Source organism: Micromonospora sp. NPDC023956 (assembly GCF_040639195.1).
GTDB lineage: Bacteria > Actinomycetota > Actinomycetes > Mycobacteriales > Micromonosporaceae > Micromonospora.
This window is the reverse complement of record NZ_JBEZZN010000003.1, coordinates 114,719-171,992: the sequence shown is the minus strand read 5'-3', so window position 1 is coordinate 171,992 and position 57,274 is coordinate 114,719. Positions and strand designations below refer to the sequence as shown.

General features: G+C 73.9%; 50 protein-coding genes (2 of these 50 cut by a window edge). 22 read left to right on the top strand and 28 right to left on the bottom strand.

The genetic code is table 11. The features are described 5' to 3' along the window. Positions 1-806 carry the 5' portion of a DUF2520 domain-containing protein gene (locus AB0F58_RS06960; RefSeq protein WP_357139120.1) on the bottom strand. The gene continues 157 nt to the left of window position 1, outside the view, so the window shows 806 of its 963 coding nt (coding positions 1-806); it begins with the start codon at positions 804-806; its stop codon lies off the left edge, out of view. A 180-nt stretch (positions 807-986) separates the two neighbouring features. Between AB0F58_RS06960 and AB0F58_RS06955 the strand changes: the two genes are divergently transcribed. Together AB0F58_RS06955 and AB0F58_RS06950 are read left to right on the top strand one after the other, a co-directional pair. Beyond that, a complete protein-coding gene (locus tag AB0F58_RS06955; RefSeq protein ID WP_357139118.1) occupies positions 987-2,141 on the top strand; it encodes an SAM-dependent methyltransferase in 1,155 nt (384 codons plus the stop codon). A gap of 17 nt (positions 2,142-2,158) precedes the next feature. Next, positions 2,159-3,322, top strand: a complete 1,164-nt coding sequence (locus AB0F58_RS06950; RefSeq protein ID WP_357139115.1) for an NADH-quinone oxidoreductase subunit D — start codon at positions 2,159-2,161, stop codon at positions 3,320-3,322. Positions 3,323-3,441: 119 nt separating this feature from the next. On the opposite strand, the gene AB0F58_RS06945 is transcribed toward AB0F58_RS06950, so the two are convergent. The 4 genes from AB0F58_RS06945 to AB0F58_RS06930 all read right to left on the bottom strand — a co-directional run bounded on the left by AB0F58_RS06945 (position 3,442) and on the right by AB0F58_RS06930 (position 8,200). Continuing rightward, entirely contained in the window at positions 3,442-5,385 is a 1,944-nt protein-coding gene (locus AB0F58_RS06945) for a hypothetical protein (RefSeq protein WP_357139114.1), read from the bottom strand. A 142-nt stretch (positions 5,386-5,527) separates the two neighbouring features. Further along, complete coding sequence (locus AB0F58_RS06940) at positions 5,528-6,535, bottom strand: glycine betaine ABC transporter substrate-binding protein (RefSeq protein WP_357139111.1); 1,008 nt, start codon at positions 6,533-6,535, stop codon at positions 5,528-5,530. Positions 6,536-6,794: 259 nt separating this feature from the next. Beyond that, complete coding sequence (locus AB0F58_RS06935; protein WP_357139109.1) at positions 6,795-7,517, bottom strand: ABC transporter permease subunit; 723 nt, start codon at positions 7,515-7,517, stop codon at positions 6,795-6,797. Further along, positions 7,514-8,200: an ABC transporter permease gene (locus AB0F58_RS06930; protein ID WP_357139106.1), complete on the bottom strand. Its 687-nt coding sequence runs from the start codon at positions 8,198-8,200 to the stop codon at positions 7,514-7,516. The genes AB0F58_RS06935 and AB0F58_RS06930 overlap by 4 nt, the downstream gene beginning before the upstream one ends. 2 nt (positions 8,201-8,202) lie before the next feature. Here AB0F58_RS06930 and AB0F58_RS06925 point away from each other — a divergent pair, with 2 nt between their 5' ends. After that, positions 8,203-9,222: an ATP-binding cassette domain-containing protein gene (locus tag AB0F58_RS06925; RefSeq protein ID WP_357139103.1), complete on the top strand. Its 1,020-nt coding sequence runs from the start codon at positions 8,203-8,205 to the stop codon at positions 9,220-9,222. Positions 9,223-9,379: 157 nt separating this feature from the next. On the opposite strand, the gene AB0F58_RS06920 is transcribed toward AB0F58_RS06925, so the two are convergent. The 7 genes from AB0F58_RS06920 to folP all read right to left on the bottom strand — a co-directional run bounded on the left by AB0F58_RS06920 (position 9,380) and on the right by folP (position 13,982). Beyond that, positions 9,380-9,880, bottom strand: coding sequence for a hypothetical protein (locus AB0F58_RS06920; RefSeq protein WP_357139100.1), 501 nt, complete (start codon positions 9,878-9,880; stop codon positions 9,380-9,382). A gap of 71 nt (positions 9,881-9,951) precedes the next feature. Continuing rightward, a complete protein-coding gene (locus AB0F58_RS06915; RefSeq protein WP_357139098.1) occupies positions 9,952-10,260 on the bottom strand; it encodes a hypothetical protein in 309 nt (102 codons plus the stop codon). Between the two features lie 45 nt (positions 10,261-10,305). Then, positions 10,306-11,511: an ABC transporter permease gene (locus AB0F58_RS06910; protein ID WP_357139096.1), complete on the bottom strand. Its 1,206-nt coding sequence runs from the start codon at positions 11,509-11,511 to the stop codon at positions 10,306-10,308. Positions 11,512-11,640: 129 nt separating this feature from the next. After that, a complete protein-coding gene (locus AB0F58_RS06905) occupies positions 11,641-12,174 on the bottom strand; it encodes a DUF3180 domain-containing protein (protein ID WP_357139094.1) in 534 nt (177 codons plus the stop codon). 19 nt (positions 12,175-12,193) lie between these two features. Then, positions 12,194-12,721 carry a 2-amino-4-hydroxy-6-hydroxymethyldihydropteridine diphosphokinase gene (gene folK, locus AB0F58_RS06900; protein ID WP_357139092.1) on the bottom strand — a complete coding sequence of 176 codons (528 nt, stop codon included), beginning with the start codon at positions 12,719-12,721 and terminating at the stop codon, positions 12,194-12,196. Further along, positions 12,718-13,083, bottom strand: coding sequence for a dihydroneopterin aldolase (gene folB / locus AB0F58_RS06895; RefSeq protein WP_357139089.1), 366 nt, complete (start codon positions 13,081-13,083; stop codon positions 12,718-12,720). The genes folK and folB overlap by 4 nt, the downstream gene beginning before the upstream one ends. Then, a complete protein-coding gene (gene folP / locus AB0F58_RS06890; protein ID WP_357139086.1) occupies positions 13,080-13,982 on the bottom strand; it encodes a dihydropteroate synthase in 903 nt (300 codons plus the stop codon). Before folP ends, folB begins: the two co-directional genes overlap by 4 nt. 352 nt (positions 13,983-14,334) lie before the next feature. On the opposite strand from folP, the gene AB0F58_RS06885 reads away from it, so the two are divergent. Genes AB0F58_RS06885 through AB0F58_RS06855 form a run of 7 tightly spaced genes read left to right on the top strand, consistent with a single transcriptional unit; the run spans position 14,335 to position 22,715 of the window. After that, entirely contained in the window at positions 14,335-14,649 is a 315-nt protein-coding gene (locus AB0F58_RS06885; RefSeq protein ID WP_357139084.1) for a hypothetical protein, read from the top strand. Between the two features lie 13 nt (positions 14,650-14,662). After that, the gene (locus AB0F58_RS06880; RefSeq protein WP_091649219.1) at positions 14,663-15,025 is read left to right on the top strand and encodes a hypothetical protein; all 363 of its coding nucleotides are present in this window, start codon (positions 14,663-14,665) and stop codon (positions 15,023-15,025) included. Between the two features lie 49 nt (positions 15,026-15,074). After that, on the top strand, positions 15,075-18,407 hold the full coding sequence (locus AB0F58_RS06875) for an ATP-binding protein (protein WP_357139080.1): 3,333 nt from the start codon (positions 15,075-15,077) through the stop codon (positions 18,405-18,407). A gap of 1 nt (position 18,408) precedes the next feature. After that, positions 18,409-20,376 (top strand): MFS transporter, encoded by a 1,968-nt coding sequence (locus tag AB0F58_RS06870; protein WP_357139078.1) that lies wholly within the window; start codon positions 18,409-18,411, stop codon positions 20,374-20,376. After that, on the top strand, positions 20,373-20,930 hold the full coding sequence (locus AB0F58_RS06865) for a hypothetical protein (protein ID WP_357139075.1): 558 nt from the start codon (positions 20,373-20,375) through the stop codon (positions 20,928-20,930). Before AB0F58_RS06870 ends, AB0F58_RS06865 begins: the two co-directional genes overlap by 4 nt. Next, positions 20,927-22,102, top strand: a complete 1,176-nt coding sequence (locus tag AB0F58_RS06860) for a M23 family metallopeptidase (protein ID WP_357139072.1) — start codon at positions 20,927-20,929, stop codon at positions 22,100-22,102. Before AB0F58_RS06865 ends, AB0F58_RS06860 begins: the two co-directional genes overlap by 4 nt. Positions 22,103-22,115: 13 nt before the next feature. Beyond that, positions 22,116-22,715, top strand: coding sequence for a hypothetical protein (locus tag AB0F58_RS06855; protein WP_357139069.1), 600 nt, complete (start codon positions 22,116-22,118; stop codon positions 22,713-22,715). 5 nt (positions 22,716-22,720) lie between these two features. On the opposite strand, the gene AB0F58_RS06850 is transcribed toward AB0F58_RS06855, so the two are convergent. Beyond that, a complete protein-coding gene (locus tag AB0F58_RS06850) occupies positions 22,721-23,284 on the bottom strand; it encodes a hypothetical protein (RefSeq protein WP_357140377.1) in 564 nt (187 codons plus the stop codon). A gap of 213 nt (positions 23,285-23,497) precedes the next feature. Here AB0F58_RS06850 and AB0F58_RS06845 point away from each other — a divergent pair, with 213 nt between their 5' ends. Beyond that, positions 23,498-26,593 (top strand): FtsK/SpoIIIE domain-containing protein, encoded by a 3,096-nt coding sequence (locus AB0F58_RS06845; protein ID WP_357139066.1) that lies wholly within the window; start codon positions 23,498-23,500, stop codon positions 26,591-26,593. Beyond that, the gene (locus tag AB0F58_RS06840; protein WP_357139063.1) at positions 26,590-27,315 is read left to right on the top strand and encodes a hypothetical protein; all 726 of its coding nucleotides are present in this window, start codon (positions 26,590-26,592) and stop codon (positions 27,313-27,315) included. Before AB0F58_RS06845 ends, AB0F58_RS06840 begins: the two co-directional genes overlap by 4 nt. Before the next feature lie 20 nt (positions 27,316-27,335). Here the strand turns inward: AB0F58_RS06840 and folE are convergent, their stop codons facing one another. The 4 genes from folE to AB0F58_RS06820 all read right to left on the bottom strand — a co-directional run bounded on the left by folE (position 27,336) and on the right by AB0F58_RS06820 (position 31,366). After that, complete coding sequence (folE, locus tag AB0F58_RS06835) at positions 27,336-27,995, bottom strand: GTP cyclohydrolase I FolE (protein ID WP_357140375.1); 660 nt, start codon at positions 27,993-27,995, stop codon at positions 27,336-27,338. A gap of 38 nt (positions 27,996-28,033) precedes the next feature. After that, the gene (gene ftsH / locus AB0F58_RS06830) at positions 28,034-30,073 is read right to left on the bottom strand and encodes an ATP-dependent zinc metalloprotease FtsH (RefSeq protein ID WP_357139061.1); all 2,040 of its coding nucleotides are present in this window, start codon (positions 30,071-30,073) and stop codon (positions 28,034-28,036) included. A gap of 457 nt (positions 30,074-30,530) precedes the next feature. After that, positions 30,531-31,106 (bottom strand): hypoxanthine phosphoribosyltransferase, encoded by a 576-nt coding sequence (hpt, locus tag AB0F58_RS06825; protein WP_357139058.1) that lies wholly within the window; start codon positions 31,104-31,106, stop codon positions 30,531-30,533. 122 nt (positions 31,107-31,228) lie between these two features. After that, a complete protein-coding gene (locus AB0F58_RS06820) occupies positions 31,229-31,366 on the bottom strand; it encodes a hypothetical protein (protein WP_357139056.1) in 138 nt (45 codons plus the stop codon). A gap of 149 nt (positions 31,367-31,515) precedes the next feature. Between AB0F58_RS06820 and AB0F58_RS06815 the strand changes: the two genes are divergently transcribed. Next, positions 31,516-32,478 (top strand): helix-turn-helix domain-containing protein, encoded by a 963-nt coding sequence (locus AB0F58_RS06815; RefSeq protein WP_357139053.1) that lies wholly within the window; start codon positions 31,516-31,518, stop codon positions 32,476-32,478. 7 nt (positions 32,479-32,485) lie between these two features. Here AB0F58_RS06815 and AB0F58_RS06810 read toward each other — a convergent pair whose 3' ends face one another. The 4 genes from AB0F58_RS06810 to dacB all read right to left on the bottom strand — a co-directional run bounded on the left by AB0F58_RS06810 (position 32,486) and on the right by dacB (position 37,897). After that, positions 32,486-34,129, bottom strand: coding sequence for a gamma-glutamyltransferase family protein (locus AB0F58_RS06810; RefSeq protein WP_357139051.1), 1,644 nt, complete (start codon positions 34,127-34,129; stop codon positions 32,486-32,488). A gap of 92 nt (positions 34,130-34,221) precedes the next feature. After that, positions 34,222-35,241 carry a tRNA lysidine(34) synthetase TilS gene (gene tilS / locus AB0F58_RS06805; protein WP_357139050.1) on the bottom strand — a complete coding sequence of 340 codons (1,020 nt, stop codon included), beginning with the start codon at positions 35,239-35,241 and terminating at the stop codon, positions 34,222-34,224. An 11-nt stretch (positions 35,242-35,252) separates the two neighbouring features. Further along, positions 35,253-36,317 carry a zinc-dependent metalloprotease gene (locus tag AB0F58_RS06800; protein WP_357139048.1) on the bottom strand — a complete coding sequence of 355 codons (1,065 nt, stop codon included), beginning with the start codon at positions 36,315-36,317 and terminating at the stop codon, positions 35,253-35,255. 113 nt (positions 36,318-36,430) lie between these two features. Then, on the bottom strand, positions 36,431-37,897 hold the full coding sequence (dacB, locus tag AB0F58_RS06795; protein WP_357140373.1) for a D-alanyl-D-alanine carboxypeptidase/D-alanyl-D-alanine-endopeptidase: 1,467 nt from the start codon (positions 37,895-37,897) through the stop codon (positions 36,431-36,433). 510 nt (positions 37,898-38,407) lie between these two features. On the opposite strand from dacB, the gene AB0F58_RS06790 reads away from it, so the two are divergent. After that, the gene (locus AB0F58_RS06790; RefSeq protein WP_088981731.1) at positions 38,408-38,914 is read left to right on the top strand and encodes an inorganic diphosphatase; all 507 of its coding nucleotides are present in this window, start codon (positions 38,408-38,410) and stop codon (positions 38,912-38,914) included. 42 nt (positions 38,915-38,956) lie between these two features. Here the strand turns inward: AB0F58_RS06790 and eccD are convergent, their stop codons facing one another. Continuing rightward, positions 38,957-40,360, bottom strand: coding sequence for a type VII secretion integral membrane protein EccD (gene eccD, locus AB0F58_RS06785; protein WP_357139044.1), 1,404 nt, complete (start codon positions 40,358-40,360; stop codon positions 38,957-38,959). A 95-nt stretch (positions 40,361-40,455) separates the two neighbouring features. On the opposite strand from eccD, the gene eccCa reads away from it, so the two are divergent. The 3 genes from eccCa to AB0F58_RS06770 all read left to right on the top strand — a co-directional run bounded on the left by eccCa (position 40,456) and on the right by AB0F58_RS06770 (position 47,014). Continuing rightward, a complete protein-coding gene (eccCa, locus tag AB0F58_RS06780) occupies positions 40,456-44,427 on the top strand; it encodes a type VII secretion protein EccCa (protein WP_357139041.1) in 3,972 nt (1,323 codons plus the stop codon). A gap of 101 nt (positions 44,428-44,528) precedes the next feature. Next, positions 44,529-45,878, top strand: a complete 1,350-nt coding sequence (mycP, locus tag AB0F58_RS06775) for a type VII secretion-associated serine protease mycosin (RefSeq protein WP_357139039.1) — start codon at positions 44,529-44,531, stop codon at positions 45,876-45,878. Between the two features lie 206 nt (positions 45,879-46,084). Further along, a complete protein-coding gene (locus AB0F58_RS06770; RefSeq protein WP_357139036.1) occupies positions 46,085-47,014 on the top strand; it encodes a hypothetical protein in 930 nt (309 codons plus the stop codon). Positions 47,015-47,094: 80 nt separating this feature from the next. On the opposite strand, the gene AB0F58_RS06765 is transcribed toward AB0F58_RS06770, so the two are convergent. The 6 genes from AB0F58_RS06765 to AB0F58_RS06740 all read right to left on the bottom strand — a co-directional run bounded on the left by AB0F58_RS06765 (position 47,095) and on the right by AB0F58_RS06740 (position 52,430). Continuing rightward, positions 47,095-48,273, bottom strand: a complete 1,179-nt coding sequence (locus AB0F58_RS06765; RefSeq protein ID WP_357139034.1) for a MarP family serine protease — start codon at positions 48,271-48,273, stop codon at positions 47,095-47,097. A 63-nt stretch (positions 48,274-48,336) separates the two neighbouring features. Next, the gene (locus AB0F58_RS06760; RefSeq protein ID WP_357139031.1) at positions 48,337-49,029 is read right to left on the bottom strand and encodes a CoA pyrophosphatase; all 693 of its coding nucleotides are present in this window, start codon (positions 49,027-49,029) and stop codon (positions 48,337-48,339) included. After that, positions 49,026-49,709, bottom strand: a complete 684-nt coding sequence (locus tag AB0F58_RS06755) for a TlpA disulfide reductase family protein (protein WP_357139029.1) — start codon at positions 49,707-49,709, stop codon at positions 49,026-49,028. The genes AB0F58_RS06760 and AB0F58_RS06755 overlap by 4 nt, the downstream gene beginning before the upstream one ends. Beyond that, positions 49,706-50,494 (bottom strand): endonuclease III, encoded by a 789-nt coding sequence (gene nth, locus AB0F58_RS06750; protein ID WP_357139027.1) that lies wholly within the window; start codon positions 50,492-50,494, stop codon positions 49,706-49,708. The genes AB0F58_RS06755 and nth overlap by 4 nt, the downstream gene beginning before the upstream one ends. 41 nt (positions 50,495-50,535) lie before the next feature. Then, positions 50,536-51,693: a CapA family protein gene (locus AB0F58_RS06745; protein WP_357139025.1), complete on the bottom strand. Its 1,158-nt coding sequence runs from the start codon at positions 51,691-51,693 to the stop codon at positions 50,536-50,538. An 11-nt stretch (positions 51,694-51,704) separates the two neighbouring features. Further along, a complete protein-coding gene (locus tag AB0F58_RS06740; protein WP_357139023.1) occupies positions 51,705-52,430 on the bottom strand; it encodes an adenosylcobinamide amidohydrolase in 726 nt (241 codons plus the stop codon). Between the two features lie 217 nt (positions 52,431-52,647). Here AB0F58_RS06740 and AB0F58_RS06735 point away from each other — a divergent pair, with 217 nt between their 5' ends. From AB0F58_RS06735 to AB0F58_RS06715, 5 genes are all read left to right on the top strand, one after another. Beyond that, on the top strand, positions 52,648-53,325 hold the full coding sequence (locus AB0F58_RS06735) for a Crp/Fnr family transcriptional regulator (protein ID WP_007073398.1): 678 nt from the start codon (positions 52,648-52,650) through the stop codon (positions 53,323-53,325). A gap of 103 nt (positions 53,326-53,428) precedes the next feature. Then, entirely contained in the window at positions 53,429-54,178 is a 750-nt protein-coding gene (locus AB0F58_RS06730) for a metallophosphoesterase family protein (RefSeq protein WP_357139021.1), read from the top strand. Between the two features lie 379 nt (positions 54,179-54,557). After that, complete coding sequence (locus AB0F58_RS06725; RefSeq protein WP_357139019.1) at positions 54,558-55,142, top strand: TetR/AcrR family transcriptional regulator; 585 nt, start codon at positions 54,558-54,560, stop codon at positions 55,140-55,142. Positions 55,143-55,201: 59 nt separating this feature from the next. Next, the gene (locus AB0F58_RS06720; RefSeq protein ID WP_357139016.1) at positions 55,202-56,956 is read left to right on the top strand and encodes an acyclic terpene utilization AtuA family protein; all 1,755 of its coding nucleotides are present in this window, start codon (positions 55,202-55,204) and stop codon (positions 56,954-56,956) included. Continuing rightward, a protein-coding gene (locus AB0F58_RS06715) for a carboxyl transferase domain-containing protein (RefSeq protein ID WP_357139014.1) crosses the window boundary here: on the top strand, positions 56,953-57,274 show its start. 1,280 nt of this gene lie beyond the right edge of the window; the window shows 322 of its 1,602 coding nt (coding positions 1-322); its start codon is at positions 56,953-56,955; its stop codon lies beyond the right edge, outside the window. The genes AB0F58_RS06720 and AB0F58_RS06715 overlap by 4 nt, the downstream gene beginning before the upstream one ends.

The following is a 57,274-nucleotide window of genomic DNA, read 5'->3' as shown; positions in this document are numbered from 1 at the left end:
TCGAGATGCCGCGCGACGGTGCCGGCGTCGCCGCGCGACACCGGGCCGGTCAACGCGTCGTCCCCGAGCCGCAGGGCGTTCTCCAGGGCCGCCCGCAGCAGCGGGGCCAGCACCCGGGTCGGCTCGTCCACCCCGGCGTCGCGCAGCCGGTCGGCTGCCTCGTTGACCAGCGTGACCAGGTGGTTCGCGCCGTGTGCCAGGGCGGCGTGGTACAGCGGCCGGTCGGGTTCGGCGATCCACTCCGGCACGCCGCCGAGGTCGGCGACCAGCCGGGCGGCCAGCGTCCGCAGCTCCGGCGGGGCGGTCACCCCGTACGAGACGCCGGGCAGGCGGTCGAGGTCGTCGGGCGTACCGGTGAAGGTCATCGCGGGGTGCAGCGCCAGCGGCCGGGCGCCCACCTCGGCCGCCGGGGCGAGCGCGCCGAGCCCGTGCGCGCCGGAGGTGTGCGCGACCACCTGGCCGGGGCGGAGAACGCCGCTCTCCGCGAGCCCCGCCACCACGGCGGTGAGCGCGTCGTCCGGGACCGCGACGAACAGCAGGTCGGTGGCGGCTCGGGCGACCGCCAGCACCGGGCGACGCGGAACGGCGGGCAGCAGCCGGGCGATCCGGGCGGTGGAGGCGGTGGAGACCCCGGCGGCGGCGACCACCCGGTGACCGGCGGCGGTGAGCGCCGCGCCCAGCACGGCACCGACCCGGCCGGCACCGATCACGCCGACCGTGAGGTGGCGGGGAAAGACGGGAACGGAGCCCGACGGTACGACGACGCCGGTGGGCGCGCCGGGGCGCGGGCGCAGGGATGCGCTCATGGCGGTGATCCAGTCCTCGGAGGTGGGTACCGGTCAGCGCAAGTATGCGCCGTGGTCAGCGGGCGGCACAGACAGGTGTGAAAACCTTCACCAGCCAGGTGGGGCCCCGGCCCGGACGGAGCGGGCGGCCCGCTGACCGTAGGGTCGGCACGTGACCCCACCTGAACCCGGGACGCGCTGATGGACACCGGCTGGCGGGCGGCGATGACCACGGCGCTCTACGGTCCTGACGGCTTCTTCGTGGCCGGCACCGGCCCGGCGACGCACTTCCGGACCAGTGTGCACGCGTCCCCGGTGTTCGGCGCGGCGCTGCTGCGGCTGGTCGGGGCGGTCGACACGGCGCTCGGGCATCCCGACCGGCTGGACGTGGTCGACGTGGGCGCGGGCCGGGGTGAACTGCTCACCACCCTCGCCCGGCTCGCCGCCGGCCCCGCGACCGGCGGGCTCGCCAGCCGCACCGACCAGGCCGGTCGCCGCACCCGGGAGGCCGACCACCACGCCGACCAGACCGGTCGCCACCCGGACCGGGCCGGTGGTGGCCCGGCGGACGGTGCCGGGCCACCACCGCCGCTGGCGGACCGGCTCCGGCTCACCGCGGTCGAGGTGGCTCCCCGGCCGGCCGGGCTGTCACCCGCCGTCGACTGGCGGGACCGGCCGCCGGACGGGATCACCGGACTGCTGCTGGCCACCGAGTGGCTGGACAACGTGCCGCTGGACGTCGCGGTGGCCACCGACGACGGCTGGCGCACCGTGCTGGTCGACCCGGCCGGCGTCGAGTCGGTCGGCGGGCCGGTCGACCCCGCCGACGCCGAGTGGCTGGCGACCTGGTGGCCGGCGGCGGCGCCCGGCGGACGGGCCGAGATCGGGCGGACCCGGGACGCGGCCTGGGCGGCGGCCGTACGCGCCGTCGACCGGGGACTCGCCCTGGCCGTCGACTACGGGCACCTGCGCTCGGGCCGGCCGCTCGACGGGACGCTCACCGGGTACCGGGCCGGGCGGCAGGTGCCGCCGGTACCGGACGGTTCCCGTGACCTCACCGCACACGTCGCCGTGGACGCGGTCGGCGTCGCCGGCTCGGCGGTGACCGGTACGCCGTACACGCTGCTCGGTCAGCGGGAGGCGCTCCGGGCGCTCGGGGCCGACGGCGGCCGGCCGCCGCTGACCCTGGCCTCCACCGACCCGGCCGGCTACGTCCGCGCGCTCGCCGCCGCGTCGGCGGTCGCCGAACTGACCGATCCGGCGGGGCTCGGCGGGCACTGGTGGCTGCTGCAACCGGTGGGTATCCCCGCGCCGCCGCTGGCACCGTCCGGGTCCACCCTGCCGGCGGCCCCCTGAGCCGCGTTCGTGGCACGATGTCGGGCATGACCACCGACGCCGGGAGCCTGCGTGAGTTGACCGTCGGCACCGGTGCCGGTCTGGACACCGCCGACATGGTGCTCAACATCGGCCCGCAGCACCCCTCCACGCACGGGGTGCTCCGGCTGAAGCTGGTGCTCGACGGCGAGCGGGTCGTCGCCTGCGAGCCGATCGTCGGGTACATGCACCGGGGGGCCGAGAAGCTCTTCGAGGTCCGCGACTACCGGCAGATCATCGTGCTGGCCAACCGGCACGACTGGCTGTCCGCCTTCTCCAACGAGCTGGGCGTGGTGCTCGCCGTCGAGCGGCTGATGGGGCTGGAGGTGCCGGAGCGGGCGGTCTGGCTGCGTACCGCCCTCGCCGAGCTGAACCGGGTGCTCAACCACCTGATGTTCCTCGGGTCGTACCCGTTGGAGATCGGCGCGATCACCCCGATGTTCTACGCCTTCCGGGAACGGGAGACGCTCCAGACGGTGCTGGAGGAGGTCTCCGGCGGTCGGATCCACTACATGTTCAACCGGGTCGGTGGGCTCAAGGAGGAGGTGCCGGCCGGCTGGACGAGCCGGGCCCGGACCGCCATCGACGAGGTGCGCCGCCGCCTGCCCGACCTGGACCACCTGATCCGGCGCAACGAGATCTTCCTGGCCCGGACGGTCGGGATCGGCGTGCTCTCCGCCGCCGACGCCGCCGCGTTCGGTGCCTCCGGCCCGGTCGCCCGCGCCTCCGGGCTCGACCTCGACCTGCGGCGGGACGAGCCGTACCTCGCCTACGGGGAACTGGACGTCCCGGTGGTCACCCGCACCACCGGGGACTGCCACGCCCGCTTCGAGGTGCTGCTCGACCAGGTGTACGTCTCACTCGACCTCGCCCAGCAGTGCCTGGACCGGGTGGACCGGCTCACCGGACCGGTCAACACCCGGCTGCCGAAGGTGGTGAAGGCCCCCGAGGGGCACACCTACGCCTGGACCGAGAACCCGCTCGGCATCAACGGCTACTACCTGGTCTCGCGGGGCGAGAAGACGCCGTGGCGGTTGAAGCTGCGCACCGCGTCGTACGCCAACGTGCAGGCGCTGGCCACCCTGATCCCCGGTTGCCTGGTGCCCGACCTCGTGGCGATCCTCGGCTCGATGTTCTTCGTGGTCGGGGACATCGACAAGTAGCCGCCGGGGCGGGCCGCTCGCCGAGGGGAAGACAGCCGCCGGGGAGCCCGGTCAGCGCCGGGAAGACCGCCGCCGGGGAGCCCGGTCAGCGCCGGGAAGACCGCCGCCGGGGAGCCCGGTCAGCGCCAGCGCTCCGGGGAGTCGTCGGCGCGTTCCTCGTACCTCCGGGGGGACCGGCCGTACCGGTCCGGGTCGGGCTCCGACCGCCGTGCCCGGGGCGACGGCTCCGGCCAGTCGTCGGTCTGCCGCCCGCCGCGCCGCGCCGACCACCCGGGTGCCGGCCCCGACCCGTGCGGCGTCGGCCCCGGGTCCGCCGGACGACCGCTCCGCGCCGGTCGCCACTGCTCCGGCACCGGCACCCCACCCGGCGGCAGGGCCCGGTCCGGGTCGGGTCGGTGGTCGCCCCGGGGGTACTCCCGACCGCCTCCACGACCCGGCTCGTCCCGGTGGTACCCGTCGTCCGGGTGCCCCCGCCGGGACCGCCGGACGGCCGCCCAGTGGTCCTCCATCCGCAGCTCGGTGCCGTCGTCGTCGGCGTGCACGGCCGCCCGCCGCTCACCCATCCGCACCTCCCGGCCGTGCTCGTCGTCGCGGACGGTCGCCCACCGGCCACCGGCCCGGACCTCGGACCAGTCGTCGGCACCGGCGTCCGCCGCCGGGTACGTCCGGGCGGGACCGGGCCGCTCCGCCGCGCCCCGCCGGGACCGACCATCGCCACCGGCTTGCCCGGTCCGCTCCCCGCCCGGGGATCCGTACCGCTCGTCGGCAACGCCGTACCGGCCACCGGCCGGGGCGCGCCAGTCCGGGTCCGGGGCGCCGCCGGGACCGGGCCAGTCACGGGCGCCGGCCGACCCCGACCGGTCGTCCGGCCCGGACCAGGGCCGCGCTCCGGCGGGGCCGGATCCGGTCGGCGGGGCGTCCCAGGAGCGGTCGTGGTGTTCCGGAGGGGGCCCCGGCCGGGCCGACCCGCGGGAGCGGCCCGACCGGCCGTGTTCCTCGCGTGCCGGATAGCCGTCCCACCGGTCGGCCCGCTCCGGGGCGTGCCCCGTCCAGGGCTGCTCCTCCGGGGGCGTCCACCGGCCGTAGCCGTCGCCCGACCCCGGATCCGGGGCGGTGCCGTCGACGATGGTGTGCCGGGTGGTCACGTGGACGGTCTCGGTGTGCCGGACCACGCCGACCGGACGGGGCACCTCCGGACCGGGTGCGGCTCCGGGACGGACGTCGGGTCCGTCGGAGCGGGACGGACCGCCGTACACTCCGCCGGTCGCGCGGCCGGCGGCATACCCGGACGCCGCGCGGGGTCGGTTGGCCGGCTCCTGGTCGGCGTACCAGTCCCCGTCCGCCCGGTGGTCGCGGTACGGCTCACCGTCCGGCTCGGCTGCCCGTCGGCGCCCGGTGGCAGGCTCCGCCGAGCGGCGGCGACCGTCCTCCTGGTCGACGGCGCGGCGCCGGCCGCCCTGCGGCTCCCCGACCCGGCGGCGGTCGTCCTCCTCCGGGTCCGCCGGCCGGCGGTCGTCCTCCTCCGGATCCCCGGCACGGCGCCGTCCCGGCGCGGACCCGGTCGACCGGTGGTCGGTCGGGGCGGCCGGGCGCGGGCCGTGGTCCCGCCGGGTGTCCTCCGGTTCCGGCTCGTCGGCGGCCGTCCGGATCGGGTCCGCCCCGGCCGCGTCGGCCACCGCCACCCGCGCCCGCCCGGCCCGGGGGCCGGTGACCGGTGCGGGCGCTCCCTCGTCGATCCGGCCCCCCGCCGGCTCGGCGGACCACCGGGCCGGTTCGGCGGCCGGACGGGCGGAGTGGGCGACGGCGGCGAGTTCGGCCCGCAACTCGTCGACCTCGTCGGCGAGCTGCCGCACCTCGGCGGCGGCGTTCGGGCGGAGGGCGATCGACAGGCCGATCATGGCCACCGCGGTGATCGCCAGCACGGCGGCGACCCGCAGCAGGCCGTTGCCGTCGGCGACCAGCAGCAGCAACGCCGCGAGCGCGGCGGCCGCCAGACCGGCCCGGAACAGGAGGGTCAGCCGCGACGAGACGCGATTGTCGTCCAAGGAGACCGGAGCGGGCATGGGTGTGCAGCCTACCGAGCGTTCCCGGGACGAAAAAGGCCGACGGCGCCCGATTCCGGGCGCCGTCGGCGATCGTCACGGTCGGGGTGCGCGCCCACCAGCGCGAACGGCGCGGATCCCCGCATCCCCGACGAGGGCCGACTCAGGCCGCCGCGAGCGCCCCGTCCGAGGAGAGGACCAGGCCGACGCTGGCGGCGCCGGTCTTCAGGGCGTTCTTGGTCTGCGGGCCGGCGGCGTCCAGGGAGCTGAACGAACCAGCCTTGAAGTTGTAGACCTCGACCAGGCCGGCCTGGCACTTCGGCCGCTGCGGGCACTCCGGCGGACCGGCGAGCACCGTGTCGGCACCGGAGCACTTCTCGGCGAGCTGGGTGAGGGTGGTCACCCCGTACTTGTCGGAGAAGGCCTTGGTGACCGCGAAGGCGTTCTGGTCCTGGGCGGCCGAGGGGGTGCCGAAGGTGAGGCCGGCCTTCTCCCCGGCGGCCCGGAGCGCGGCGACGGTCTTCTCCAGGTCCGGCGAGGAGACCGGCGGGGCGTCCTTGCCGTTGGCCTTGGTGTTGAGGAACTCGGCCAGCGTCGCGGCGTACTCCGGGACCACCTGGATCTCGCCCTTCTCCAGGGCCGGCTCGTACAGTTCCCGGCTGCCGATCTGCTGCACCTTCACCTGGTAACCGGCGGCGGTCAGCACGATCCGGTACAGCTCGCCGAGGGTCTGGTTCTCGCTGAAGTTGGCCGCCCCGACCACGAGCGGGCCACCGGGCCCCTTGGCGATGCCGTCGGTCAGGTTGTTCGCCGTGGCGAACTCCTCGGCCGCCGCCTTCGGGGTCTTGCGGTCCACGTCGACGGCCTTGTTGAGCGCGATCAGCTTCGGCGTGTCGAGCGCCGCCGAGACCTTGTCGAGTGCCGCGACGAGCTGCGGGTTCGCCACCTTCGCGTTGATCGCCGGAAGGACGTTGTCGGTGTTCTGGAGCTTCTTGTCGTCGTCGAGGACGATCAGTTGCTCACCGGCGACCGGGGCGCAGCCCGCACCGGAGGAACCCGCCTCCGGAGCTTCGGTACCGGAGGAACCAGCGTCACCGCAACCGGTGAGGAGTCCGGCCGCGGCGAGTGCGCCAACCGCGCCGATCGCCAGTCGAGTACGTGCGCGCATCATCAGCCCGCCTCCTGTGTCCCGGCGCGACCCGTCCGGGCCGGCCGCGTGTCCGACGGGCGATCGTCCTGCCGCCCGTGCTTCTCCGCGAGTCCGTCCCGCGCGAGAGTTCCACGAGCCATTCTCGCGGATTCACGCGAGGCGCACTCGCAGAAGTTCCACGAAACACTTTCGGCGGCGCAGGGACAACCCACGCGGCGGACTTTGTCGCCGGATCGTCACCCGTCGACCGGGCGGACGCCCTGCCGGGTGCCGGGACGGGTCAGCTGCCGGCCACGGCGCTCGCCGCGCGGCGTCCGGCCCCGCGTCGGGCGCGCCGCAGGGGGCGCGGGGTGACCAGCCGTTCGACCAGGGCCAGCAGCAACTCGACCAGGATCGCCAGTCCGGCCACCAGCAGGCCACCGGCGAGGATCTGCCCACCGCCGGCCGCGATGTCCAGGCCGAAGCCGGCCCGGATGATCTGGCCGAGCCCGCCCCCGTTGACGAAGGAGGCGAGGGCGGCGGTGGCGACCACCTGGACGGCGGCGGTCCGGAACCCGGCCGCGAGGTACGGCACCGCCAGCGGCAGTTCCACCCCGCGCAGCACCTGCCACCCGGAGAAGCCCATGCCCCGGGCCGCGTCACGGGCCTCCGGGTCCGCCTGCCGGATGCCGGTGTACGCGTTCGCCAGCAGCGGCGGCACGGCGAAGACGGCCAACGCGACCACCACCGCCGGCTGCCCGAAGCCGAGGAAGGTCAACGGCAGGATGGTCAGCAGGGCGAGCGTCGGCACGGCGAGCGTCACGTTGGAGACGAGCACCACCAGACCGCCGCCCCGACCGGTGTGCCCGAGCCAGAAGCCGATCGGCCAGGCCACCAGGCAACCGAGGACGACGGCCGCCGCCGACATGGTCAGGTGCTCCCCGAGCCGGTCCAGCACGCCCCCGGGGTTGGTCCAGTTCAGCGGGTCGTTCAGCCAGCGCACCGCCTCGTCGATCGCGCTCATCGGGTGGTCCTCCGCAGCCAGGGGGTGAGCAGCCGGCCGACCCCGGCCAGCACCAGGTCGAGCACGAGCGCCAGCAGCACGCAGAGCAGGGTGCCGGTCATGATCTGCGCCTTGTAGAAGTTGTTCTGGAAGCCGCCGAAGATCAGCTGGCCCAGCCCGCCGCGACCGACCACCACGCCCACCGTCACCAGCGCGACCGTGGAGACGGTGGCGAGTCGCAGTCCGGTGAGGATGCCGGGCAGCGCGAGCGGCAGCTCCACCCGGAACAGTCGCCCCCACCGTCCGTACCCCATGCCCTGTGCGGCCTCCCGGACCTCCGGTGGCACCTGGTTGAGCCCGGCCACCGCGTTACGCACGATGACCAGCAACGCGTAGAGCACCACCACGCTGAGGACGGTCACCGCCCCGATTCCGAGGTACGGCGCGAGGAAGGCGAACAGCGCCAGGGACGGGATCGTGTAGAGCACTCCGGTCAGTGCGAGAATCGGGCCGGTGAGCGGCCGGAACCAGTACGCTGCCACGGCCAGTGGCAGGGCCACCAGCGCGGCGATCACCACCGCGCGGGCGGTCAGCGAGACGTGCTCCCCCAGCGCGGCGGCAATGGTGTCGGAGTTGTCCCGCACGTACTGCCAGGAGAACCACGGGTTACCCGGATCGGCCCGGTAGCTCAGGCGGAAGGACATGCGTGGACGTTACCCCGGACCCCGTTCCCGTCGTCGACCGCGCGACCGGCCCGGCCGGCGGCGCCGCGTCGATCACCCTGGACGGGATCGGCAAGCGCTACCCCGGCGGCACCGAGGCGGTACGTGACCTGAGCCTGGAGGTGCGGGCCGGCGAACTCGTCGTGCTGATCGGTCCCTCGGGCTGCGGAAAGTCGACCGTGCTCCGGATGATCAACCGGCTGGTCGAACCGACCTCCGGCCGGGTCCTCCTCGGCGACGACGACGTCACCCGGGTCGACCCGGTGACGCTACGCCGCCGGATCGGCTACGTGATCCAGAACGTCGGACTCTTCCCGCACCAGACCGTCCGCACCAACGTCGGCACGGTCCCCCGGCTGCTCGGCTGGTCGAAGGAGCGCAGCCGCCGCCGGGTCGACGAACTGCTGGAGCTGGTCGGGCTCGACCCGGCGCAGTTCGGCGGTCGCTACCCGCACGAGCTCTCCGGTGGGCAGCGGCAGCGGGTCGGGGTGGCCCGGGCGCTCGCCGCCGATCCGGTGGTGCTGCTGATGGACGAGCCGTTCTCCGCCGTGGACCCGATCGTGCGGACCCGGTTGCAGGAGGAGTTCCTCCGGTTGCAGGCCGAGGTGCGCAAGACCATCGTGCTGGTCACTCACGACCTGGACGAGGCGGTCCGGCTCGGCGACCGGATCGCGGTGCTCTCCGAGGGCGGCCGGTTGGAGCAGTACGACACCCCGGCCGCGGTGTTGGGCGGGCCGGCGTCGGACTTCGTCCGCGACTTCGTCGGGGCCGACCGGGGCATCCGCCGGCTGGCGGTCACCCCGCTCACCCGTGACACGCTGCGACCGCTGACCGACACGGACACCGCCGACCTGCCCCGGATCCGGTTGGGCGGCTCGGCGTACGACGCGCTGGCCGTCCTGCTGACCTCGGCCACGGACCGGGCGGTGGTGGTCGACGACGACGGGCCGGTCGGCGTGCTGAGCCGCCAGCACCTGCTGGACCTGGGTCGACCGGAGCGGTGACCGGCCACCCGCGCAGCGGGCCACCGGCCACTCAGGCCCGCTGCGCAGGCCCCTCCGCCGCTCCAGCCCCCGCCGCTCAAGCCCCCGCCGCTCAAGCCCCCGCCGCTCAGACCCGTCGCGCGCTCACGCCCGACCGCGGCCCAAGGCCACCGGCTGCTCAGGCCCGGCCGCCCAGGCTGGCGACGCCGATGATCCAGCCGGCGAAGAAGCCGTAGGCGGCCCCGGTGCCGGCGGCCTGCACCGCCACGAACAGCGAGGAGTCCGCCCCGAACAGGGCGCTGAGCAGCGCCGCGAATCCGGCCGCGAAGACGTACGCGCCCCAACCGGAGAAGAGCTGACTGAACAGCCCCGCCGCCGGGGCGGTCTGCGGTCCGGGCAGCAGGTAGAGCAGGATCGCGGCCAGGACGACCACCAGCAGCGCCCGCAGCCCGTCGGTGAAGAGCGTCTCGACCGGACGGTCCGAATCGAACCGCCAGCTCGGCCAGGCGAGCAGGCGCAGGAACCACCCGGAGGCGGAGTTCGGGTCCGTGCTGTCCCCGGCCCACCGGACGTACGCGGGACTCCCGCAGACCCCCACGAGGACGAGTGCGGCGAGGGTGCCGGTGCCCGTCGCCGTGCTCCGGCGACGGTCGACCCCGGCCCGGCTGGTCAACGGCATGCCCCGACCAGTTCCCGGCCGACCGGGACGGGCAAACCTGAGGACCGGTCGCTTCAGGCGCGCGGGTCGGTTCAGTGCTTCATCAGGTAGTCGACGAAGGCGGCCCGCAGCAGCGGCGCGGACTCCTCGTAACCGTGGCCGGTCAGCTCCCGCCACAGCGCCGCCGCCTCCTCGATCGTCGGCCCGACCGAGTTGGGCGCGCCGTCGAGCACCGCCGCCTCGTCGGCGTTCGGCAGATGCCGCAGGACGGACCAGAAGAACGCGACGTCCCGACGCTCCCTGGCCAGGGCGAACGCCTGTTCGCGAAGCTCCTCGGTGGAGAGCGCGTCCAACTCGGCGAAGGAACGGCCACCCGGCCCCGGCGACGATGATTCGGTCATGCGGCGAGCGTAACCGGCGAGATCAGCATCGGCCCGTCGAGTCGGTCACCGGGAGTCACCCCGCCAGCGGTCCTGCCCGCCGTCCCAGCGCCCCCACGGGTCGACCGGCTCCTCGGTGGTGGGGGCCGGCAGCACCGGTGGCCAGGGACCGCCGTCGGCGCTCGGCAGGGTCCAGCCCGAACTGGTCGTCGGGTCCCCGCCCAGGCCGGGATCGGGCGGTTCACCGGTCGCCGGCCGTGGTCGGCCGTACGTCTCGACCATGCGGGTGACGACCAGGCCGACGGCGAGCGCCAGCCCGGCCACCGCCCAGCGGCTGATCTCGTGTCCGGCCGCGTCGACGTACGCACAGAAGAGGCCGACCAGGACGACCACCAGCATCGTCCCGCTCACCCCGCCACGCCGGCCGAAGGCGCTCGTCCCGCCGAGCAGGGCCATGCCGACGCCGAGCGCCGTCCAGTCCAGGCCGGGTTCGGGCACGACCCGATCGGAGCCGTTCGCGGCGAACAGCACACCGGCCAGCATCGCCAGCACCGTGGAGCCGATCAGTGCACCGGCGGTGACCAGGGCGGCCACCGTACCCCGGCGACGCGCCGGATCCTCGACCGGCCGGAAGCGGCCCACCAGCCCGCGCACCGGCCGGATCGTGCCGAACAGGCCACCGAGGACGGCGACCGCCAGGAAGCCGGCGAAGAGGTGGTAGGCGTTGTGTCGGGGGTCGTAGTGCGCCTGGACCAGTACCGGCACCTGCCGGCGCTCGATGTACACCACCAGCCCGGCCGCGGCGGACAGGCTGGCCGCCCAGGCGGGCACGTGCAGCACCACCACGAACACCGCCAGGACCAGCCCGCCGAGGACGGCCGCCACCACGGCCGGCACGACGGCCTCGGTCAGCCCCCGGTCGCCCTGCTCGGCGAAGTGCAGGGCGGCGGCCACCGCGACCGGACCGATGGCGAGGTTCGGGGCGGCGGTCCGCAGGCTCAGCCCGGCCGCGAGGGCGAGCAGGCCGAGCCCGACCACGCCCACCAGAAGTTCCCGCAGCCCGTCGCCGCGCAGGGCCTGCGGGTCCTGGAGCCAGAGCAGCAGGCCGAGGGCGGCCACCGTGCCGGCGAGAGCGGACTCCCAGGCCACGTGCACGGCGACCCGGTCGGGACCGGGCTCGCCCGGCGGCGTTTCGGGGATGACGGCGGTGGCGGCCGGTCCGGACTGGTCCCGATCGACGGACTCGCCCCGGCCCGGCTCGTCGTACCCCATTGACGCACGCCTCCCACGGTCGCCGACCGGCCCGGCCCGACGCAGGACGGAGCGCGTGGACCGGCGTCGGCCTTGACTACCCGGTCGCTGGCACCGTACCCGCGCCCGGGCGAAGACGTAACCCCGCGATCAATGCGTGTGCCGGTTCGCCCGGTCGTCGGGCTCCCGTTCGTCGTCCGGCCGCTCGGGCACCCGGCAGGCGCGCTCCAGCCAGAGAGCCGCCGCGACCAGCGCCAACGAAGCGGTCAGGCCGGCCAGGGCGGCCGGGCGGTCCTCGGTCGCCGCCCGGGTGTTCTCCAGGAAGAGCCAACCGGCAAGTCCGGCACAGAACCCGGCGAAGATCGCGCCGGCCAGCGCGGACGCCTTCGCCAGCACCACGAACCGGGCCACCATGAGCGGGTTGACCGGATCCCGGCCGGGCCTGCGCTCGATCCGGCCCCTGGTGTTGACCGCCGCGTACCCCTCCAGCACGGCGAGCCCGGCCAGGGTGACCACCGGCAGCCAGGGCAGCTCCGGCAGGGAGCCGTAGAGGAAGCTGACCAGCAGCCAGGCCAGCGCCGCGGCGGCGAGTCCGGCCACCAGGAGGGTGGCGGGTCGGGTCGGGCCCATCCGGTCCCGGTCGGGTGCCGGCCGGCGCGGGGGTGGGGACTGTGGCACGGTCATGCTGCCCGGCTCCGCTGGGTCATGCCGTCGACTCTAACGTCAGATCCGGTCGGGCACGCAGTTCCAGGGCGTCCCCGGCGACCGGCTCGGCGGTGAGCAGGTCGGTGAGCCAGCCGTGTCCCGGCAGCCGCCCGTACGGCTGGATGTCGATCCACGGGCGCAGCACGAACGCCCGCAGGTGGGCGCGGGGGTGGGGCAGGGTCAGGTCGGGGTCGTCGGAGAGCACCGGCTCGCCGGCGTCGTCCCAGACGGCCACCACGTCGACGTCGAGGGTGCGGGGCCCGAACCGGCGCTGCGGGTCACGGACGCGCCCGGCCGTCCGCTCGGCGTCCCGGGCCCGCTCCAGCCAGTCCCGCGCGGTGGCGTCCGGATCCTCGGCCAGCAGCACCGCGTTCAGGTACGCCGGCTGCTCGGTGTCCCCCCAGGGCGGGGTCTCGTACACCCCGGAGACCACCCGGACCGCCGCGCCGAGGCGGACCACGGCGGCCCGCAGGTTTGCCGGCCGGTCGCCGAGGTTGCTGCCCAGGGAGAGCACGGCCCGGGTCACCGGGACCGGGCCCGGGTCATGGTCACCGCCACGTCGGTGAAGGTGTGCGGTACCGGCGCCTCGGGCTTGTGCACGGTCACCGTGGCGGCGGTGACCCGGGGGTCGGCCAGGCAGACGTCGAGCAGCCGGTCGGCGAGCGTCTCGATCAGGTTGACCGGCTCGCCGGTGACCACGGCGACCAGCCGACCGGCCAACTCGCCGTAGTGGACGGTGTCGGTCACCGCGTCGGAGCGGGCCGCCGGGGCGAGGTCGAGTTCGAGGACGGTGTCCACCACGAACTCCTGGCCCTGCTCCCGCTCGAAGTCGTAGACGCCGTGCCGGCCCCGGGCCCGCAGCCCGGTCAGCGTGATCCGGTCACTCATGCCGCTCCTTCTTTCCGCACGTCCGTGTCGACCGCGCCGTCCGGCCCGTTGCGCGTCGGTGGGGCCAGTCGGGGCCGGCCGCTCGCCCGCCAGACGGCGAGCGCGTCGACCGTGCCCCGAACGTCGTGCACCCGGACCCCCCAGGCGCCGGCGGCCACCGCGAGGACGCTGGTGGCGATGGTCGCCGCCTCCCGGCCGCCGGTCGGCCGGGGCTCACCGCCCGGCCCGGCCAGCAGCCGGCCGAGGTAGGACTTCCGGCTCGCGCCGAAGAGCAGCGGGAACCCGAGGGTCAGCAGCTCGGACAGGCGGGCGGTGAGTTCCCAGTTGTGGGCGGCCGTCTTGGCGAAGCCGAGGCCGGGGTCGACGATGATCCGGTCCGCCGCCACCCCGGCCCGCAGCGCGTCCTCGACGCGTTCGGCCAGTTCGGCCCGGACGTCGGCCACCACGTCGGTATAGGTGGCCAGGGCGGGCATGTCGCGGGAGTGACCGCGCCAGTGCATCAGCACCCAGGGGCAGCCGGCGTCCCGCACCACGCGGGCCATGTCCGGGTCGGCCAGGCCCCCGGAGACGTCGTTGACCACGGCGGCGCCGACGGCCAGCGCGGCCTCGGCGACCCGGGCCCGGGTGGTGTCGATGCTGACCGGCACTCCGGCGGCGGCGAGCTCCCGGACCACCGGCAGCACCCGGGCCGTCTCGGTGGCCGCGTCCACCCGGTCCGCGCCGGGGCGGGTCGACTCGCCACCCACGTCGATCACGTGCGCCCCGATCGCGTGCAGCAGCACCCCGTGCCGGACGGCGGCGTCGACGTCGGCGTACCGGCCGCCGTCGGAGAAGGAGTCGGGCGTGACGTTCAGGACGCCCATCACGACCGGGCCGTCCGCCCCTACCAGATCGGTCACCGCTGCACCGTACCCGCCACGCCGGGAGGCAGGGACGGGCCGGGCCCGCTTCCGCACGCCCCTGACGAGGACATTGGAACAGGTGTACGATCGGGCGTCCGGGCCGAAGCGGGCACACTCTTCGCCGCTTGTTCCAAAGAGGGGCGGCCCGTACGCTTTGGAATTGCTTCGGCACTGAGGCGACCGAAGCCCGGAGGGAGGATCAAAGCGGGGAAATCCGCCCAAATCCTGCCACCTAGCGTGGCGGGGCACGGACGCAGCGTCAGTGACGACGCGTCCGGAACACCCAGTCCCATCAGGTTCACCCGAGTACCGCAGCGGCTCCGCCGGCCGCGCCATGGGGAGGTTTCCAGTGATCGCCACAGAGCTCGTGGACACGGTGTCGACAGCTGTCGCCCCGATGTTTCACGCCCTGGCGTCGACCCCGCTCGCCGAGCCGGCCCCCAAGGGGATCAACACCGACGGTGTCGTCTCCTTCTTCGCCAGCAAGATCGCGCCCATCCTCCTCGCCGTGCTGGGCGTCATCTTCATCGGCCGGGCCAGCCGGGGTGAGATCTCGAAGGTGCTGACCAGCTCGGCCATCGCCATCGTCGGGCTCGCCTTCATCGCCGGCGCCGCCACGCTCTTCTTCGTCGGTGACTACCTGATCGAACTGATCTTCGAATAGGCGCGGGCACAAGATGCGGCTGCGCACCGACGACGACATCTACCGGGCTCGCCTGGTCTACCTCGGCCCGCCCGGATACACCCTTCCCGTTCACCTGCCGTACGCGCAGTACGGCCTCTTCATGCTGCTCGTCCCCCTCTACATGTTCATCCACTGGTTGTTCACGCTGAAGGTCGAGCTCTTCCCGGCCTGGGAGATCGCGCTCGCCATCGTGACGACCTCGTTCATCTTCCGGTACGTCGACCCGGACCGGCCGGCGCGCATGGTGATCCGCACCGCGCTGACCGACTGGCGGCGTACCCGGGAGCCGGCCGCCGAACTGCGCGACCCGCGCCTGGTCGGCAGCCGGATCAGGATCCGGGAGGAGCTGGCATGACCGGGCGTACGCCGATCAGACGGTCGAGTGATCCGGGTGAGGCGATCGAATGAACCGCTCGTCGACGCCGGGGCAGCCGCACCCGGCAGCACATCAGAGCGGCCCGCACGGTCACCGTGCGCGCTCGTTCGACTACCCGTCGGAGGAGCAGTCCGGCGAGGTGAGTCTCGACCCCGCCCTGGCCGCCAGCCCCGGACACGGCGGCGTGGGGGTCTTCCAGGCCCCCCGGCCGGTTCGGGGCCGACCGACGCCGCCCGCCGGGGAGAGCGCCCCGCCGCACCCCACCCCGGAGAGCCCGGACATCGACTCCCCCTTCCTGGACCTCTTCGGCGGCACCCGGCCGGGTGCCCGGCAGCCCCTGACACCGCTGCGGCGTCCCGGGCGCGACCCGTTGCCCATCCCGCACCAGCCCACCGCCCCGCCTGTCGAGCCGGCCGCGCCCCGGGCCACCCCACCGACGGTGGAGCCGCCGCGGCCTGCCCCGGCACCGCCCCGCACCCGGGCCGTCCCGGTCGACGAGACGCCCGTGCCGGCCCCACCGGTCGCGCCGGCGCCCGAACCCGAACCGCCCGCCCCGGTGGCGGCGCTGACCCCACCCGAGTCGCCCGCGGGGCTGCCGCGCGTGCCGGAACAGCCGACCGAGCGCCTTCCCGTCGCCCGGCCGCTGGCGGAGCCGGCCCCGGCCGCCGCGCCGATGGCCGACGCCGACGGGGAGACGGCGTCGAGTCACCGTCGGGTCCCGCCCCGGCAGCGTTCCGCCGAGGGGCGGCGGGAGAAGTCGGCCAAGCCGATCAAGCCCACCCGCATCCGGCCTCCGAAGATCAAGTTCGGGGACCGGGATCCCTCCGTCGAGCTGGCCATCACCGAGATCGCCGGGCACCTGACCTTCACTCCGAACACGGTCACCGCGTGGTACTGGCTCCCCGAGGTGCGTTGGGCGTTCCGGCCCGACGCCGAACGGGAGGCCCTGCTCTCGGCGATCTCCGAGCAGTACGCCGGTCTCGCCGGATTCCGGCTGCACCTGCGCCGCACCACCCGGCCGTTCCCGGCCGACGAGTGGGCCCGCACCATCGACTCGTACACCCCGGCCCCGCTGCCGGACGTGCCCGGCACCCCGGCCTGGGCCGACCACCTGGTCGCCGCGCAACGGCACCTGCTCTCGGTCAACCACGCGGAGGGGCAGACGTATCTCGGGGTGACCTTCGCCCGCCGGTCGCTCGGCGACTCGCTGACCGAACGCCTGCTGCGCACCTTCGGTCGCGGCACCGCCGATGGCGAGCGACGCAAGCTGGGCCGGACGGTGGAGCAGTTCGACGAGGTGCTCGCCGCGTTCGGCATGCGCGGTCGACGTGTCACCGCCCAGGAACTGGAGTGGCTGCTCTACCGCTCCGTGGCGCTCTGCATGGCACCGCCCGGGTCGCTCTCCCCGGTCACCAACGGACACTGGGAACGCGGTGACCTGCTCGCCCTGACCGAGCAGGTGGAGCGGTACCGCACCCCGTACGGCTCCACGGTGAAGCTGGTCAACCGGATGACCGGCGAGGAACGGCACGTCGCCGTGCTCGCGGTCGGCCGGATGGAACCGCTGGAGATCCCCGAGAAGCACGAGCCGTGGCTGCACTTCCACGAGCGGCTGCCCTGGCCGATGGAGATCTCCACCCGGGTCGACATCCTCGGCTCCGGCGACTCCTTCCGTAACCTCGAACACCGGCTGCGGATGATCCGCTCCCAGCAGCTCGACTACGCCGAGCACGGCATCGACGCCCCACCCGAGCTGGAACGACTCGCCAAGCGCGCCCTGGTGATCGGCGACGAGATGACCACCGGCCTGCCGGTGGACTCGGCTCGGGCGCACGGCTGGCACCGGATCGCCGTCGGCGGCCGGACCCGGGAGGAGTGCCTCGAGCGGGCCCGCCGGCTGATCCAGCTCTACTCGCGCGAGCTGCGCATCTCGCTCCAGCACCCGAAGAACCAGGACTGGCTGGCCCGCGAGTTCATCCCGGGCGAGCCGATCGCCAACACCGGGTACGTCCGCCGGATGCCGGTCAACCTGCTCGCCGCCGCCCTGCCACAGGCCGCCTCCACGGTCGGCGACCGGCGCGGCGACCTGATCGGACGGACCGCCGGCACCTGCCGCCGACCGGTCTTCCTCGACATGCACTTCCCGATGGAGGTGCGGGAACGCTCCGGGCTGGCCGTCTTCGTCGCCGAGCCGGGTGGTGGCAAGTCGACCCTGCTGGGCGCCCTCGGCTACCTCGCCGCCCGACGGGGCGTCCAGGTGACCCTGCTCGACCCGTCCGGCCCGCTGGCCCGGCTCTGCAACATGCCCGAGCTGCGGCCGTACTCCCGGGTGCTCAACCTGACCGGGTCGGAGCACGGCACGCTCGCGCCGTACTCGCTGATCCCCACCCCGCTGCGGACGGAGTTCGCCACCGGGCCGGCGGGTGACCGGGAGTTCGAGATCGCGGTCTCCAACGCCCGGGCCGAGCGGCGCATGCTGGTGCAGGACATCTGCATGATGCTGGTGCCGCCGCAGGTGGCCCGGGAGGCGTCCACCGCCACCCTGTTCCGGCACGCGGTCCGGCAGGTACCGGCCGAGGAGACGTCCACCCTGGACGACGTGGTCGCCTGCCTCGGGCAGCTCGACGACGACGCCGGCAAGGAGCTGGCGAACCTCCTCCTGGACACCGCCGAGATGCCACTGGCCCTGCTCTTCTTCGGCCGCCCGCCGGAGGGCCTGCTCGGTGCCGACGCCGCCCTCACCGTCATCACCATGGCCGGACTGCGCCTCCCCGACCTCAAGATCGAGCGTGAGTACTGGTCGGCCGAGGAGTCGCTGGCCCTACCGATGCTGCACACCGCGCACCGGCTCGCGGTCCGCCGCTGCTACGGCGGCTCGATGTCCTCACGGAAGCTGGTCGGTCTGGACGAGGCCCACTTCATGGAAGGCTGGCGCTCCGGCCGGTCGTTCCTGGTCCGGCTCGCCCGGGACTCCCGGAAGTGGAACCTCGCCGCGCTGGTCGCCTCGCAGAACCCCCGCGACATCCTCGGGCTGGACGTGCAGAACCTCGTCTCCACCGTCTTCGTGGGCCGGATCGCCGAGGACGCCGAGATCGCGTCCGAGGCGCTACGACTGCTCCGGGTGCCGGTCGACGACGGCTACGAGGCGACCCTGGCCTCCCTGTCCGCCGCCGACGCGTCGTCGGCCACCCGGCTCGGGTTCCGGGAGTTCGTCATGCGCGACGTCGACGGCCGGGTGCAGAAGGTCCGGGTGGACGTCTCGTACGTCGACGGGCTGCTGGAGCACCTCGACACCACCCCCACGGCGGTCGCCACGAACGCCGCGAACCTACCGAGCATCCTCTCTGACCTGGAGGCGTGACATGGTGGCGAGGGCCCCGGCACGGATCGCGGCACTCCTCCTCGCCGTCGGCGTACTCGCGGTGGGCACGATCATCTGGCCTGCCGTCGGCGCGACAGCGGCACCACCCCCGGCGACCCAGGCCCGGGCGGACCTCTGCACCACTCCGGAGTGGCAGGCCGACTTCCGCGCCTGCGTGGCGAAACTGGAGAACGTCAGCGAGGACACGGTCAAGTGCCGTAACGCTCCGACACCCGGCACGCCGGACTCGGGGCTGGCCGGGTGGTTCGCCGGCCGGCCGGAGTCCTCCACGCAACCCGGGCCGCAGGGGCTCTACAGCGACTACGGATACGCCGGTTACAGCTTCAACACCTACGACATCGACACCGGCTGCGCGTCGTCCGTGCTCCACCCGGATTACCGGTTCACCACCATGGTGGCGAACGGCGAGTTCATGCTAGCCAATGCGATCATCGGGGCGTCGAACGCGCTGCGTGAGCGGGCTTGGGAACCCCGCTCGATGTGGGGCTGGGCCGATCCGCTGGTGGAACAGGCCACCAAGGCCGTCTACCAGAAGGTGTTCAGCGTCTTCGGCATCGTCACCCTCTGCGTGGTCGGGCTCTACCTGCTCTGGCGGTCCCGCCAGTCCGACATGAGCAACGCGATGACCACGGCCGGTTGGGCGCTGCTGGTCATGGTCACGGTGACCGCACTGGCCGCCTGGCCGGTGAAGTCGGCCAATATCGCCGACGGCACCCTGGTGACGACACTTGGGGTGGTCCATGACGCGGTGGGCCCTGCGGCGAAGGATACTCCTCCGGACAAGTGCGATGATCCCAATCCGGAAGCCTGCAAGGACAACCGTCCGCCTGCGGTGCGGGCCAGTGACACGGCGACCGAGTCGCTCCTCTACCGCAACTGGCTGCGCGGCATTCTCGGGTCGGCCGACAGTGAGACCGCCAAGAAATACGGGCAGGCGCTCTACGACGCCAAGTCGCTCTCCTGGGAAGAAGCCGAGAAGCTTCGGCAGAATCCCGCGACGCGGGAAGCCACCATCGACGCCAAGCAACAGCAGTGGGCCCGGGTAGCCGAGCAAATCAAGAAGGAAGACCCGGAGGCGTACGAGTACCTCCAGGGGGTCCGCGACATGGACCGGGTGGGTGCGGGCTTCATCGCGGTGCTCGCCGCCGTTCTCTTCGCGATGTTCGACCTGATCGCTTCCCTGCTGGTTCTCCTCGGCTTCCTGCTCTTCCGGTGGGCGGTGATCGCGGCGCCGATCCTCGGCACCATCGGTCTGATGCGTCCGGCGAGTGCCGGCCTGCGACGGCTCGGCAACGCGGTCGTCGCGGCGGTGTTCAACATCGCCATCTTCGGCACCGGGGCGGCCATCTACCTCCTCGCACTCGACCTGATCATGAGCACTCCCACGCTCCCGGGCTGGCTCCAGGTGGTGCTGGTCTGGCTCTGCGGTGTGGTCGGCTGGCTGCTGCTGCGCCCCTACCGGCGGATCACCCAGCTCGGTGGGAAGGAGAGCAGCGAGGCGGCCGGGTCGGGTGGTTCCTGGCACCGCCGGTTCTTCCGCGACATGCGTACGGCCGCCCGGATGGAGGAGGCCGAGGCCGGCGAGCGGGGGGTGCCGGCATCGGGCCGGAAACGGGGAGCAGTGGTGGAGCAGACCCGTCTCCGACCGGAGTCACGTCGGGAGGACCCGGCACACGCCCCGGCGCGCCCCGAGACCCTGACGGTCGCCGGAACGGAACCACGACCACGGCCGGATGGGCGCGAACGCGCGGACGAGACGGTGGTGCAGGACGAGCCGCGCCGCACGGGACGGCCCACGCCGCCGCGTCCCCGCCGCCAGCCGACGACCTGGACGGAACCGGACGCACCAGAGGAAAATCCGTCCTTCGTGATCTACCGGCCCGCCTCGACGGAGCGCATCTCCGCTCCCACCCCGCAGGCTCCCCGGGTGCGCACCGAGGCGAGGTGAGGACGGTGCGACGGGCGATCGAGTTTCTCCTCACCCGGGTCCTCAAGTCCCGGCTCGGCGTGGCGCTGGGCATCGGCGTGCTGGTCCTCGGGGTCATCGGAGCGGCGCGGTTGGTCTCCGGCCCGGTTGACCCGTCCGCTGGCCTCAGCAACCGGCCGGAAAGACCGATCACGACGGTGGACCCGGAGGCGGGGGACGACGGGGTGATCGCCACGGCCGCACCGCCCTCCCCGGTCACCCGCCCCGGCGCTGCGAAGCCGGAGAAGGTCGCGGAGCGTTTCGTCGGAGTCTGGCTCGGCGGTCGCGGCAAGACGAGCGACGAGTGGCTGGCGACGATCCGGCCGCTCGCCACGCCCGCCCTGGCCGAGAAGATGGCCGGGGCGGACCCGGCCGGAGTACCGGCGGGGCGAACCACGGGTCCGACCACCCTCCGGCTACGGACCGAATCGTTCGTCGAGGCGCTGGTCCCCCTGGACTCCGGGCAGTTGCGGCTGGAACTCGTGGCACCGGAGGGACGCTGGCTGGTTGACGTGGTGGACTGGGAGCGGGCATGAACGACACGACCCGGAAGGCCCTACCCGGACGGCAGGTCCGCGTCGGGGCGCTGGCAGCGGCATTGACCGCGGCGATGGCCCTGCTCTGCTGCACCGGGGGCGCCGGGGCGTTCCTCCTCACCGAACTCGGCGGCGAACCCGATCAGATGATCAATGCGGCGGCGTTGGACTGCGGTACGGAGAACACCGTCAACGTGACCGGGGACATGCCCCGGTTCAGCAAGTACGGCGAGCGTCAGCTCCGTAACGCGGCCATCATCATCAAGGTCGGGCAGGACATGAAGCTACCCCCACGGGCCTGGGTGATCGCCGTCGCCACCGCCATGCAGGAGTCCGGCCTGCGCAACCTGGCCAACAGCACGGTGGCGGCGTCCAAGGACATCCCGCACGAGGGAATCGGTTGGGATCACGACTCGGTGGGCCTGTTCCAGCAACGTCCCGGGTGGGGCTCGGTCCGGCAGCGGATGGACCCGTCCTACGCGGCCCGGAAGTTCTACGAGAAGCTGGTCAAGGTCGGCAACTGGCAGCAGCTGCCGTTGACGGTGGCGGCCCAGAAGGTACAGATCAGCGCCTTCCCGGACGCGTACGGCAAACACGAGGAACTTGCCAGCAGGATCGTGGACGCGCTGGCTGGCGGGGCCGCCCGCACGGTCCAGATCTCCGGAAGGAAGGTCTGCGACGCAGCGGCCGGCGGGAAGATCGCCGCGTCGGGTTGGACCGCCCCCATTCCCGGCAGGGTCGGATCGGGCTTCCGTACGGCAGAACGTCCCCGGCACAACGGCGTGGACATGGCCGCTCCCAAGGAAACCAAGATCCGTGCCGCCGCCAGTGGTCGAGTCATGATCGCCAAATGCGACCCCGACGACCGAGGGCGGCTCAGCTGCGACGAGGACGGCTGGCCGAACAAGGGTGGCTGTGGCTGGTTCGTCGACATGCTGCACGCCGGTGGTTACGTCACCCGCTACTGCCACATGCTCCACAAGCCCCTTGTCGTTCCCGGCCAGATGGTCAAGGCGGGCGAGGTTATCGGAGTGGTGGGCAGCAGTGGTAACTCCTCCGGCCCGCACCTGCACTACGAGGTACACGTCAACGAGGATCGAAGCAGCAACGGAGCCATCAATCCAGTGCCGTTCATGAAGGAACGCGGTGCCCCGCTTGATGGCTCGGCGTGAAGCGTCTCAACCGATGACCAGTCCGCTCCCGGACCCGTTCGCCGGTCAACCCGACTGGGCGCCGCTTCCGCCCCGGCCGGTCCGCTTGGTGCCCGCGAGCGGCCTGGTCGACCTGCGCGGGCGGCGGGTCGTGATCGGGCTGCCGGGTACGGGCTGGCGCGGGGACCTACGGGGCGATCAGCGCGTGGTGCAGAACAGCCGGACGTACGTTCCGGTGCTTCCCGAGAACGAGTGGTACCGGGCCGAGTCCGAGCAGGTGGAGGTGTTTGCGCCGCTGGTCCCGGTGGACCGGGTCTGGGTGGAGACCCTGGGGACCCGACCCGTAGTCGGCACCGGGCAGGAACCGGCGCCACGTCTGGTCTCCCTGGACGCACCGTCACCCCGGCCACCGACTCCGGTCTTCGAGGCCGATACGGTGACCGGCCGCCGGGTCGTCCACGTCGTCGGTCCGACAGAGCATCGTGACCTGCGCGCCGTCACCGAGCCCTACTCCGGCCCCGACGGGGACATCTGCGTCCGGGTGACCGCCGAACTGGACTGGTACCGCTGGGCCTGGCGCGGTCAGCCCCCGACCACTCTCGAGGTGCCCGCCCACCTGCTCTGGATCGAGTAGCCAGATCAGCCGACCTTCGCCGCGCCGCACACGCGCCATTCGTTCTTCTCATCGATAACAGCGAACTGCCAGCTCTCTCGGCGGCTGCTACGCGGAGTGCCATCCGAAAAGCTCGCCACGGTCAACGTTGTAGAAACACTCTCGCCGCCGTCTGCTTCGGTTCGGGTCAAGGCTCCCCAGGTGACCCGAACCACCACGTCGAACTCGGTCTCCCGCCTTTGTATTTCATGACGCAGGTCGCGCAGGCCACTCAGACTCTCTCCTTCGCCGCAGGTGAACAAATCGGCTCGGGCGTCGTTGCGATCCACGAGGAAGGCGCGCAGATAGTTGTCCACCACGACATCGGGGGCACTACGGTCGGGAGCGCTGGCGCGGCTGTAGAGGATGTAGACGGTGACGGCTGCGCTGAGGCAGAGCACGGTGAGCACGACGCCCGCCACCGTCAGGACCGTCCGCAGCCGACGGCGCGGCGGCACCGGAACCGGCGGGGCAGGAGATGGTGCCAGGTCCTCCTGCGGGGTCCGCTGCGCCGGTACGCGGGACACCTGGGAACCGGCGGGGGGCTGCACTGATTCCACCCCCTGAGGCTATCGGCTGGACGCCTCGTACCCAATGCCCCCGAAGTCGCCGATCTCCGCCTGTGTCGTCCCGCTTCGTCGGATCGACCCGGTTCGCACTCTCCCCGGCCGCACCGCCGTCGCACCTCCCGGCCCGCCGCCCCGACCTGGGATACCGTCTCTGCTCGGGGAGGTTCTACCGCCCTTGGAAAGAGAGGTGGACGGGTGGTCGAGATCAAGGGTCCCACCAGCCGTGCCGCCGCCCTGCACCGACGGGCCGCCGCTACCACGACCGCCGCCGCCGCCATTCTGGACGACACGCGGCCGGTCCCCGCCGACCAGCGTCGACAGTACGAGTTGGCCGACCGGCTCCGTCGGGCGGCCGAGGTGTTGGCGCCGGGCTGGGCGGGCGCCGCGCTGGAGTCACTCACTGTGGACCTGCCGCCCGGTGACGGGGTACCCACCTTCGTCCGGGTCGGTACCGCCGCCCCGCTGGACGACGCGCGCTTTCCCGCTCTGGTGCCCCTGCCGGGCACCGGTCACCTGGTCATCGACACCGACGCTCGGGACCAGCGGGTCGCCGGTCTTCTCCGTGCCGTACTGCTCCGGCTGCTCGCGGCCTCGCCCGCCGGCTCCCTGCTGGTACGCGCGGTCGACGGCGTCGCCGGGACAGTTCCCGACCCCGCGGTCGACCCCATCAGCGGAACAGCGTCCCACGGGTCCGCCGCGGCATCCACCGCAGCGCTCCCGGACAACCCGGTGCGCGGGGCGACCGGAGTGTCGTCCGGCCCGGTGGTGGAGCGGCGGGCCGGTCGTCCACACGCCGACACGAGGACCGGGCCAACGGCCCACCTGCCCACCGGCGACGCCGTCCCGGTGCCTGCCGAGCGGGCCGGCGGCGGCACGCCGACGTCGGCGGGAACCTCCGACGGCAGCAGCACCCGTGCCGAGCCGGCCGGCGACGGTGCCACGGCACCCACCGCCTCCGGCGGGCGGGTGGGCCCGGCCGGCTCCGACGGGGTCGGCACGCTCCCCGAGGAAACCGGCGGGACCTTCGCCGGTTTCACCCCGCTCGCCGACGCCGGTCTGCTGCCTCCGCCCGCGACGGATCCCACCGGCCTGCGGGCGGTGCTCAGCGAGGCCGAGCAGTGGGTGGCCTCCGGTACCGCCCGGCAGCGCCGGCACGACCGCACCATGCTGCTGGTGATCGCCGCCCTGCCTGCCGGCGTCGAGCCGAACGACCTGGCGCGGATCGAGGCCCTGGCGAGGTGCGGTCACCGGGCCGGTCTGCACCTGGTCGTCGCCGGCTGGCCGTTGTCGACGGCCGGCAACCCACCACCGGCGGGTGCCACCACCCACCCCGACCGGGACGGTACGCGACCGCGTGCGCGCGGTCCGGCCGCCGAGGGCGGTACCGACCTGCCCCGCCGCCACACCGCTCCCTCCCCGGACGGAGCCGCTCCCCGCACCGGGCCGCCGGCACTGCCGTACGCGACGGAGATCGCGATCCGCAACGCGTACGCCCTGCTGGGCGACCCGCCCGGCACCTCGTTCGCCGGCCCCGGCGCGGAGCCGCCAACGGGGTTGAACGCCCCGATTCTCGTCGAGGAGGACCCGCCGGTCGAGTTGGTCGAGGCGGTCTGCCGCCGGCTGGCCCGCCGGGTGGCCGCCGGTGCCCAGCTCACACTCGCCACCCTCCTGCCGCCCGCCGACACGCCCCGCTGGGCGGCGAGTTCCGCGACCGGCCTCGCCACGGTGGTGGGTGATGCGGACGGGCGGGCGGTGACCCTCGGCCTCACCGAGCTGACCCCGCACTGGTTGATCAGCGGAAGGCTGGGCAGCGGACGGCCGGACTTCCTGACCAACGTGCTGTTCGGCCTGGCCGCCCGGTACGGGCCGGACGAGCTGATCCTGCACCTGGTGGACCTGGCCGACGGCGACTCGTTCACCGAGTTCCTCCCGACGCGGCGGGACCGCTCGTGGGTGCCACAGGTCGCGACGGCCGCGCTCGCGGCCGACCGGGAGTACGTGCAGGCCCTCTTCGGCCATCTGGAAGCGGAACTGCGCCGGCGCGAGGAGGCGGGGCACCGCGCCGGTGGGCAGCGCTTCGGTGAACTGCGCCAGCACCAACCCCTGCCCCGGATCGTCTGCGTGATCGACAACGTCCCGCTGCTGTTCCGGGACGGCCAGCCCGGACACCGGCCGGGGCAGCGAGACCGGCTCGGCACCGAGCTGGCCGGGCGGTTGGAGAACCTGGCCCGCGCCGGTCGGGCGTACGGGATCCACCTGGTCCTCGCCGGGGAGGGTGACCTCGGTCTCGGCGCCGGGGCCGCCTCCCGCGACTCGGTGCTCGGCCAGTTCCCGGTGCGGGTGGCGTTGCCGGGGGGCGGTGCGGTGCTGGAGCCGACCAACGACGCCGGTGCCGGTCTGGCGGTGGGCAGCGCGGTGGTCAACACCGCGGGCGGGCTCGGTGGGCCGCGCGGTGCCACCCGGGGGCACGAGCGGATGGTGCGGTTCCCCGATCCGCTCGACGATCCGGCGGCGCTCGCCGCGCTGCGGCGTGACCTCTGGGGGGCCCGGCCCGCCGGCGCGTCCCCGCCGGTGGTCTTCGCCGGGTACGCCCGTCCGGTGCTGCGCAACGACCCGTGCCACCGGGCTGCCGAGGCCGGCCGGGCCCGTACCCCGGCGGCACTGCTCGGTCGGGCGGTGGACGTGTCCCGGACGACGGCGTCGGTGCCGCTCGTCCGGGCGCCCGGCCGGAACCTGGTGGTACTCGGCACCGGTCCGGAGTCCACCTCGCTGCTGTCCACCGCCGCCCGGAGCGTCGCCGCGCACCACCCGTCGGGCGGTGCGCGGTTCGTCGTCGCCACCCTGACCAGGAGCGCGGGGGACGTCGCCGCCGCGCTCGCCGCCGAGCTGGCCGGGCGGCACACCGTCGAGACGGTCGACCTGTCCGGCCTGCTCACGATCCTGGGCGACGACCGCCCCGGCTACCTGGTGTTGTTCGGCGCGGACGGCCCGGGCGGCGTGCCGGACGGGGCGCTCCGTACCCTGCTGCGGGACGGCCCACCGGCCGGACGTCACGTGCTGGGCTGGTGGCGTTCGGCGTCGGCACTCGGGGCACTGCTCGACCCGGGGGACGGCATCGACACGGTCGCGTCGTTGGTGGTGACCGACGTGCCCGCCAACCAGCTGACGCCGATCGTCGGCCGAACGGTGCAGTGGTCGCCCCGCCCCGGGCGGGCGTTGCTCTGGGACGGGGTCGGACCGGGCACGGTCCTGGTGCCGTTCGCCGGCGATGCGGAGGAGGAGGCGGGATGACGGAGGTCAGGCACGCGCCGACCCAGCGGGTCACGCCGGAGGAGTCGGCACCGTCCGATCCGGTCGCCGCCGCGTGGACCGAGTACCGCGCCGCCGCCCGGCAGCTCGACGGGATACGCCGGGGCGCGGCCACCGCAGCCGGCGCGCAGGCCCGCTCGGTCCAGGGTGCCCGCGAGGAACTGGCCACGGTACGGGCCCGTCTGGCCGCACAGCAGTCCCGCCTCCGTGAGCGGGGCGTACCGGCGATGGCGCTGGTGCCGTCACCACCGGAGGTGACGGTGGCGGCCCGGTCGATGGCGGCCGGTCCGGCGGCGGTGCAGGCGGCGCTGCGGACGGCCCGGGAGTGCGCGGACGCGGCCGACGGCGTGCTGGACGCCCGCGGGTGGACGGCGGTGGCCGGGGTGTGGCGCGGGTCCCGGCCGGAAGGCTGGCCGGTCCGGCTGCGGAACCTCCTGGTCTACGGGCCGGTGGCGCTGCTGGTGCCGGTGCTCCAGGTCGCTCTGGTGCTGACCGGGTCGGGAGCCCGGACCGTGCTGGCGTTGCTGGTCGGCCTGTTGCTGCCGGCGGTGGCGTTCGTGGTGGGCCGGGCCGGCGTGGGCCGGTTGTTCCGGCCGGGCCCGGACGGCCAGCTGGACCGTACTCCTCGCTTCGGGGTGCTGGTGTGCGGGATCCCGGCGGCGCTGGGCACCGCCGGGATCCTGGTGGCCGTACTGGCCGGCTGATTCGTACCGCCGCCCTCGGGTCAGCGGATGATCAGGGCCATCGCCTCGGCGCGGGACTTCGCGTCGCGCTGGAGGGTGCCGCGCACCGCCGAGGTGATCGTCTCGGCGCCGGATTTCTGGATGCCCCGCATCGCCATGCACATGTGCTCGCACTCCAGCACCACGATGACGCCGCGCGGGGCGAGCCGTTCCATCAGCAGGTCGGCAATCTGCGAGGTGAGCCGTTCCTGCACCTGCGGACGGCGGGCGAAGACCTCGACCAGCCGGGCCAGCTTCGACAGTCCGGTGATCCGGCCGTCGGGGCCGGGAATGTAGCCGATGTGCGCGCTGCCCCGGAAGGGGAGCAGGTGGTGTTCGCAGAGGCTCATCACGTCGATGTTCCGGACGAGCACCAACTCCTCGTGGTTGGCCTCGAAGGTGGTGGTGAGCACCTGCTTCGGGTCGACCCGGAGGCCGGCGAAGAGTTCCGCGTAGGCGCGGGCGACGCGGGCCGGCGTCTGGAGCAGCCCGTCGCGGTCGGGGTCCTCCCCGACCGCGATCAGGATCTCGCGTACCGCCCGCTCGATCCGGCCGAGGTCGACGGCGTTCTCCACCGGACGTCCGGTCAGTTTGCCGTTGATCAGCCGGGCGGCGAGGTAGTCCAGGGCGTCGTCGTCGGGCTCGGTGGACGAGGCGGCCAGCACAGGATCGCCCTGGCTGGCCGCCGGTTCGCGCGGGTTCAGTGGGTACCGTCCGAGCTGTTCGCGGTGCCACCGAGGTTGTTCGGGGAGATGCCGCCGCCGACCCCGGCCCCGACCCCGTCCGCCTCGGCCTGCGCCTTCAGCGCCTCCTGCTCGGCAGGGGTGAGCACCGGCGGATCGGTGGAGGGCTGCCGCTTGCCGAAGCCGTTGTACGGGGCCATCGGCGGACGCTTCACCACCCGGTGACAGATCCGGGCCATGTCGGCGGTGGAGAGGGTCTCCTTCTCGATCAACTCGAGGACCATGGCGTCCAGGACGTCCCGGTACTCGACCAGGATCTCCCAGGCCTCGTCGTGCGCCAGCTCGATCAGCGCCCGCATCTCGCTGTCGATCTCGGCGGCCACCGAGTCCGAGTAGTCCCGCTCGTGGCCCATGTTGCGGCCGAGGAACGGCTCGTCGCCGCTGGTGCCGTACTTGATGGCGCCGAGCTTCGAACTCATGCCGTACTGCGTGATCATCGCGCGGGCGAGCTGGGTGGCCTTCTCGATGTCGTTGCCGGCACCGGTGGTCGGCTCGTGGAAGACCAGCTCCTCGGCGGCCCGGCCACCGAGCGCGTAGGCGAGCGTGTCGATCATCTCGGCCCGGGTCTGGGTGTACTTGTCCTCGGTGGGGAGCACCAGGGTGTGCCCCAGCGTCCGGCCACGGGACAGGATGGTCACCTTGTGCACCGGGGCGGCGTGCGGCAGCGCCCAGGCGACCAGCGCGTGTCCACCCTCGTGGTACGCGGTGATCTTCTTCTCCTGGTCACCCATCACCCGGGTCCGCCGCTGCGGGCCGGCGATGACCCGGTCGATCGACTCCTCGAGCGAGTCGTTGGTGATCGCCCGCTGCTCCTTGCGCGCGGTGAGCAGGGCGGCCTCGTTGATGACGTTGGCCAGGTCGGCGCCGCTGAAGCCGGGGGTCCGGCGGGCGACCGAGTCGAGGTCGACGTCGGGCGTGAACGGCTTGCCCTTGGCGTGCACCCGGAGGATCGCCTTGCGCCCCTCCATGTCGGGCGCGTCCACCGGGATCTGCCGGTCGAACCGGCCCGGGCGCAGCAGCGCCGGGTCGAGGATGTCCGGCCGGTTGGTGGCGGCGATCAGGATGACCCCGCCCTTGGTGTCGAAGCCGTCCATCTCCACGAGGAGCTGGTTCAGCGTCTGCTCGCGCTCGTCGTGGCCACCGCCCATGCCGGCGCCCCGGTGCCGGCCGACCGCGTCGATCTCGTCGACGAAGACGATCGCCGGGGCGTTCGCCTTGGCCTGCTCGAAGAGGTCACGGACCCGGCTGGCACCGACACCGACGAACATCTCGACGAAGTCCGAGCCGGAGATCGAGTAGAACGGGACTCCGGCCTCACCGGCGACGGCGCGGGCGAGCAGCGTCTTGCCCGTACCGGGCGGGCCGAAGAGGAGCACGCCCTTCGGGATCTTGGCGCCGAGGGCCTGGTACTTCGCCGGGTTCTGCAGGAAGTCCTTGATCTCGTGCAGCTCCTCGACGGCCTCCTCGGCCCCGGCCACGTCAGCGAAGGTGGTCTTCGGCGTGTCCTTGGTGATCATCTTCGCCTTGGACTTGCCGAAGTTGAGCACCCGGGAGCCGCCACCCTGCATCTGCGACATGAAGAAGAGCAGCAGGAGCACGAGCAGGGCGATCGGCAACAGGTTCACCAGCAGCGTGACGAGGACGCTGTCCGACGAGACCTCGGTGTCGGCCGGGCCGGTGATCCGGTTGGCCGCCTTGGCCGCGAGGACCTGCTCCCAGACCCGGTCGCCGACCTCGTACGGGAACTGCGCCTCGATCTTGTCGGTGGTGGTGTCACCGAACTTGGCCTTGTCCTTCAGGTCGATCTGGAGCGTCTGCTCCTTGTCCTGGAAGACGACCTTGTCGATCTGCGCGGTGTTGAGCCGGTCGAGTGCGACCGACGTGTCGACCTTGTGGTAGCTCGGTCCACCTGTGAACAACTGACTGAGCAGAATCGCGCCGGCGATCACCAGGATGATCCAGACCACCGGGCGGCGGAAGAAACGCGTACGTTCCATACTGTTGTCGAGCGCCGAGGCGCCCGGATCCTCCTGATCGACGTCCTGACCGTCTGATGGCTGTTCGCCGCCGAGGCGGCGGCCGGAGCCGCCGTTCTTCGGGCTGGCCTCGGCCCCGAGACGCGAAATCGCCGCGTCGCGGTCATTCGACGGTACACCGTGCGGACGACGAGCGAGCTCGCGAGGGCCGCAGTCGCGCACCGTCGGCATGACACCGCGTGACCGTTGGCTCCGCCAGCCCCTCACCACCCGCCCGGGTTCCGGGCGAGAGCCGGCGTGACGTCGGCGCCGCTCCCGGCCGCCGACCGGTGGTCGACGGCCCGGTCGCGGGACTGCTCCCACGCCACCGAACCACCACCGTAGTCCGGATACCTGAGAGTGCGCTGTACGTCCGCTCGACGTCGGCCGATATCGCCTGCTCAGCACACCGGCAGCGACGCCACCGGCGGCCGGAGGGTCAGGACCGGGCGTAGACCTGCGGCTTGAGCACGCCCACGTAGGGCAGCTCGCGGTAACGCTCGCCGAAGTCGAGGCCGTAACCGACGACGAACTCGGTCGGGATGTCGAAGCCGACGTACTTCACCGGGACCTCGACCTTGACCGCGTCGGGCTTGCGGAACAGGGCCACCACCTCGACGCTCGCGGCCGAGCGCGACTCCAGGTAGCGCAGCAGCCAGGAGAGGGTCAGCCCGGAGTCGACGATGTCCTCGACGACCACCACGTGCCGACCGGCGATGTCGCGGTCGAGGTCCTTGAGGATGCGCACCACGCCGGAGGAGGTGGTGCCCTGGCCGTACGAGGAGATGGCCATGAAGTCGAGTTCGGCGGGAGGACCGTGCCGGCCGAGTGCCCGGGAGAAGTCGGCCATGAACATGACCGCACCCTTGAGCACGCAGACCAGCAGCAGTCCGTCCTCGACGTCGGCGTAGTCCACCGAGACCTGCTTGGCCAGTTCCGCGGTCTTCTCGCGGATCTGCGCCTCGGAAATGATCACGTGGTCGATGTCGGCGTCGTACCAGGAGCCGTCAGCCATGCCCCTTAGCCTGCCGTACGCCGCTCGGTCGCCGTCGGCGGGGCCGCCCCTTTCCGCGGGCCCCCGTCGACGTCCCGTACACCGCGCCCCCGGACCCGTCCGGACGGCCCGGCCCGACCCCGTCAGCAGGGCCGGGACCGCCAGCGACGACCGTCCTCGGTCGGCTTCCAGTCGGCCGAGTCCCGGCTGTCGGCGGTGAACCCGAGCGCGGAACCGGCCACGAGGGCGAGGAGGAAGAGCAGAAACAGGAGGAATTCCATGGCGGCGCTCGCTTTCCGTGGGTGTCCGTCGTTCTCGCCGCCGGTGCGCACCGGACCGGTCCAGTCTGCGACCGTTCGGGGAGGGGGAACAGTGGCAGGATTGCCACTGCACCTCGAATTCCTGCCACCCGTACCGTTACCCTGGTCACATGCTCCGTACCGTCGCCGTGCTCGCGCTGGACCGGGTGGCCCCGTTCGAACTGGGCGTGCTCTGTGAGGTCTTCGGCACCGACCGGACGGCCGACGGCCTTCCCGGCTACCGGTTCGCGGTGTGCGGCGTCGACGGCGCGCCGGTCCGCACCTCGTCGGGGTTCTCCCTGGTCCCGTCGGCCGACCTGGCCCCGATCGACGAGGCCGACCTGGTCGCGGTGCCGGCCCACGCCGGCGACGCGGAGGTCCCCCCGGCGGTGCTGGCCGCGTTGCGCCGGGCCGCCGACCGGGGCGCGTACGTGTTCAGCGTCTGCTCCGGGGCCTTCGTGCTCGGCCGGGCCGGGCTGCTCGACGGTCGGGACTGCACGACCCACTGGCGGTACGTCGACGACCTACAGGAACGTCACCCGCTGGCCCGGGTCCAGTGCAACACGCTCTACGTCCAGGACGGTTCCCTGCTGACCAGCGCGGGCACCGCCGCCGGGATCGACGCCTGCCTGCACCTGGTCCGGCAGGAGCACGGTTCGGCGGTGGCCACCCGGCTCGCCCGCCGGATGGTCGTCCCGCCGCACCGCGACGGCGGGCAGGCGCAGTACGTCGAGACGCCGATCCCCCGGGCACCGGAGGCACCGACCCTGGAACCCGTGCTCACCTGGTTGATGGGACACCTGGACCGGCCGCTGACCGTGCAGGAGCTGGCCGGTCGCGCCGGGGTCAGTCCCCGTACCTTCGCCCGGCGGTTCCGCGCCGAGACCGGCACCACGCCGCACGACTGGCTGACCAACCAACGGGTGCTGCTGGCCCGCCGGCTGCTGGAGGAGACCTGGCTCAGCGTGGAGGCGGTGGCCGGGCAGGTCGGGTTCGGCGACGCGGCCACCCTGCGGCACCACTTCACCCGCCGGGTCGGGACCACGCCGGCGGCCTACCGGGTGACCTTCCGGGACCGCGTCCCCACCCCGTGACCCGCGCTCACCATCCCATCGCCGCGCCGTCCACCCGGGGCTCCGAGCCGACCACGTACCCGCCGTCGGCGTGTCGCCAGATCGCCTGGCCGTACCCGAAGACGCCCGGCTCGTCGGCGACCGTGATCTCGTGGCCGCGCCCGCGCAGTGCCTCCACCGCCGCCCGCCCCTCGGCGGTCGTGGTCAGTTCCGGTTCGACCAGCACCGAGCGACCGGTGTGCCAGTACCACCGGGGCGCGCCGAGGGCGGCCTGCGGATCCAGGCCGGCGTCCAGGGTGGCCGAGACCAGCTGGACGTGCCCCTGCGGCTGCATGTGCCCGCCCATCACCCCGAACGGTCCCACCGGTACGCCGTCCCGGGTCAGGAAACCGGGGATGATCGTGTGGAACGGCCGCCGGGACGGCCCGACCGTGTTCGGGTGGGCCGGGTCGAGGCGGAAGCCGGTGCCCCGGTCCTGTAGCCCGAAGCCGTGGCCGGGCAGCACCACGTGCGAGCCGAAGCCCAGGTAGGTGGACTGGATCAGGCTCACCATCCGTCCGGCGGAGTCGGCTGCGCAGAGGTACACCGTGCCGCCCCGCTCCGGCTCACCGGCGGTGGGCGTGCCGGCCCGGTCGGTGACCAGGGCCCGCCGGGTCGCCGCGTAACCCGGATCGAGCAGGGCTGCCGTCGGCACCGTCACGTGCTCCGGGTCGGCCACGTACGCGTGCGCGTCGGCGAAGCCGAGCTTGACCGCCTCGATCTGCCAGTGCAGCCGATCGGCCGGTGGGAGCGCTGCGAGATCCACCCCGTCGAGGACGTTCAGGGCGAGCAGCGCGGCGATCCCCTGCCCGTTCGGCGGCAACTCCCACACCTCGTGCCCCCGGTACCGGGCGGACACCGGGTCCACCCACTCCGACCGGTGTGCGGCCAGGTCGTCGGCGGTGAGCAGGCCACCGGTACGGGCGGCGTACGCGGCCAGCGCCGCGGCGATCCCGCCCCGGTAGAAGTCGGCCGCGCCGGTGGCGGCGATCCGGCGCAGGGTCCGGGCCGCGTCCGGGTTGCGCCACCGCTGCCCGGCCCGGGGCGGGCGCCCGTCGGCCGTGAACACCCGGCGCCACTCGGCGAACTCCGGCCCGACCAGCCCCTCGTGCAGGGCGGCGGCCCGAGCCCAGCCGGCCGCCACGCTGGTGGAGACCGGGTACCCGTGCTCGGCGTACCCGACGGCGTCGGTGAAGAGGTCGGCGAACGGTAGCGAGCCGAACCGGTCGTGCAGGTCCCGCCAACCGGCGGGTGCGCCGGGCACGGTCACCGGCAGCCAGCCCCGGGCGGGCATCGCCGGGCCGCGCGCCTGGGCCCCGCCGAGGGCGGCCACCGGGTCGGCGCCCCGACCGCCGGTCGCGGCGAGGACCACGTCCCGGGTCAGCGCCGCCGGGGAGCGGCCGGAGGCGTTCAGGCCGTGCAGCCGTTCACCGTCCCAGACGATCGCGAAGAGGTCGCCGCCGATGTCGTTGGAGCCCGGCTGGACCACGGTGAGGGTGATCGCGGTGGCCAGCGCCGCGTCGACGGCGTTGCCGCCGCGCCGCAGCACGGCGAGCCCGGCCGCGGCGGCGAGCGGCTGGCTGGTCGCGACGGCACCGTGCGGGGCGAAGAGGGGCGGTCGGGGGTACGCCATCCGCCATGTCTACCGCACCACGGATCGACGGGGAGCCCTCCGGGAGGCCGGCCGGGGTCCGTGGGATCGGCGACGCGCTGAGGGTCGGCGGCTCAGGCGGGCACCAGGTGACCGTCGCGGCGGACCACCCGCAGCGCGCCGGGCAGGTGCACGGCGCCCTGCCCGCGCCAGTCGGTGACCAGCGCGTCGAGCGCGGCGACGTGCCGGTGCGACAGCGCCGTCGCCGGAGCGCCCAGCTCACGGGCCCAGGCGTGCAGCACCCGGGTACGCACCGCGGGCACGAGCCCGGCCAGCGCCGGCACGACCAGCCCACCCGGGGCCGGGTCGTCCCCGGTCCCGACGCGGCCACCGGCCGGCACCCGGGCGGCGGCCAGCGCGGCGGCGGCGAGGTCGTCGAGGGCGGCGTTGTCGGCGGCGACCAGTCGGGCCGTCCGGGCGAGGTTCTCCAGCACCGCCGGGCCGAGCGCCGCGACCAGCACCGGCAGCACGTCGGAGCGGACGCGGGCGCGGGCGTACGACGGGTCGACGTTGTGCGGGTCCTCCCACGGCGTGAGCCCGAGCACCGCACACGCCCGCCGGGTCTGTTCCCGGCTGACCGTCAGCAACGGCCGCAGCAGCGGCACCCCGGACAGGTCCCGGCGGGGGGGCATGCCGGCCAGGCCGCGTGGCCCGGAACCCCGGGCCAGGGCGAGCAGTACCGTCTCCGCCTGGTCGTCCCGGGTGTGCCCGGTGAGCAGGGCGCTCGCGCCGTACCGTCGGCCGGCCTCGGCCAGCGCCTGGTAGCGCGCCTCGCGGGCGGCCCCCTCCGGGCCGCCGGGACGGCCCGCGACGCGTACCCGGACGGCCTCCACCGGGGCGAAACCGGTCTCCTCCGCCCACCGCGCCACGGCGGCGGCCCGCGCGGCGGAGCCGGCCTGAAGGTCGTGGTCGACGGTGACCAGCCCGGCCGGGCGGCCCAGGCGGGGCGCGACGAAGGCGGTGGCCGCGGCGAGGGCGAGCGAGTCGGCGCCACCGGAGCAGGCCACCAGGACCGGACCGGAATCCGGCAAACCGACCAGTGCCCGGCGGACGGCGACGCGGATCGCGGCCACCGCCGGAGCGAGCGCGGCCACGGCCGGCGAGGTCAGGCTGTCGGCAGCGGCCCGGCCGGACCGTGCACCCGGGCCACCCACGCGTCCGGATCGCCCAGCTCCTCGAGCCGGGGGAGGGTCAACGGGGAGCTGAAGATCCGGTTGAAGCCGGCCATGCCGACCCGTTCGACCACGCCGTGCACGAACTTGCGCCCCTCGGCGTACTGGCGCATCTTGACCTCCACGCCGAGCAGCCGGCGGATCGCCTTCTCCAGCGGGTTGCCCGCCTCCCGGCGCCGGTTGAACCCGGCCCGGATCCGCTCCACGCTCGGGATGACCTCCGGGCCGACGCCGTCCATCACGAACTCGGCGTGCCCCTCCAGCAGGGTCATCAGTGCCGTCAACCGGTCGAGCACCGCACGCTGGCCCGGCGTCTGGACGATGTCCAGCACGCTGGCCCGGCTCTCCGGGTCCTTGATCGCGTCGGAGAGGGTGGCGACCCCGCGCCGCAGCCGCTCCAGCAGGTGCTCGCCACCCTGTGAGGCGTCGACGAAGGCCTGCACTTCCCCGAGGAAGTAGGCGCGCATCCACGGGACGGCGGTGAACTGCGTCCGGTGGGTCACCTCGTGCAGGCAGACCCAGAGGCGGAAGTCGCGGGGGTCTGCCGCCAGCTTCCGCTCGACCTCGACGATGTTGGGCGCGACCAGGAGCAGTTGGCCCGGGTCGGCGGAGAAGACCTCGTACTGGCCGAGCACCCGGCCGGAGAGGTAGGCCAGCACGGTGCCGGCCTGCACCCCGGTCAGCCGCGAGCCGATCGCCTCGGTGAGCGCGCCCGGCTGCTTGTCACCGGAGAGCCGGCTGACCAGCGGGGTGATCACCTCGCGCAGCCCGGCGATGTTGGTGGCCGCCCAGTCCCGGCGGTCCACCACCCGCACCGGGGGGTGCGCGACCTGCGCACGCAGGCCGGTGTACTCGGCCACGTGCCCGGCCGCCTCGTCGGTCAGCCGCCGGAGGTCGCCCACCACCTCGGTCGCCTCTGCGTACGAGACCCGGGGCCCCGACTTGCCCAGTGCCCCCGCGGTGGCGGCGGCCAGATCCCAGTCCACGAACTGCGCCATGCACCCCACCGTACCCGCGCCGGGCACACCCCCACCCCGGCTCGCGTCGCGGACGGCCGGGCCCGGCCCCGCCGGGCGGGGCCGGGGCGCAACGGCGCTGGGCGCGGAGGGGATCAGCGGCAGCCGCAGCCGGCCAGCGCCGCCCCGATCCGGTCGAGGGCCAGTCGGGTGGCGTCCGGGGTGCCCGGCGGGGTGCGGTCGGTGAGGACCGCGAAGCTGAGCAGGCGGCCGTCGGTGGTGGTGACCAGGCCGGCGATCGCGTGCACCCCGGTCAACGTCCCGGTCTTGGCCCGCACCACGCCCGCGCCGACCCGGGTGTCCGGTGCGTCGAACCGGCTGTCGAGGGTGCCGGACCAGCCGCCCACCGGTAGTCCACCGAAGATCCCGGCCAGCTCGGGGCGGGTGCCGTTGCCGGCCAGCGCGATCAGGTCGGTGAGCAGGGACGGGCTGATCCGGTTGGTACGCGACAGTCCGCTGCCGTCGGCCAGCGCGAGTTCGTCGGCGGGCAGCCCGAGTTCGGTCGCCACCTGGTCCATCGCGGCGGACGCCCCGACGAACGAGGCCGGCTGGTCACGGGCGAGGGCGACCTGACGGGCCAGCGCCTCGGCGACCACGTTGTCACTGTCGGTGATCATGATGTCGACCAGCCGGATCATCGGGGGCGACTCGACCTTGCCCAGCTCGGTGCCGGGAGCGGGCGACCCGACGGGAGCGGCCTCGCCACCACCGGTCGGGGCCTTCCCCCGCGTGACCGCCGTTCCGGTCGGTACACCGAGGAGTTTCGCGAACGCCCGTCCGGCGGCGAGGTCGGGATCCTGGTAACGCTGCGCCCCCTTCGGGCCGGCGTCCGGGTCGCGGCGCGCCCCGTCGGTCATCAGCGCGGTGATCGCACTGCCGTACCCCCCGGTGGGGATGTCCGCGTCCCAGCCCGGCTCGTGGACGGGGCCGGGGAAGAGCGTCGAGTCCACCGTCACCTTGCTGGGCGGCGTCCCGCCGAGGGCCTGTTTCACCTGTTGGGCGAGGAGGTCCAGGCGGGCCGCTCCGGGATAGAAGCCGTTGGCGTCGATGGCGAGCGTCGGGTCGCCCCCACCCACGATCACCACCTCGCCGGGTGCCGCCCCGGCCACCGCCCGGGTGTCGATCCGGTACCCGGGACCGCGTGCGGCCAGCACCGTCACGCCGGTCACCAGCTTGGTGACGGAGGCGGGCACGGTGCCGTCGTCCGCGCCCCGGCCGTAGAGCTCCTGGCCGGTGACGACGTCGGTGACCGACACGTTGACCCGACCGCCCAGGGCGGTCGCGCCGACCAGCGGGTCGAGCGCGGCCCGCATTCCCGCCGCGGTCGGGACGGCGGCGGTGGCGGCCGGCAGCGCCAGCACGGAAACCGGGGCCGCCTCGGGTTCCCGGGCGTCTGTCCTCGGCTCGGCGTCGTCGCCGAGCCAGCCGGCCACCGGGCCGGGCCGGACCACGACCAGTCCGACCCCGGCGACGACCAGCAGCAGCACGGTCGCCAGCGCCGCCAGCAGGGTGCGCCGTCGGCGTGGGGTCGCCCCGCCGCCGTCGGGCGCCGGGTCGGCCACCGGCGGCGGACCGGGCGGCGCGGCCCCGGTCGCCAGCGGGATGCCGGAGGGTGTCCCCGCGGACGCCGGGAAGGCGGCTCCGGTCACGGCGGGCGCGCCGGAGGGCGTCCCGGCGGACCCCGGAAAGGCGGCACCGACGGGCGGAATGCTGCCGGGGGCCGCGGGACGGGCCGGCGGCCGGTAGATCGGGGGCGGCGGCCGTCCGGTACCGGGGGTGTCCGGCCGGGGAGCGTCGTCGACCGGCGCGGACGACCCCTGCGCGGGGCCGTGCGCCCCGGGTACCACCACCCGCCCGGTGACCCGCTCCGGCCGACCCGGAGCACGGTCACCTCCCGGGCGGTAGTGTGAGTCTTCCCTCCCCACAGCCCCCTCCTCCCCCACGAAAAACGGCTTGGGCGACACTACTTCGGTCCGAAGACTATGCGGCGCCCGACGCCGGCGGGTGCGCATCGCCCCGTCCGGGGGTGTCGCTGTTCGTTAGCCAGCGTCGGCAAACGTAGGGAGCGTGAGATGGATTTCGACGTCACGGTTGAGATCCCCAAGGGTCACCGCAACAAATACGAGGTGGACCACGCGACCGGCCGGATCAGGCTGGACCGCACGCTCTTCACGTCCACGCAGTACCCGGCCGACTACGGCTTCATCGAGGGCACCCTGGGCGAGGACGGCGACCCGCTGGACGCCCTGGTGCTGGTGCCCGAGCCCACCTTCCCGGGCTGCCTGATCCGCTGCCGCACCATCGGCATGTTCCGGATGACCGACGAGAAGGGCGGCGACGACAAGGTCCTCTGCGTGCCCTACGAGGACCCGCGCCAGGAGCACCTGCGCGACATCCACCACCTCGGCGAGTTCGACCGGCTGGAGATCCAGCACTTCTTCGAGGTGTACAAGGACCTGGAGCCCGGCAAGTCGGTCGAGGGCGCGACCTGGGTGGGGCGCACCGAGGCCGAGGCGGAGATCCGGGCGTCGTACCGGCGGCACCAGGAGGCGGTGGCGCGGGGCGAGGCCACGCACTGACGGTAGTCGGACAGTTCCGACCGCACCGGGCCCGGGAGCCGCTCAGCCGAGCAGCCCCCGGGCCCGGTCGTACAGGTCGAGCACCGCGCAGGCCACCGGGACCACCGCGACCACCAGCAGCGTGTCGGTCAGGTCGGCCGCCCGCCCGAGGTACGGCGAGACCGGGCGCTGCGCGTACGTGGTGCCGGCCGCCACGGTGAGCAACGCGAGCACCACCCCGGCGGCGACCAGCCCGAGCAGGGCCCCCGGGCCGGCCCGGTCGACCAGGGCGACACCCAGCACGGCGAGGGCGACCAGCCCGGCGGCCAGGGTCGGCACCCGCTGCCGCAGCGCCACGAAGAGACGCGCCCGCAGCAGCAGCACCGTCGCGGCGACGGCGACCAGGATCCGGCCGGCGGTCCCGCCGGTCGCGGTGAGCACGAACGCGGCGGCCACCGCCAGCACCGCGTGCCCGAGCAGCATCCCGGCCAACGTCTCCTCGGTGCGGGCCACCGCCGCGTGCACCCGACCGGTGTGGGGCAGGTCACGGACGCCGGGACGGGAACCGGCGTCGGCGCCGACCGGGAGCGTGATCGGTGGCAGCGGAACCTTGCCGAGGCGGATGGCGAGCAGCGGCAGCACGCCGACCGCGAAGACCAGGAGGCCGAGCAGGACGGCGGCGGCACCGGCAGGGGTGAGGGCGAGGCCGAGCAACGCGGTCGCCGCGCCGACCAGCCCGACCGTCGCCCCGGCGACGAAGACCCGCAGCCTGGCGGCGACGCCGAGCAGGCCGAGCACCGCGACGAGGAGCAGCGCGACGGAGCCGGCCAGCAGTTCGGGCGCGCCGAGCCAGGGCAACGGGGCGAACGGGGAGACCGGGTCACCGGAGCTGACCAGCAGCGCCCCGGCGACGAAGGCGTACGGCAGGGCGTAGCCGCCCAGGGTGGCCCCGGCCGTGGCGTCCCCGTACGCCCGGGAGGCGACGCCGCCGGCCGCCGTGAGCAGGACGGCCACCACCGCCGCGACCAGCTGGTCCGCCGAATGGGCGGGACCGCCGGCGGTGAGCGCGACCAGCCCGACGGCGAGCGGCACGGCGGCCCCGGCCAGCGCGGTGGCCCGGGTCGCCGCCGGTGACCAGGCGGCACCCCGGCGACGCGCGCCGTCGGCGATGACCTCCACCACGTCGTCGTACTCGAGTTCGGGCCAGTGCGCGTGCGCCGGGACGAGGTGCAGCACCTCGCCGTCGCGGACGCCCTGGGCGTGCAGCGCCTGACCGGTCGCCAGCACGGCACCGTCGGTGCGGCGCAACACCCAGCCGCCGTGCCGTTCGCCGTCGTCGGCGAGCCCCTCACCGGCGTGCCGCAGCACCTCGGGGAGGAGTTCGGCGAGCGGCAGCTGCTCCGGCAGGGCCACGTCCAACCGCCGCTGCGGCGCGCTGATCGTGACGCGGGCGAGCCCAGCTGTCATCGATGTCTCACTCCCTGTCATGCGGCGCGCGCGGACGGCAGCACTTTACCTACCATGAGCCAGGCTCGGGTTACCGAGCGCATGGGGGAGGGTGCGTGTCCACTGTCGTCATCAAGCGACCGCCGAGACGCCCGGCCCCGGAGATCCCGGTCGGCGACCTCCCGGTCGAGGGGCCTCCGGAGATCCCCGAGGTCACCGCCGGCCGGTGGCAGCAGCTGCTGATGCTCCTGCCGATGCTCGGCGGGACGGTGGCCATGGCGATGATGTTCGGCCGGGGCGGCGGGACGTACTCGTACGTGGTCGGTGGCATGTTCGGGCTCTCCTCACTGGCCATGCTGGTCACCACCTGGGGCAGCGCCGCCGGCACCCCGAAGAGGTCCGAGATGATGGCCGCCCGGCGGGAGTACCTGCGGCACCTCTCGGTGCTGCGCCGGCAGGTCCGCCGGAACGCCGACCGGCAACGCGCCGGCCTCTTCTACCGGCACCCGGACCCGACCCGGCTCTGGTCCACCGTCGACAGCCACCGGGTCTGGGAGCGTCGCCCCACCGACCCGGACTTCGCGGTCGTCCGGGTCGCGCTCGGGCCGCAGACCCTGGCCACCCCGCTGGTGCCCCCGACCACCCGGCCGCTGGAGGAGCTGGAACCGATGACCGCCGGGGCGTTGCGCCGTTTCCTCGACGCCTACTCGGTGGTGCCGGACCTGCCGGTGGCCCTCTCCCTGCGCAGCTTCGCCCGGGTCCATCTGCGCGGCGACCTCGACGACCCGACGGCCCGGACGACCGGCTCGCCGTCGGCGCAGGCGCTGGCCCGCGCGATGCTGACCCAGCTCGCCGTCTTCCACGCCCCGGACGAGCTGCTCGTCGCGGTCTGCGTCGGCCCGGAGCGACGGAGGGCCTGGGAGTGGGTCAAGTGGCTGCCGCACGCCCACCACCCGGGGCGCGCCGACGCGCTCGGCCCGGTCCGCCTGGTCACCAGCGCCGCGGCCGACCTGGAACGACTCCTCGGCGAGGTGCTGGGCAGCCGTTCGCGGTTCAGCCCGGTCGGGCCGGCCACCGACGGGCCGCACGTGGTGGTGGTGCTCGACGGCGCCGACCTGACCGGCGCCGCGCACCTCACCTCCGACGGCGGCGTCGACGCGGTCACCGTGGTCGACCTGGACACCCCGCCGCCGCGCCTGCTCGACCGGACCACCCTGGTGCTGGAGGTACGCGACGGACGGCTGCACTCGCACGCCGCCGACACGCACGCCGAGGTGGGCACCGCCGACCAGCTTCCGATCACCGACGCCGAGGCGGTGGCCCGACGACTCGCCCCGCTGCGGCTGGCGACCACGGTCACCGGGTCCGACGCGCCGACCCGGACCGAACTGGGCCTGCCCGAGCTGCTCGGCCTAGGCGACCCGGAGAACTTCTCGGTCGAGCAGGGCTGGACGCCCCGCGCCCCCCGTGACCGGCTGCGGGTGCCGATCGGCGTCGGCACCGACGGCGGCGCGATCGAGCTGGACCTGAAGGAGTCCGCACAGGACGGCATGGGGCCGCACGGACTGCTCATCGGGGCCACCGGGTCCGGCAAGTCGGAGCTGCTGCGCACGGTGGTGCTGGGGCTGGCCGCCACGCACAGCTCGGAGGTGCTCAACTTCGTCCTGATCGACTTCAAGGGCGGGGCCACCTTCGCCTCGTTCGACCGGTTACCGCACACCGCCGCCGTGATCACCAACCTGGAGGACGCGCTCCCGCTGGTGGACCGGATGGCCGACGCGCTCAACGGGGAGCTGACCCGCCGCCAGGAGCTGCTGCGTCGGGCCGGGAACTTCGCCAGCCTGCGCGACTACGAACGGGCCCGGGCGGCGGGGACCCCGCTCGCCCCGCTGCCGTCGCTGTTGGTGATCTGCGACGAGTTCTCCGAGCTGCTGTTCCACAAGCCGGACTTCATCGACCTGTTCGTGCAGATCGGCCGGCTGGGCCGGTCCCTCGGGGTGCACCTGCTGCTCGCTTCGCAGCGGCTGGAGGAGGGTCGGCTGCGCGGGCTGGACACCCACCTGTCGTACCGGGTCGGGTTGCGCACCTTCTCCGCGCTGGAGTCCCGGACGGTGCTCGGCGTGCCGGACGCGCACGAGCTGCCCCGCTCCCCCGGCCACGGTTACCTGCGCTCCGGCACCGAACCGCTGGTCCGGTTCCGGGCCGCGTACGTCTCCGGCGCGGTACGCCGGCCCGGTGGCGGCGGGGGCGGTGGCAGCGCCGGCACGCCCCGGCTGCTCACCTTCTCCACCCACCTCGTGCCGGTGCCCGAGCCGGCCGGCCCGTCGCCCGGACCGACCGGGGACGATCGGGAGAGCGGCGCGAGCCTGCTGGACGTGCTGGTCGGGCGGATCGCCGGCCAGGGGCCCCCGGCCCACCAGGTGTGGCTGCCCCCGCTGGACACCTCGCCGGCCCTGGACGACCTGCTCGGCCCGGTCGGCGTCGACCCGGCACGCGGCCTCGCCTTCGGCAATCCGGAGCTGCACGGCGCGCTCCAGGTGCCGGTGGCGCTGGTGGACCGACCGTACGACCAGCGCCGCGACCTGCTCTGGTTGGCGCTGGACGGCGCGACCGGGCACGTCGCCGCGGTAGGCGCGCCGCAGAGCGGAAAGTCCGGCCTGCTGCGCACGCTGATCTGCACGCTGGCGCTCACCCACACCCCGTACGAGGTGCAGGTGTACTGCCTGGACTTCGGCGGCGGCGGGCTGGGCGCGCTGCGCGACCTGCCGCACGTCGGCGGGGTGGCCGGACGCGCCGACCCGACGTCGGTGCGGCGTACCGTCGGGGAGGTCGCCACCCTGCTGGCGGAGCGGGAGCAGCGCTTCGCGGAGCTGGGCGTGGAGTCGATGGCCGCCTACCGGCAGCGGCGGGCGGCGCTGGCCGCCGCCGGGCAGCCGGTGACCGACCCGTTCGGCGACGTCTTCCTCGTGGTGGACGGCTGGACCACGCTGCGCGGCGAGTACGACGACCTGGAGGGGCCGGTCACCGACCTGGCCGGCCGGGGCCTGGCGTACGGCGTACACGTGGTGGCGACCGCGCTGCGCTGGCTGGACTTCCGACCGGCGATCCGGGACCTGTTCGGCTCGCGCCTGGAGTTGCGCCTCGGCGACCCGTCCGACTCGGGCGTCGCCCGGCAGGCGGCGGCGAACGTACCGGAGAACTCCCCGGGGCGGGGCATCACCGCCGAACGGCTGCACTTCCTGGGCGCGGTACCGCGGCTGGCCGCCCCCGGTGGGGACACCGGCGACCTGGTGAAGGCGGTCGCGGCGGCCTGGGCCGGTCCGGCCGCACCGGCGGTACGGCTGCTCCCGCCGGTGCTGTCCTATGCGGAGCTGGACCTCTCCGGGTCGACCGGACTGCGGCTGCCGGTCGGCATCGCCGAGGCGGACCTGCGGCCGGTGGTGCTCGACTTCGCCGCCGACCCGCACTTCGTGGTCTTCGGGGACGCGGAGTGCGGCAAGTCGTCGTTCCTGCGCGCGCTGGCCACCTCGATCACCCGGCGGTTCACCCCGGAGCAGGCCCGGGTGATCCTGGTCGACTACCGGCGTAGCCTGCTCGGCGCGATCGAGACCGACCACCTGATCGGCTACGGCACCGCGGCGGCCGGTACGGCCGAACTGATCGAGTCGGTCGCCGGCTACATGCAGCGCCGGATGCCCGGCCCCGAGGTCACCGCCGGGCAGCTACGGGACCGGTCCTGGTGGTCCGGGCCGGAGCTGTTCGTCCTGGTCGACGACTACGACCTGGTCGCGACCGGACCGGCCAACCCGTTGCGCGCGCTGGAGGAGTACCTCCCGCAGGCCCGGGACGTGGGGTTGCACCTGGTGCTGGCGCGGCGCTCGGGCGGCGCGGCCCGGGCCCAGTACGAGCCGATCGTCCAGCGGCTGCGGGAGCTTTCCACGGCGGGCCTGGTGATGACCGGCAGCCCGGAGGAGGGCGCGCTGGTGGGACCGGTCCGCCCCGGCCCGCTGCCGCCCGGTCGGGGCCGGCTGGTGACCCGGCGGGAGGGGGTACGCCTCGTGCAGATCGCGTACCTCCCTCCGATGTGACCACCCGAGGCGAGTGAATGCGGCGAACAGGGGCCGGAGTGGACCGGCGAACAGGTAACCTCCGAGCATCATGTGTCCGGCACGACGGATGGGCTGAGGGTGTGACTGCGGTGCGGCGGCGGTGCGCTACCGGGGCCCGGAGGCTCACCGGTCGTGTCCTGCTCGCCGTGGCCGCGACGGCCGTCCCGCTCACCGCGGCCCCCGTGCACGCCGCCCCGCTCCCCCGGACCGCCTTCGTCGCCCCGGTCCCGCCGGCTCTGGCGGTCGGCACGCGGCTGCCACCCGGGCCGGTCGTCGTCGATCCGGTCCGTGCCCCCGCCCGCGTCGACCAGGTCCGCGACGACCAGTGGCAGCTCGACGCGCTCGACGCGGAAACCGCCTGGCGGACGTCCACCGGGCGCGGGGTCACGGTCGCGGTGATCGACTCCGGCGTGGACGCCGGCCACCCGGACCTCGTGGGCCAGGTACTTCCCGGCCTCGACCTGGTCACCTCCGACGGAGCGGCCGAACCCGACCCGGTGGGACACGGGACCACCGTCGCGGGCCTGATCGCCGGGCGGCGGGACGACCGTCGCGGGGTGGTCGGCCTCGCGCCGGACGCGAAGATCCTGCCGGTCCGGGTGCTCGACAAGGAGAACCGCTACGACGACGCGCTGGTCGTGGCCAAGGGAGTCCGGTGGGCGGTGGACAACGGCGCGCGGGTGATCAACCTGTCGCTGGGCGGGGGCGGGGACAGCGCGGCCCTGGCGGCGGCGTTGGACTACGCGTTCGCGCGCGACGTGGTGGTGATCGCCTGCACGGGCAACGTGGCGGTCTCCGCCGACAGGCGGGTCTGGTACCCGGCCCGGGAGCCCGGGGTGGTCGCGGTGGCCGGCCTGGAACGCAGCAGCGACGACCTCTGGTCCGGCTCCGTCACCGGCCCGGAGACCGTGCTGTCCGCGCCGGCGACCGGGCTGGTGGGCGCCCGACCGGGCGGCTACTGGCGGGTGCAGGGGACGAGTTTCGCCGCGCCGCTGGTGACCGCCGCCGCCGCGCTGCTGCGCGCCCGGTGGCCGCAGATGTCCGCCGGTGACGTGGTGAACCGGCTGATCACCACCGCACGGGACATCGGCCCCGCCGGCCGGGACGACCGGTTCGGTTTCGGCCGGCTCGACCCGGTCGCCGCGCTCACCCGGGACGTCCCCGTGGTGCCGCGCAATCCGCTCGACGACCACTCCTCGCCCGGCGAGGTGGGCTTCGGCCGGGCCCCGGGGGTGGCCGACACCTCCGGCACCGACGCCGACCGGCTCGGTCTCGTCGGCGCCCGGCGGGACGGGTGGACGGCGCGCGCCGCCGGTGACGCCGAGGCGATGGGTCCGGGCCGGCTGTGGGGTGGCGTGCTCCTCGGTGTCATCCTGGTCACCGGCACGGTCCTGGTGGCGCGGCGGTTCCGCCGGCCGCAGCACCACTGATCCCCGCCGTACGCGTCCTGGTGATCTGATCATGACCGTCAGCCACCGGACGAGGCACCCGGCCCCATTTCTACTTAACGGTCACTAAGCATGCCCTATCGGCTACCTGATTACAGGAGATGCCGGTGAGCAGGCAATTTGCATCGCTGTTTATCGTGACAGTGATCCGGGTGCCAGCGCACCGCCTACAGCGATAAGGGCCAAAGATGAGCGACAGTCACCCTCCGTATGGAGGACCGTCCGATCCGAACGCCGGGCAGCCCTGGGGACCGCCTCCGGGCCAGCCGGTCTCCGGGCAGCCGTGGGGGCCACCGCCCGGTCAGCCGATCTCCGGTCAGCCGGACCCGTACGGGTACGGACAGCCCGGCTACCAGCAGCAGCCTGGATATGCACCGCCGCAGTACGCCACCCCCGTGCAGCCGCCGAAGAAGAACAAGGGCCTGATGGTCGGTCTCGGCGTCGGCGCGGCGACGGTGGCGCTGCTGGCGCTCTGCGGCGTGGGCGTCGGTGTCATCGTGGCGAACGGTGACGACGACGAGCCCGCCGCCCCACCGGTGGCCACCACCTCGGCCCCCGGCGGGGACACCGCACCGAGCACCGTCCCGTCGCCCAGCGAGACCCAGGAGGACACGCCGAACAACAACAACGCGGTGACCGCCCGGTACTCCAGCGACTTCGACGCGGTCTGCGCGGGCAACCCGGTCCTCAACGCCGCCGCCTACTCCGCACCGGCCGGCTCCAAGGCGTACACCTTCTACAACAGCCCCACCCGGCCGGACAGCTGGTCGCTCCGCTCGACCGGCTACGGCAAGTCGTACTACGCCAAGAGCGACGAATTCGAAAAGGTCAGCGTCGTGGGCTGCCTGAAGTACCAGGACGGCAGCGAGGGTGCCGGCCGCAAGTGCCAGCTCAAGGACAGCTCGGACAAGATCATCACGATCGACTACGTGTCGTCCCGGTACACCCTCACCTACTACGCGGCCAAGACCGCGCAGAAGATCGGCGACGGCGGCACCATCAACGCGCCGGCCGTCCGCTGCCCGTCCTTCGTCACCTACAACAAGTCCACGATGAAGGCCTACGCCTCGCCAGACACCGGTGCCATCGAGGCCGCCATGGAGAAGTTCCTCGGCTGACCCACCCCGTGCGACCCCGGCGCGGGGGAGGGGTGGACCCCACCACTCCCCCGGCCCGGGTGGCACGACGGAGCGCCGGCTCAGGTGCAGTCGCCGGTGTCGACCGCCCGGGTCCGCTCCGCACCGGCCAGGGCCACCGGGCGGGCCTCCTCGGCGGTGACCGCGAAGCCGGTGTTCGGGTCGTCCGCCGCCGCCGCGAAGATCACCCCGAGCACCAGTCCGTTCGGCGCGACCAGCGGACCGCCGGAGTTGCCGCTGCGCACCAGCGCCCGAATCGTGTAGACCTCCCGGGTGACGTCCCCCGAGGAGTAGATGTCCGGACCGGTGATCTGGTCGACGTCCCGCACCCGGGCCGACTGCGCGTCGTACGGCCCGTCCAGCGGGAAGCCGAGGACGATCGCGTCCGCCCCGCTCCCCGCCCGGTCGGCGGCGAACCGCATGGCCGGACCGGGCAGATCCGGTACGTGCAGCACGGCCAGGTCCCGGTCGGGGTCGTAGACCACCACGCGACCGTCGTACCGCTCGCCGTTGCGCTCCACCGAGACGTCACGGGTGCCGGCGACCACGTGCGCGTTGGTCATCACCCGGTCCTCGGCGTAGATGAATCCGGATCCCTCGATCCGGCGGCTGCAACTCGGCGCGTAGCCGCGCACCTTGACCACCGAACGCTGGCCGTTGGCGACCACCTGGGAGCCGGCGAGCGCCGGGTCGGGTGGGGACACCTGCCGGGCCCGGGTGGGTGCCAGGTCACCGAAGACGTCCGGGAAACCGTTGGTGTCCACCGTGTCCCGCAGCGCGGTGGAGAACTGCTGGGCCTGGTCCGGCATCACCCGGTCGACCACGGTGAGCAGGGCGCTGTTCCGGACCGAGGAGGCCAGCCAGGGGAACGACGACGACCCCAGCGGCACGGCGACCAGCCAGGCCACCAGGATCACCGCGAACAGCGAGACGAGCGCCCCCCCGATGTCGTCGGCGCGCCGGCCGACGCGGCTGGTGATCGCGTGCCGCAGGTGCGAGCCGACCCAACCGGCGAGGGTCTGACCCAGCACCGCCAGTCCGAAGACCGCGACCAGCGCGACGATCACCCGGGCGGCGCTGTCGGTGAGTCGCTGCGCCAGCAGGGGACCGACCTGGAGGCCGAGCAGGGCCCCGAGGAAGAAGCCGGCGAAGGAGAGCGCCCCGATGACGAACCCCTGGCGGTATCCGCTGATCGCGAAGAGGAGCATGAGCAGCAGCAAAAAGAGATCAACGGGCGACACCCGTCCAGCGTACGGGCACCGGACACCGACGACGACGCTCGTCGCGGAAGCCGCCCGACGCCGTCAGCGACCGGCCAGTTCGTCCGCCTCGTCGGTGCCGGCGGAGGGTGCCGGGGTGGCGGCCGTCGGCGGCAGGTCGACCACCCGGTCCCGGGGCCAGGGCCGGGCCCAGCCGCCCATCTCCAGCACGGCGGCGAGCACGCCTGCGGTGAATCCCCAGACGAGCATGCCGCGTACCGAGAAGGCCGGCCCGATCCAGCCGCTCGGATGGCGTACCCGCAGCCGGTTCTCCGGGTCGACCAGCTCGGCGACGGGGAGCCGGGCGACGTGCGCGACCTCGGCCGGCTCCCGGGAATGGACCGGGTGCGGCCGGTGCCACCAGCCGAGGACCGGAGTGACCACGAAGTCGCTGACCGGGATCCAGAGTTTCGGCAGCTCGGCCAAGACGGTGACGCTGTCCGGATCGAGGCCGACCTCCTCGTTCGCCTCGCGCAGCGCGGTCGCGACCAGATCGGCGTCACCCGGGTCGGCGACTCCGCCGGGAAAGGCCGGCTGACCGGCGTGGTTACGCAGGGTGGCGGCCCGTTGCAGGACGAGTACGTCCGGCCCGACGCCCGGTTCCTCGCCGAGCAGAACCAGCACGGCGCTCTGCCGGCCGCCGCTGTCCGGCGTGGGCAGGGTGGTGAAGTCCTCCACGCGGGCGGTACCGAGCCGGGCGAGCAGCGGGTCCATCCATCCGGGCAGGGGACGGATCATGCGGGCACGTCCAGGCCGAGATGGCGGCGGACCAGGTCGGCGAGGCGGGCGTCGTCGATCGCGCCGGAGACGTCCTGGTGCCGGACCCGCCCCTGCGCGTCAACCAGGAGGGTGATCGGCAGGACGTTCGGCGCCAGCGCGCGCTGCAACCGCTGGTCGGTGTCGACCAGGGTCGGGAACGTCACGCCGAAGTCCGCACCGACGGACACCGCCCGGGGACGGTCGTCGAAGGTGTTCACCCCGATCACGTGCACCTGCCCGGCCATCCGCTCGTGCAGGCGCTGGAACGAGGGGAGTTCCTTCCGGCAGGGCGGGCACCAGGAGGCCCACAGGTTGATCACCGCTGGTCCGCGTACCGCCCGTAGGGAGACCTCGGTGCCGCCGGTGAAGCAGGCGAACCTCAGGTCGGGCAGGCCCCGGCCCGGCCCCGGCGACCCGGCCGCCCCGGTGGTCGGGTCGGGTGCGTTCGCGGGTGGGCTGCCCGGGGCGGCCGGCGGAACCGACGGTCCGGGCGACGCGGCGGGCGGCGTCGAGGGGGGTGCGGTCAGCGCGGCGCAGTCGGCGAACGGCGAGTCCTCCGTCGCCGTGGGTCGCGCGGCGCTCCGACCGGTCTCCCCGGCGGTGCAGCCGGCGACCAGCAGCAGCGGAGCGAGGAGGGCGGCGGCGACGCGACGGTTCACGGCGCCTCCGCCCCGACCGCCTGGGTGGGGACCATCTCGGGGTCGACCCCGGCGGCGACCGCCAGGTCCCGGGCCCGGGGGCCCTTGAGCAGCTTCGCGGCGGCCGCCGGCTCGGTCGGCCCGGTCCCGTACGACGGGCAGAGCTTGGTCAGCGTGCAGGCACCGCAGGCGGGCTTGCGGGCATGACAGACCCGCCGCCCGTGGAAGATCACCCGGTGCGAGAGCATGGTCCAGTCGCGCTTCTCGAAGAGCGCCCCGACCGCGTGCTCGATCTTGACCGGGTCGGTTTCGTCGGTCAGCCGCCAGCGGTGCACCAGCCGCTGGAAGTGCGTGTCGACGGTGATCCCGGGCACGCCGAAGGCGTTGCCGAGGATGACGTTGGCGGTCTTGCGGCCGATCCCGGGCAGGGTCACCAGGTCGGTCAGCTTTCCGGGGATCTGCCCGTCGTACCGCTCGACGAGGGCCTGGCCGAGCTTCGTCAGCGAGTCGGTCTTGTTCCGGAAGAAGCCGGTCGGCCGGATCAGCTCCTCCAGCTCGGTCCGGTCGGCGCCGGCGTAGTCCGCCGCGCTCGGATACCGGGCGAAGAGCTTCGGGGTGACCTCGTTGACCCGCTTGTCCGTGCACTGTGCGGAGAGGATCGTCGCGACGGCGAGTTCCAGCGCGTTCGAGTGGTCGAGTTCGCAGTGCGCGTCGGGGTGGGCGTCGGTGAGCGCGCGGCCGATCCGCCGGGCCCGCCGCTTACGGCCCAGGTCGGTCTCCGCCACGCTGGGAGAGCTGGTGGTCACGCCGGCCAGCCTACGTCGCCGGGCGGACCGTCCGGTCCCGCCTACCCGGCGTCCGGGGCGGAGATCGTCCCGTCGGCGGCGAACCGGGCACCGGTCTTCGGGAAGTCCTGGCCGCTGAGCGTCTTGACCAGGCCGAGGCCCCGGTCGTCCGGGTCCGGGACCGGCTTGCCGAGATCGTTCATGTACGTCGAGGCGAGCGAGCCCGCCACGAACGTGCCGTCCGCCTTGAGCGACACCTTGAGCACGCCGCCCCAGCCGAGCCGGCCGTTGTTGCTCAGCGACTTGCCGCCCCCGGCGAAGTTGCCCAGGCTGTAGGCGATCAGCCGGCCCTGGTAGAACTCCATCGCCCGGAGCACGTGCGGGCCGTGACCGACGATCAGGTCCGCCCCGGCGTCGATCATCGCGCGGGAGAACTTGACCGGATCGCCCCGGTTCTCGCCGAGGAACATCTCGGTCCCCGGCTTCACCCGGGTCTTGTCCGAGCCCTCGCCGCCCATGTGCACCTGCACGACGACCAGGTCGGCCATGGTGGCCGCCTTCTCGACCACCTTCTCCGCGGCGTCGATGTCGACCAGGCTGTTCGACCAGACGTACGACGAGAAGCCGGCGACCGCGACCTTGACGCCCTTGACGTCGACCACGGTGATCTGGTCGGGGGCGCCGGTGTGCTTCAGGTCGTACTTCTCCAGCGCCTTCTGGGTGTTCTCGTAGCCGGCCGGGCCGTAGTCGTACCCGTGGTTGTTGGCCTGGTTCAGCAGGTGGAATCCGGCGTCCTTGAGGTGGGCGGCGTACTCCGGCGGGGCCCGGAACTGGAAGCAGCGGGTGGAGTTCGCCCCGCACTTGCCGGTGCCGGTGTCGACCGTGAGCGGCTCTTCCAGGTTGCCCATCACCAGGTCGGCCTCGAGCGCGGTCCGGACCCCGTCGAAGAAGCCCTTGCCGCCGTTGGGGGGCAGCCGGTGCGGCGCGTTGCCGATGATGATGTCGCCGGTGGCGGAGAGCGAGACGACCTTCTCCTCCGCCGTCGGTGGCGCGCTCGGGCTCGCCGGGGCGGGCGCGGCGGTCGTCCCGTCCGCCGGCTGCCAGGCGGGACTCTCCTCGGCCGGACCACATCCGGCGGCGACCAGCAGGGTGAGGAGCGCACCCAGCGCGGCCGCGCGGCGGCGGGGGCGGCGGGCGTCTCGGAAGGCGGCGGCGTACATCGTCCGCGACCCTACCGGTCGGCCGGGCCTCCGGGGATGGCCGATCGGGTGGAAGGTACCGATCCGGAGGACTCCGCCAGTCGCAGCCGATCCGACCACGGCACCACCTCGTCGGCACCACCGGCCAGGACGGCCGCGTGCACCGCGCGGGCGAGCGGGGCACCCCACCGCGAACGGGGTCCGCCGTACGGGTCGACCGGGCCGTCCGTCGGGCAGAGCACGGTCACCGCGTCGGTCGGGGTGCCGGTGGCCGGCAAGCCCAGCTCGACGATCGCCTGGGCCTTCGCCTCGGTCGCGGTCGCCACCGCGTTGACCAGCGCCGCGTCACCGAGCCGGACGGGCACCAGAACCACGATGTTGACCGTGCCGACCGGTTCCACGGCGGTCGGGTTCGCCGGGGCGGCGGCCTGGACCGGGGTGCCCAGCCCGACCGTCGCCCAGACCCGCACCCCGTCGTCGGCGCGGGCGACCACCTCGGCGACGTCCACGCCGGTCAGCAGGCCGACCCCGGGCCCGTCGAGGCCGAGCTGTCCGGCCAGGCCGGCGAGGTGCTCCGCCGGGTCGTCCCGGCGGTACGACATCGGCACGGTCGCGTTCACCACCCAGTGCCGGACCCCGATGCCGCCGCCGAGCGGGGCGGAACTGATCCCGTACAGCGGCCGGTCGGCGCGCCAGCACAGCAGCGGGACGTCGCGGCCGTCCTCGGGCCGGGTGGTCAGGAAGGGCTCGCTCAACACGCCGGTGACCCTACGACCGACGCCCGCCGGAGCGCTCCCCGGCCGGCCGTGGCGGTGGATCATAGCGTCTGATCAGGTCGGTTTCGTTACGTCCGATGATCACCTTCCAGGGGTGACCTCTGATTACCGCTCACGTGCGCCTAGACTGGGCGTCGCGCGCGGGATCAGCGGACGGCGGACCCAGCCGACGGACGGCACGCGCAGGCGGAGGTGCGCGATGGACGAGGTACTGGCCCGTAGTGGGATCTTCCAGGGCGTCGACCCGGAGGCGGCCGAAGCGCTCGCCAAGGAGATGGAGACGATCGAGGTCCGCAAGGGCGAGGTGGTCTTCAACGAGGGCGAGCCCGGCGACAGTCTTTACATCCTGCTTTCCGGCAAGATCAAGGTGGGGCGGCGGGCCGCGGACGGTCGGCAGAACCTCATCGCGGTGATGGGCCCGTCGGACATGGTGGGCGAGTTGTCGCTCTTCGACCCGGGCCCGCGCACGGCGACGGCCACCGCGGTCACCGACACCCGGCTGGTCCGACTCCGCAAGCAGGCGCTGCGGCCGTGGCTGAACAACCGGCCCGAGATCGCCGAGCAGCTCCTCCGGGTGCTGGCCCGCCGGCTCCGGCGGACGAACGACTCGCTCGCCGACCTGATCTTCACCGACGTGCCCGGCCGGGTCGCCAAGAACCTGCTCCAGATGGCCGGTCGGTTCGGCACCCGGGACGGCGGCGTGCTGCGGGTGACCCACGACCTGACCCAGGAGGAGATCGCACAGCTCGTCGGCGCCTCCCGGGAGACGGTCAACAAGGCGCTGGCCGACTTCGCGTCCCGGGGCTGGCTGCGCCTGGACGGCAAGAGCATCATCATCCTCGACCCGGAGCGGCTCGCCCGCCGGGCGCGGGTCTGACCCCGGTCTCCCACGGGAGGGCCACCCTCGGGTGTGCCCTCCCGTTTTCTGCCCGGCGCAGAACCCATCGACCGGGCCGGTGGTCGGCTGGCACCCTGACCTGATGCTGGAACGCGTCGCCGTCCTCTCCGACATCCACGGTGTCCTGCCCGCGCTGGAGGCCGTCCTGGCCGAACCGGACGTCGTCGCGGCCGACCTGGTCGTGCTCACCGGGGACATCGCCGCCGGGCCCCAGCCGGTCGAGGTGCTGGACCTGCTGGACACCCTCGGCGACCGGGCCGCCTGGGTGGGCGGCAACGCCGACCGCGAGCTGGTCTGGCTACGCGGCGGTCGCACGTTCCCCGTCCCGGACGCGGTGACGCCGTGGGCCGCCAGCCAGCTCCGCGACGACCAGGTGGCCCGACTGGCAGGGCTGCCGCTCAGCGTGACGCTGCCGGTCGCCGGTCTGGGTGAGGTGCTGTTCTGCCACGCCACCCCGCGCGACGACGAGGAGGTCGTCCTGGTCGACTCCCGGCTCGACCGGTGGACGGAGGTCTTCGCCACCCTGCCGGCGGAGGTGGGCACGGTGGTCTGCGGGCACACCCACATGCCCTTCGTCCGGCTCGCCCACCGCCGCCTGGTGGTCAATCCGGGCAGCGTCGGCATGCCGTACGGCGGAGCGGGGGCGCACTGGGCGCTGCTCGGCCCCGGTGTGCAGCTGCGCCGCACCGGATTCGACCTGGACGTCGCCTGCGCCCGCGTGGCCGCCGAGTCCGCGTATCCGGGGGCAGCCGCCTGGGCCGACGAGTACGTGCGCTCCCGACACGACGACGCCGAGGCGCTCACCGTCTTCGGTCCACGCGACGGCCGCTGACGCCCACCGCCCTCCGGCCGCCCCGCGTCCGGATCGCCGGGTCCGCCGCCGACCGGAACGGCTCGACAAGCGGCAGCCGGGCGACCCCACCCGTCCGGGCAGGCAGCCGAGCGGCGACCCCGGTCACGGACGGGCAGCCGTGCCCCGTTCGTGCGGGCAGCTCCACAGCGTCCGGCCGGCCTGACCTGGCTGCCGGCCACCGGTCGATCTGCTGCGGCGAGGCACCGCGCCACCACCAGAAAAAGTCAGTCTTGACTGTTTGTTTTGTCGGCGGCAGGCTGGCCAGGTGCCCGCCCCGCCGAACCACGCCCCCCAGCCGGGCCGCGCCGCACAGCCGAACCACGCCGCACAGCCGGGCCGCGCCGCACAGCCGGGCCGCGTGCCGCAGCAGGAGCGCAGCCGGGCCACCCGCACCCGGCTGCTGGAGGCGACCGTCGACTGCCTGGTCGAGTACGGCTGGTCCGGCACCACCACCACGGTGGTCGCCGCCCGCGCCGGAGTCTCCCGGGGTGCCCAACTGCACCACTACCCCACCAGGGCGGCGCTGGTCACCGCAGCCGTGGTCCACCTGGCCGAGCGTCGCGCGGCGGAGCTGCGGACCGAGGCCGAGGCGCTGCCGGTCGGTCCCCAGCGGCTCGACCGGGTGATCGACATGCTCGCCGCCGCCTTCACCGGCCCGCTCTTCGTCGCCGCCCTCGAACTCTGGGTGGCCGCCCGTACCGACCCGGAACTACGCGCGGCCCTGGTGCCCCTGGAGGCCCGGGTCGGCCGGGAGATGCACCGGCTCACCGTCACACTGCTCGACGCGGACGAACGGCGTCCCGGGGTCCGTGAGGCGGTGCAGGCCACCCTGGACCTGCTCCGGGGGCTCGGGGTGGCCAACCTGCTCACCGACGACTCGACCCGCCGCACCGCCCTGCTGAACACCTGGAAACGCCAGCTCGCCACCCTGCTCACCCCGTGACCGGAGGCACCCATGGTCGTCCTGTCGGACCTGCCCGTACGTCCCGCGACGGTGACCGCGTGATCCGGATCGGCAACGCCTCGGGCTTCTACGGCGACCGGTTCACCGCCTGGCGGGAGATGCTCGACGGCGGTGAGCTGGACGTCCTCACCGGCGACTACCTCGCCGAGCTGACCATGCTGATCCTCGGCCGGGACCGGCTCCGTGACCCCTCCCTCGGCTACGCGAAGACCTTCCTCAGGCAACTGGAGGGCACTCTCGGCACCGCCCTGGAGCGGGGCGTGCGGATCGTGACCAACGCCGGAGGTGTCAACCCGGCCGGACTGGCCGCCGCGATCGGGGCACTCGCCGACCGGCTGGGCCTCACCGTCCGGGTCGGGTACGTCGAGGGTGACGCCGTGCCCCGGCCGGACGCGCTCACCGCGAACGCGTACCTGGGGGCGTTCGGCATCGCGGCCTGCCTGGAGGCGGGCGCGGACGTGGTGGTCACCGGCCGGGTCACCGACGCCTCCCTGGTGGTCGGTCCGGGCATCGCCCGGTTCGGCTGGCGGCACGAGGACCTCGACGCACTGGCCGGAGCCACCGTGGCCGGGCACCTGATCGAGTGCGGGGCCCAGGTGACCGGCGGGAACTTCAGCTTCTTCACCGAGCTGCCCGACGGCGGACGACGTCCCGGCTTCCCCGTCGCCGAGCTGCGTCCGGACGGCTCGTCGGTGATCACCAAGCATCCGGGCACCGGCGGGGCGGTCACCGTGGAGACGGTCACCGCGCAGCTCCTCTACGAGATCGGCGGGCCGGATTACCTCGGCCCCGACGTGGTGACCCGACTCGACACGGTGGCCCTGCACCAGGACGGCCCCGACCGGGTACGGGTGAGCGGCACCCGGGGCGCCCCGCCGCCGGACACCCTGAAGGTCGGCGTCAACAACCTCGGCGGGTTCCGCAACTCGATGACCTTCGTCCTCTGTGGACTGGACGTTCCGGCCAAGGCGGCTCTGGTCCGCGAGCAGGTCGAGGCGGCGGTCGGTCCCGAGGGGCTGGAGTTCCGCCTGGCCCGTACCGACCACGTCGACGCGGGCGACACCGAGACGGCGAGCGCGCTGCTGCACGTACACGTCAAGGACGGTGACCGGACGCGGGCCGGACGGGTCTTCTCGGCCGCCGCGGTGGAGCTGGCGCTGGCCTCCTACCCGGGTTGCACCCTGACCACCCTGCCCGGCGACGCGACGCCGTACGGGGTCTTCACCTCCGACACGGTGCCGCAGGACGCGGTCGCGCACGTCGCCGTGCTCCCCTCCGGCGAACGCGTGCCGATCCCACCCCCACCGGCGACGGGTGGGCAGGGATTCCCGGCAGCGCGACGACCGCCGGCAGGGGACGCTTCCCGCCCCACCGGGCGCGGTGCGCTCGGCGAACTGGTGGGGGCACGCTCGGGCGACAAGGGCGGCGACGCGAATCTCGGCGTCTGGGCGCGCACCGACGCGGCCTACGCCTGGCTGCGCGGTTGGCTGACCGTCGAACGCCTCGGCGATCTGCTGCCGGAGACCGCCGGGCTGGCCGTCGAGCGGTACGAGCTGCCGAACCTGCGCGCGGTGAACTTCGTGCTCCGGGGCCTGCTGGGTCAGGGGGTGGCCGCCTCCACCCGGTTCGACCCGCAGGCCAAGGCGCTCGGTGAACTGCTCCGGGCCCGGATCGTGGACCTGCCGGCGGAGCTGCTGCCGGCCACCGCGCCGACCGAACCGGCGCCACCAGCGGCCCCTGGCGGGGCGGATGGCGAGCCGGCGGCCCGTGGCGTGGCGGGGGGCCACTCGTGACCGTCCTGCGCAGCACGGTCGATCCCACCTCGGCAGCCCACCGGGCCAACCGGGAGGCGCTGCTGGCCCGGCTGGCCGAGCTGGACGAGGCGTTGGACGCCGCCCGGACCGGCGGTGGCGAGAAGTACGTCGCCCGGCACCACCGGCGCGGGCGACTGCTCCCCCGGGAACGGATCGAGCTGCTGCTCGACCCGGACAGCCCGTTCCTGGAACTGTCGCCGGTGGCCGCGTACGGCACGGACTTCCCGGTCGGGGCGAGCGTGGTGACCGGCATCGGGGTGGTCGAGGGGGTGGAGTGCCTGATCCTCGCGAACGACC

Bases quoted from the DNA above. Each gene is read 5' to 3' on its own strand.
- AB0F58_RS06955 (WP_357139118.1), top strand. From the start codon at position 987: ATGGACACCGGCTGGCGGGCGGCGATGACCACGGCGCTCTACGGTCCT.
- AB0F58_RS06950 (WP_357139115.1), top strand. From the start codon at position 2,159: ATGTCGGGCATGACCACCGACGCCGGGAGCCTGCGTGAGTTGACCGTC.
- AB0F58_RS06945 (WP_357139114.1), bottom strand. From the start codon at position 5,385: ATGCCCGCTCCGGTCTCCTTGGACGACAATCGCGTCTCGTCGCGGCTG.
- AB0F58_RS06940 (WP_357139111.1), bottom strand. From the start codon at position 6,535: ATGATGCGCGCACGTACTCGACTGGCGATCGGCGCGGTTGGCGCACTC.
- AB0F58_RS06935 (WP_357139109.1), bottom strand. From the start codon at position 7,517: ATGAGCGCGATCGACGAGGCGGTGCGCTGGCTGAACGACCCGCTGAAC.
- AB0F58_RS06930 (WP_357139106.1), bottom strand. From the start codon at position 8,200: ATGTCCTTCCGCCTGAGCTACCGGGCCGATCCGGGTAACCCGTGGTTC.
- AB0F58_RS06920 (WP_357139100.1), bottom strand. From the start codon at position 9,880: ATGCCGTTGACCAGCCGGGCCGGGGTCGACCGTCGCCGGAGCACGGCG.
- AB0F58_RS06915 (WP_357139098.1), bottom strand. From the start codon at position 10,260: ATGACCGAATCATCGTCGCCGGGGCCGGGTGGCCGTTCCTTCGCCGAG.
- AB0F58_RS06910 (WP_357139096.1), bottom strand. From the start codon at position 11,511: ATGGGGTACGACGAGCCGGGCCGGGGCGAGTCCGTCGATCGGGACCAG.
- AB0F58_RS06905 (WP_357139094.1), bottom strand. From the start codon at position 12,174: ATGACCGTGCCACAGTCCCCACCCCCGCGCCGGCCGGCACCCGACCGG.
- folB (WP_357139089.1), bottom strand. From the start codon at position 13,083: ATGAGTGACCGGATCACGCTGACCGGGCTGCGGGCCCGGGGCCGGCAC.
- AB0F58_RS06880 (WP_091649219.1), top strand. From the start codon at position 14,663: ATGCGGCTGCGCACCGACGACGACATCTACCGGGCTCGCCTGGTCTAC.
- AB0F58_RS06875 (WP_357139080.1), top strand. From the start codon at position 15,075: ATGAACCGCTCGTCGACGCCGGGGCAGCCGCACCCGGCAGCACATCAG.
- AB0F58_RS06870 (WP_357139078.1), top strand. From the start codon at position 18,409: ATGGTGGCGAGGGCCCCGGCACGGATCGCGGCACTCCTCCTCGCCGTC.
- AB0F58_RS06860 (WP_357139072.1), top strand. From the start codon at position 20,927: ATGAACGACACGACCCGGAAGGCCCTACCCGGACGGCAGGTCCGCGTC.
- AB0F58_RS06855 (WP_357139069.1), top strand. From the start codon at position 22,116: ATGACCAGTCCGCTCCCGGACCCGTTCGCCGGTCAACCCGACTGGGCG.
- AB0F58_RS06840 (WP_357139063.1), top strand. From the start codon at position 26,590: ATGACGGAGGTCAGGCACGCGCCGACCCAGCGGGTCACGCCGGAGGAG.
- ftsH (WP_357139061.1), bottom strand. From the start codon at position 30,073: ATGGAACGTACGCGTTTCTTCCGCCGCCCGGTGGTCTGGATCATCCTG.
- hpt (WP_357139058.1), bottom strand. From the start codon at position 31,106: ATGGCTGACGGCTCCTGGTACGACGCCGACATCGACCACGTGATCATT.
- AB0F58_RS06820 (WP_357139056.1), bottom strand. From the start codon at position 31,366: ATGGAATTCCTCCTGTTTCTGCTCTTCCTCCTCGCCCTCGTGGCCGGT.
- AB0F58_RS06815 (WP_357139053.1), top strand. From the start codon at position 31,516: ATGCTCCGTACCGTCGCCGTGCTCGCGCTGGACCGGGTGGCCCCGTTC.
- AB0F58_RS06810 (WP_357139051.1), bottom strand. From the start codon at position 34,129: ATGGCGTACCCCCGACCGCCCCTCTTCGCCCCGCACGGTGCCGTCGCG.
- AB0F58_RS06800 (WP_357139048.1), bottom strand. From the start codon at position 36,317: ATGGCGCAGTTCGTGGACTGGGATCTGGCCGCCGCCACCGCGGGGGCA.
- AB0F58_RS06790 (WP_088981731.1), top strand. From the start codon at position 38,408: ATGGATTTCGACGTCACGGTTGAGATCCCCAAGGGTCACCGCAACAAA.
- eccD (WP_357139044.1), bottom strand. From the start codon at position 40,360: ATGACAGCTGGGCTCGCCCGCGTCACGATCAGCGCGCCGCAGCGGCGG.
- AB0F58_RS06770 (WP_357139036.1), top strand. From the start codon at position 46,085: ATGAGCGACAGTCACCCTCCGTATGGAGGACCGTCCGATCCGAACGCC.
- AB0F58_RS06760 (WP_357139031.1), bottom strand. From the start codon at position 49,029: ATGATCCGTCCCCTGCCCGGATGGATGGACCCGCTGCTCGCCCGGCTC.
- AB0F58_RS06745 (WP_357139025.1), bottom strand. From the start codon at position 51,693: ATGTACGCCGCCGCCTTCCGAGACGCCCGCCGCCCCCGCCGCCGCGCG.
- AB0F58_RS06735 (WP_007073398.1), top strand. From the start codon at position 52,648: ATGGACGAGGTACTGGCCCGTAGTGGGATCTTCCAGGGCGTCGACCCG.
- AB0F58_RS06730 (WP_357139021.1), top strand. From the start codon at position 53,429: ATGCTGGAACGCGTCGCCGTCCTCTCCGACATCCACGGTGTCCTGCCC.